The following is a 57,671-nucleotide window of genomic DNA, read 5'->3' as shown; positions in this document are numbered from 1 at the left end:
GAACTGAATGCAGGTCGAAGGCGTAGCCAGCAGGCGCCGACCATCGCGCATTTCATCCCACTCCTGATGAACGTGCCCCCACAGCAATGCCCGCACCTGTGGGTAACCTTCAATGATGTCAAACAGCGCCTGGGCATTGCGCAAGCCGATCGGGGCGATCCAGGCGCAGCCGATGTCTACCGGTTGATGGTGGAAACACACCAGGCAATGGCGCTCGCCCGCCCCTTTCAGCGCGGCCTCCAGCACTGCCAGCTGGTCATCTTCCAGCAAGCCATGTGTGGCGCCATGCACCGCCGTGTTGAGCATCACAATACGCCAGGCGCCGATATCGGTTACCGCCTGTACCAGCTCCGGCGCCACTTCGGCCATGACCCGGGCCTCATCATGGTTGCCCGGCAGCCAACGGCTGGGTACGCCAAACGGCGCAGTCAGCTCACGAAAAGCTTCATAAGAGGCAACGCTGGCATCCTGGGACAAATCGCCCGTACACAACAGCAAGTCGACAAGCGGTTGCTCACGCCGCACCTGGGCAACCACATGGCGCAGGCTGTCACGGGTCTTGAGGCCCAGCATGCTGCCGGCCGGGTCGGCGAAAAGATGGGCGTCGGTCAGTTGCACCACATGTACAGGGCGCGTGTGGTCTGCATGCATGTCAGCGAACGCTTGCCAGTTCGTGGCCGCAAGCCAGGCAGTGGCTCAGCCATTCACCAAGGAACAGGTTGAGCTGGGCCTTTTCGTCCGGCTGGTGCATGGCCGCATTCGGATACGGGTAGATACTGCGCAGGCGCCGGGTGTGTTCGGCGCTGACCACTTCGGCCATGCGTGCATCGTGGTACACCTGCACTTCCAGGTGCGGCACCGGCAGCCACGGCAGGCTGTGCTCCTGGCGCACATGCAGGGTGGTGGTGTAGGGGCAGGCCAGCACCACGTCCAGCACCAGCACGCCGAGCATCTGGTCGCCTTGGGTCATGCCGATACGGCGCGAGCTCTGGGTGGTGCGCATGTCGGGCAACAGGCGCATCAGCCGGGCGTAGTTGGCCTCGCAGGCAGCCTGCAGCCCGACCAGGTCGACTCGATAACGCTCGCGCAGCAGGTTCACTTCCACATACCTCGTACTTCGTCACGGTTCAGCGCCAGCCATTGCAGGCCGATGATGGTCGCCGCGTTGCAGATGCGCCCGTCGCGCACGGCCTGCAAGGCGTCCTCGAACGACCACACGCGCACGCGAATGTCTTCGCCTTCTTCTTCCAGGCCATGCAGCCCCCCGGCGCCCTCGCTGGTGCAACGGCCAAGGAACAGGTGAACGTATTCGTCACTGCCGCCGGGGGACGGGAAGTAGCGGGTCATCGGCCACAGGGCGCTGAACGTCAGGCCGGCTTCTTCCTCGGCTTCGCGGTGGGCGACTTCCTCGGGTTGCTCATCCTTGTCGATCAGCCCGGCAACCATCTCGATCAGCCAGGGGTTGCCGACCTTGTCCAGCGCGCCCACGCGAAACTGCTCGATCAGCACCACTTCATCGCGCAACGGGTCGTAAGGCAGCACACACACTGCATCGTGGCGCACGAACAGTTCACGGCTGATCTCGCGGCCCATGCCCCCGGCAAACAGCTCGTGGCGCAGGTGCACCTTGTCGAGCTTGTAGAAGCCCTGGAAGCAGTTGGCCCGCTTGACGATCTCGACCGCCTTGGGCACCGAATTCAACGTGTCTGACATGGAAATCCTCGTTACCTCAACTACTGCATCGCGCCATCCTACTCTGCACGCTTTCGCGTTTCACCCCTTTCCGGCAACCGTTCGCACACTCAGGACAGCTCGCCTTCACTCTGTTAGCTTAGTGGCGAACTGAAGGCCGCGCAGACGGTCAAAGGCCGACTTTTCCCTGTTCTGCAAGGATCATCATGACACTTGTCAAACTGACTTCCGTGGCCGTGCTGGCACTCGCCCTGGGCGCTTGCCAGAGCCTGTTCACGCCCAACTACCGGGCCCCGCTCGAGGTCAAGCGCGACGCCTGGGAGCATGTCAAACCCGGCTGCAGCGAAAGCGACTGCCCGCTGGTGAACATCGACATGGTCCACTTCCCGGCCCTGCCAAAACTCGACGCCATCGTCGAAAAACGCCTGCTGCAACTGACCGAAGATAATCAGCATGGCACCGCGCCAGGCACCTTGCAGGCGTACGAGCAGCAATACCTGGCCAGTGCCGACAAGCGTAACAGCAGCTATTTGCAAGCCAAGGTACGCGAGCAGCATGACGGGCTGGTGATCGTCGAGTTGTCCAGCTACCTGGACAGCGGTGGCGCCCACGGCATGCCGGGGCGCGGTTTCATCAACTATTCGCGCAAGCTGGACAAGGTGCTCACCCTGCAGGACATGCTGGTGCCCGGCCAGGAAGACACCTTCTGGAAAACCGTCGAGGAGTCTCACCGTGCCTGGCTGATGAGCGTGGGCATGGACAAGGACGCCGAGTTCGTCAAAACCTGGCCGTTCAAGCAGTCGCCGCACATCGCCCTGACGTACGGCGCGGTGGTGGTCAAGTATGAGGTCTACGCTATCGCGCCCTATTCCATGGGCCACGTGGAGCTGAAGATCCCATACCCACGCCTGAATGGCGTACTCAAGCCTGAACTGTTTCCCGGCCGCGGCTGAAGCTCAGCAGCCCGTGCAGCAACCCTGCCAGCACCAGTGCCGGCAGGGTTGCCCCGAAGTCCGGCGCTTGCGTGGCGATGATATGGTAAGCCGCCACGCCGACCACCCAAGCCACCAGTGCCTGCCAGTGCAAACCACTTACCTGAGCCGGCAGGCGACGGCGACGGATCACGTAGTGGTCCATCAACACCACGCCAAACAGTGGCGCGAACACCGAGCCGATCAGCAACAGGAAGTTCTCGTACTGGGCCAGGGGCGCCAGCAGGGCGATGAGGGTGCACAGCACGCCGACGGCCAACGCCAGGTGCTCGACCTTCAGCGGTAACAGCACGCCGGTGGATACAGCAGCCGAGTGGATGTCGGCAAAGGCCTTTTCAGACTCGTCCAGCAGAATAAGCAGCAGCGGGATACCCATGCCGGCGCCAGCCAGGGCCAGCAGCAGGGCATTGACTTCACCACTGGCAGCGAAGGCCAGTGTATAGGCCACGCCCAGGCTCATCAGCCAGGTGTTGCCGATGAAGTAGCCCACCACCGTGCCGCCGAACACATGCTTGCCATTGCGGGCGAAGCGCGAGTAGTCGGCGATCAGCGGCAGCCAGGACAGCGGCATGGCAATGGCAATATCAAAGCCGACCGCCAGCGACATCGAGCCGTCCCCGGCGCGGCTCCACAGCGCAGCCAGGTCGGCCTTGGCGAACAGGTTCCAGGTCAGCCAGATGCACGCGCCCAGCAGCAACCAGATACCCCAGGCACGCAGCACCTTGCGCACGAAGGCCAGTGGCCCGCTGACGGCCAGCAGGGTGGCCAGGGCGCCGAAACATACGGTCCAGAGCATCGGGCTGTTCCAGGCACTGTCTTCGCCAAAGGTGCGTGCACCCAGCAAGCTGGCAGCATCGCGCATGACGATGATCTCGAACGCACCCCAGCCCACCAGTTGCAGCAGGTTGAGCAGCGCCGGCAAACGCGCGCCGTGGCTGCCCAGGCTGAGTTTCAGGGTGCCCATGGCAGACAGGCCGGTGTCGCTGCCGATAACCCCGGCCGCCCCCAGCAACAGCACACCCACGCCGGTGCCCAGGGCGATGGCCAGCACCGCGCCGGCCAGACCAAGGCCTGGCGCGAGCATGGCGCCGACCTGCAGCACCATCAGGCCGATGCCGAGGGAAAACCACAGCGAGAAGAGATCGCGGGCGCCAAAGATGCGCTGGTGGTTGGGGACCGGGTGGTCGGGAGAGAACTGGCTGGGGGTGGTCATTGTTGTAATCGCCGAAAGGGTTGAGGTATGTGCTGAACCGGCCGGCCTCTTCGCGGGTAAACCCGCTCCCACAAGGACCGCACAATGCTGAAGGCAGTGGGTTTCCTGTGGGAGCGGGCTTACCCGCGAAGAGGCCAGCCGGTTCGATGCAGATGTAAAGTCAGTTACACCTTGTGATACAGCTGGCTGCCTTCCTGGCGGAACCGCTCGGCCTGCTCGCGCATGCCCTCTTCGACCGACACGTCCACCGTCTCGATCCTGGCGGCGTATTCACGCACTTCCTGGGTGATCTTCATCGAGCAGAACTTCGGCCCGCACATCGAGCAGAAGTGCGCGACCTTGGCCGATTCCTTCGGCAGGGTCTCATCGTGGAAGGCACGCGCAGTGTCCGGGTCCAGGCCGAGGTTGAACTGGTCTTCCCAGCGGAACTCGAAGCGCGCCTTGGACAAGGCGTTGTCACGGATCTGTGCGCCCGGGTGGCCCTTGGCAAGGTCGGCGGCATGTGCGGCGATCTTGTAGGTGATGATGCCGGTTTTCACGTCGTCCTTGTTCGGCAGGCCCAGGTGCTCCTTGGGCGTGACGTAGCAGAGCATGGCGCAACCGAACCAGCCGATCATCGCCGCGCCAATGCCCGAAGTGATGTGGTCGTAGCCTGGGGCAATGTCGGTGGTCAGCGGGCCGAGGGTGTAGAACGGCGCCTCGTCGCAGCACTCCAGCTGCTTGTCCATGTTCTCCTTGATCAGCTGCATCGGCACGTGGCCCGGGCCTTCGATCATGCACTGCACATCGTGCTTCCAGGCAATCTTGGTCAGCTCGCCGAGGGTTTCCAGCTCACCGAACTGCGCGGCGTCGTTGGCGTCGGCAATCGAGCCAGGGCGCAGGCCGTCGCCCAGCGAGAAGCTGACGTCGTAGGCCTTCATGATTTCGCAGATTTCGTCGAAGTGGGTGTACAGGAAGTTTTCCTTGTGGTGCGCCAGGCACCACTTGGCCATGATCGAGCCACCACGGCTGACGATGCCGGTAACGCGCTTGGCGGTCAGCGGCACATAGCGCAGCAGTACACCGGCGTGGATGGTGAAGTAGTCCACGCCTTGCTCGGCCTGCTCGATCAGGGTGTCGCGGAACAGCTCCCAGGTCAGGTCTTCGGCCACGCCGTTGACCTTTTCCAGCGCCTGGTAGATCGGCACGGTACCGATCGGCACCGGCGAGTTGCGGATGATCCACTCACGGGTTTCGTGAATGTGCTTGCCAGTGGACAGGTCCATGACCGTGTCCGAGCCCCAGCGGATGCCCCAGGTCAGCTTGGCCACTTCTTCCTCGATCGAGGAGCCCAGGGCGCTGTTGCCGATGTTGCCGTTGATCTTCACCAGGAAATTGCGGCCGATGATCATCGGCTCCACTTCCGGGTGGTTGATGTTGGCCGGAATGATCGCGCGGCCGCGGGCAACTTCCTCGCGGACGAATTCGGGGGTGATTTCTTTCGGGATGTTGGCACCGAAGCTGTGGCCTGCGTGCTGCTCCTTGAGCAGACCGGCGGCGCGGGCCTCTTGCAGCTTCATGTTTTCGCGGATGGCCACGTACTCCATCTCTGCGGTGATGATGCCCTGGCGAGCATAGTGCATCTGCGAGACGTTGGCGCCCGCCTTGGCCCGACGCGGGTTGCGCACGTGGGCGAAGCGCAGCTTGGCCAGCTCGGCGTCGTTCAGGCGCTGCTGGCCGAAGTCGGAGCTCAGGCCGTCGAGGCGCTCGGTGTCACCCCGTGCCTCGATCCAGGCCGAGCGCACATCGCCCAGGCCTTTGCGTACGTCGATGATCACGTTGGGGTCGGTGTACGGGCCGGAGGTGTCGTAGACCAGTACCGGGGCGTTGGTTTCGCCACCAAAATCGGTAGGGGTATCGTCCAGGCTGATTTCGCGCATGGGTACGCGGATGTCCGGACGCGAGCCTTCGACATAGATCTTGCGCGAACGGCGGAACGGTTGCACGGACTGCTGATCGACTTGTGCCGATTCGCTGAGGTTGATCGCTTTTTCTTGTTTGGTCATCACAGGCTCTCCAGACGGCTTCCTAGCAGTGGAATGTCGGGGGAGAACCTGAAAGACGCGGACGCACCCCTTGACGGGTGCAGTGCCGGATACGGGGGTGCCTGAAGCTGCATGCAGCTGCGACATTCCCGGACCTGGCACAAGAGGCTCCCCGGGAAGGCGAGCAATCTTGTTCCCTACGCAGGCGCTAACCTGATCAGGTTCAACGGGATCCGCACCTCTGCGATCTCAGCCTTTGCTTCAAGGCACCCCGACAAGAACATGCGCAGTCTAAGCTGGAGTGGTCGGCAAAGCCAAGCGGGTAAATGCGCGATTGATGAAAGGCACACCAGGCGATTGTTGCCGGGGGCGCATGGCACTACACTGGCCCGTCGCTCGATACTCAACAGTTCAGTAATTACTTTCGTACAAGGATTGCCTCTATGCTGCGCAAACTCTCACTGGCGATAGCCGTGTCTTGTGCGTCCAACGGAGTGGTCTGGGCAGCGGACATGCCCCCAACAGTGAAGACCGATCTGGTCAGCGTCTATCAGGAGGCGGTGGACAACAACGCCGACCTGGCCGCTGCCCGCGCCGATTATGGCGCCCGCCGCGAAGTGGTGCCCCAGGCCCGCGCCGGACTGTTGCCAAACCTGTCGGCTGGCGCCGAAATGATGAACACCCGCACCAAGCTGGACGAGCCGTCCATCACCTCCAACCGCAGCGGCAACTCGTGGAGCGCAACCCTGGCCCAGCCAATCTTCCGCGCTGACCGCTGGTTCCAGTTGCAGGCAGCCGAGGCAGTCAACGAGCAGGCCGCGCTGGAGCTGTCGGCCACTGAACAGAACCTGATCCTGCAGACTGCGCAAAACTACTTCGCCGTGCTGCGCGCCCAGGACAACCTGGCCGCCACCAAGGCCGAGGAAGCCGCGTTCAAGCGCCAGCTGGACCAGTCCAACGAGCGTTTCGATGTGGGCCTGTCGGACAAGACCGACGTGCTGCAATCCCAGGCCAGCTACGACACGGCCCGGGCCAACCGGATCATTGCCGAGCGCCAGGTGCAGGATGCCTTTGAAGCGCTGGTCACCCTGACCAACCGTGAATACACCTCGATTCAAGGCGTGGTGCATACCCTGCCCGTGCAGGTGCCAACGCCAAACGACGCCAAGGCCTGGGTCGAAACCGCCGGGCGCCAGAACCTCAACCTGCTGGCCACCAACTATGCGGTTTCCGCCGCCGAAGAAACCCTGCGCCAGCGCAAGGCTGGCCACGCGCCGACGCTGGATGCGGTGGCGAAGTATCAGAAGGGTGACAACGACAGCCTCGGCTTCACCAACCCCTCGCAACTGGGCGTGCGCTACAGCGGCGATGTCGAACAGACTAGCGTTGGCCTGCAACTGAACATCCCGATCTACAGCGGTGGCCTGACCAGCTCGCAGGTACGCGAGGCTTATCAGCGCCTGAGCCAGAGCGAACAGCAGCGTGAAAGTTTGCGCCGCCAGGTGGTGGAGAACACCCGTAACCTGCACCGTGCGGTGAACACTGATGTGGAACAGGTGCAGGCGCGCAAGCAGTCGATCATCTCCAACCAGAGTGCGCTGGAGGCCACTGAAATCGGCTACCAGGTCGGCACCCGCAACATCGTTGATGTGCTTGATGCCCAGCGCCAGCTGTATACCTCGGTGAGGGATTACAACAACAGCCGCTATGACTACATCCTCGACAACCTGAGCCTGAAGCAGGCGGCCGGTACGTTGAGCCCACAGGATCTGCAGGACCTGGGGCGGTACCTGAAAGCCGACTACAACCCGGACAAGGACTTCCTGCCGCCGGACCTGGCTGCCGCTGCCGCCAAGAACTTCGAGCGTAGGCCTTGAGATAGGTACTGGCTTCTTCGCGGGCTCGCCCGCTCCCACAGGGATTGCGCAGCCCTCGAACCCTGCATCAATCCTGTGGGAGCGGGCGAGCCCGCGAAGAAGCCAACGCAAATATCAGCGGATTAGCGCAGCCAGGCCATCGAGCAAGCGTTGCAACGCACCTTGATTGGCCCGCATCACCGCCCTGCCCGCCTCGCCCATGCGCTGCGCATCCTGCGGCAACTCCACCAGCCGCCGTACCGCCCCGGCCAGCCCGTCGGCATCGTCCACCTGCTGCAACGCCCCTGCCTCGCGCAGCATCGCGCTGATTTCGAGGAAGTTGAACACATGCGGCCCCATGACCACCGGCAGGGCCAGCGCTGCCGGCTCCAGCGGGTTGTGACCACCGGTTGCCACCAGGCTGCCGCCGACAAAGGCGATGTCGGCCAAGGCGTAAAGGAACAGCAACTCGCCCATGGTATCGCCAAGCAGTACCTGCGTCTGCGCATCGACCGGGGCGCCGGCAGAGCGGCGCACGGTCGTGAACTGCTCGCTGCAAAGCGCATGCACCGCGTTGAAGCGCTCGGGGTGGCGCGGTACCAGGATCAGCAAGGCATCACCATGCACCTGCAACAACTGCCGGTGCGCCTGCAGGACCAACGCGTCCTCACCTTCATGGGTGCTGGCCGCAATCCACACCGGGCGCTGCTGCGCCCCCCACTGCGCACGCAATGCCTTGGCACGGGGTAGCAGTTGCTCATCGATCTTCAGGTCGAACTTGATCGAACCGGTGACCTGCACGCACTCAGGACGCGCGCCCAAATCACGGAAGCGCTGCGCTTCGGTTTGCGTTTGCACGGCAATCAGGCTCATCTCTGCCAGCATCGGCCGGGTCAGCTTGGCAAAGCGCCCATAACCACGGGCCGAGCGCTCGGACAAACGCGCATTGGCCAGCGCCACGGGAATACCGCGTTTGGCACACTGGTGGATGTGATTGGGCCACAGCTCGGTTTCCATGATGATGCCCAGCTTCGGCTGCACATGGTCGAGAAAACGCCCGGCTGCCCACGCCAGGTCGTAGGGCAGGTAGCAATGCTGCACGCGCGGTTCGTCGGCGAACATGGCGCGAATGCGCTCGGAACCGGTTGGTGTCATGCAGGTAAGCGTGATTGGCAACTCGGGGTAGGCCTTGAGCAAGGCGCGCACCATGGGCGCGGCGGCAATGCTTTCGCCCACAGACACTGCATGCACCCAGATGCCACCTTGGCGCATGACTGGCAGCTTGAACGCAAAGCGCTCGCCGATACGCTGGCCATAGGCTGGCGCCTTGCGTGCGCGCAGGTACAGGCGCAGCGCAACCAGCGGCAGGCCCAGGTGAAACAGCAAGGTATAGAGAGTTCTGTTCATGGCGGCGGAGTTTACCCGATCGCACGCAGATGCACTGCAAAGCGCTCGGCCAGCCACTGCGCAGCGGGCCCCAAGGGCTCGTCGCGGCGCCAGGCCAGCTCCGCCACCAACGCCGGTGGCCGCCACTCGCTGTCCAGTTCGACCATATGCGCCTGGTAAGTCGGGTACTGCACCACGTGCCGCGGCAGCCAGGCCCAGCCCAGGCCGCGCATCAGCAGTTCGGCCATGGCGTAGAAGCTGTCGGCACGCCACACCTGCGGGCTAACCGCCTCGCCGCCTGGGTAGCCGCTTTGCTGCGGGGTGATGAGCAGTTGCCGGTGGCGTGCCAGTTGCTGAAGGGTGACCTGCCTTTCGCCTGCCAGCGGGTGGCCGACTGCGCACACCGTAACCATTTCCACACTGCCCAGGGCGCGCCGTTCCAGCGATGCCGGCATGCTTTCGTGGTGGAAGAACAGGCCCAGGTCGGCTCGCCGCTCCACCAGCTTGCGCGCCACATCCCCTTGAGCGCCACTGGCCAGTTGCACTTCCAGAAATGGAAAGCGACTGGCCAGTTCGTCCAGGCTGTCGATCACCGGCTGGTAAGGCATGGCTTCGTCCTGAGCCACCCGCAGCAACGCCTCTTGCCCGCGCATCAGTGCCAGGGCGCGGCCATCCAGGCGTTCGCACTGGCGCAGCAGCTCACGGGCGTCTTCCAGCAACGCGCTACCGTTTTCGGTCAGCTTTGGTTGCCGGCCACTGCTGCGCTCGAACAAGGTGACACCCAAGTCCGTTTCAAGCAGGGCAATTGCGCTGCTGATAGCCGACTGCGCCTTGCGCTGCTCGCGGGCCACGGCGGAGAACGAGCGCAGTTCAGCGACACGCAGGAACGTACGCAGTTGCTCAAGGTTCCACTGCTCGGCCATCTACCTATCTTCCCTATTGATAGGTAATGACTTTACCCCATCTACGTAACGTCTAGAATGCCCGACCAGTTACCGGAGGATCCCGCCATGAATGCCTACACCTACCTCGCCATCGCCATCTGCGCCGAAGTGATCGCCACCGCCTCGATGAAAGCGGTGAAGGGCCTGAGCACGCCTTTGCCGTTGCTGTTGATGGTCGTTGGCTATGGGATTGCGTTCTGGATGCTGACCCTGGTGGTACGCAGCATTCCAGTGGGGATCGCCTATGCAATCTGGTCGGGACTGGGGGTTGTGCTGATCAGTGTGGCAGCGCTGGTGATCTACGGGCAGAAGCTGGATTTGCCGGCGATGCTGGGCATGGCCATGATCGTGGGTGGGGTGGTGGTGATTCAGCTGTTTTCGAAGACAGCCGGGCACTGATATTCGCCTCAGGATTTTGGGGCCGCTTTGCGGCCCATCGCGACGCAAGGCCGCTCCTACAGGGAACCGCGTACGCCTCGGAACATGCACGGTACCTGTAGGAGCGGCCTTGTGTCGCGATGGGCTGCGCAGCAGCCCCAAGGATCGCAAAGCCCACCCAAGCCCGACCCTGTATACTTGCCAGCTGTCCCAGTCTTCGAGGTACCGCCATGCCATCTGCCATTTCCACTGACGTACTGATCGTCGGCGCCGGGGTCGCAGGCCTCTGGCTCAATGCACGCCTGCGCCGCATGGGGTACTCGACAGTGCTGGTGGAGCGCGCCAGCCTTGGTGGTGAGCAGACTATCAAGTCCCAGGGCATTATCCATGGCGGCACCAAGTACGCCCTGCACGGCGCGCTGACCGGCGCCTCGGAAGCCATTGCCGACATGCCTCGCCGCTGGCGCGAAGCCTTGAGCGGCAGCGGCGAGCTGGATCTTGCCGGCACCCGCCTGCTATCCGATGCCCACTACCTGTGGTCGCCAGGCACCCTGGCCGGCAACCTGACCAGCTTTTTCGCCAGCAAAGCCGTGCGCGGCCGGGTCGACCAGGTGAAAGGCGAGCAGCTGCCGCCTGCCCTGCAAGACCGTGCCTTCAAGGGCAAGGTCTACCGCCTGGCCGAGCTGGTCATCGACGTACCCACCTTGCTGGCCAACCTGGCCGAACTGGCGGGCGACAGCCTGCTGGCCGGGGAACGCATCGAGCCGCTGCGCGAAAATGACGAACTGGTCGGCCTGCGCGTCGATGGCCGCGACATTCGTGCCCAGCGCGTCGTGCTTAGCGCTGGCGCTGGCACCGAAGACCTGCTGCACGCCCTGGGCCTGAACCAGCCAGCCATGCAAACACGGCCGCTGCACATGGTCATGGCCAAGGGCGCCAACCTGAAACCGCTGTATGCCCACTGCCTGGGCGGCGGGCCCAAGCCGCGGGTGACCGTCACTACCCACCCGGCTGCCGATGGCCAATGGGTCTGGTATCTGGGTGGCGACCTGGCCGAAGCCGATGGCGTCGCCCGCGACCCGGCCGCGCAGATTGCCGCAGCACAAAAGGAAATCGCCAGCCTGCTGCCATGGGTAGACCAAAGCCAGGTGCGCTGGGCCACCCTGCGGGTGGACCGCGCAGAGCCAGCACAATCAGGCCTGGTGCGCCCGGACAACGCCTTCCTTGCCGACCAGGAACGCTTGCTGGTCGGCTGGCCGACGAAGCTGGCGCTGGCGCCAGACTTCAGCGACCGGGTCATCAGCCACCTGGAGCGCGACGGTATCCGCCCACAGGCCCAGGCCGACCTGGCTGGCCTGCCACGCCCGCCGCTTGGCGTACCGGCCTGGGAGCAATTGCTGCCATGAGCCTGCCTACCCTGCATGACTTCCACCGCCCGTTGGGCAGCACCGGTTTCAGGGTTTCACCGCTGGGCCTGGGTACGGTCAAGTTGGGGCGCGACCAAGGCGTGAAGTACCCCACCGGTTTTACCATCCCCGGCGACGACGAAGCCCGCCTGCTGCTGGCCCAGGCCCGCGAGCTGGGGATCAACCTCATCGACACCGCTCCGGCCTATGGCCGCAGCGAAGAACGCCTGGGCCCGTTGCTACGGGGCCAACGTGATGAGTGGGTAATCGTCAGCAAGGTCGGTGAGGAGTTCGACAACGGCCAGTCGCACTTCGACTTCACTGCCGCCCACACCCGCCGCTCGGTGGAACGCAGCCTGCGCCGCCTGGAAACCGACCGCATCGAACTGGTGCTGGTGCATTCCGACGGCAACGACCTGGCGATTCTTGAACAGCAGGAGGTCTACCAGACCCTGGCGGCGCTGAAGCAGGAAGGCAAGATCCTCGGCTTCGGCCTGTCTGGCAAGACCGTGGCCGGCGGCCTGAAGGCCTTGGAACAGGGCGACTGCGCCATGGTCACCTACAACCTCAACGAGCAGGCAGAACGCCCGGTGCTGGACTACGCTGCCGAACATGGCAAGGCCATCCTGGTAAAGAAAGCCTTGGCCAGTGGGCATGTCTGCCTGGCCCCGGGCGTTGACCCGGTGCAGGCCAGCTTTGAGCTGTTGTTCGCCCACCCGGGCGTCAGCAGTGCTATCGTCGGCACCATCAACCCGCTGCACCTGGCCCACAACGTGGCCACCGTCGCCCGTATCCTGGGCCAGCACTGAGTTACCCCCGGCCCAAGGGCCAGGCGAATGACCCGACGCAAGGAGGAGCCTCGTGGCGCGAACGCTGATCCGCAAGAACCCGAGCAACTTCAAGACACTGCCACTGCATGTCGAAGCCACACCCGAAGGGCTGATCTACCAGAGCATCGGCATGCCGCTGAACTTTGCCCAGACCCAGCAGCGGCGCAAGGCCATCCAGCTGCCCGACACGCAGCGTTTCGTGGTCGAACTGGCCAACCTGGGTGTGTCGGTGCGCCTTACCCTGCATTGGCAGAACCGCGATTACTGGGTACTGGTACGCCAGCGCCGGCAAGACCGGGGCGATGTGGTGCTGAAACTGATTTCCGGCTATGTACCCGCTCAGGAGCTCAACCTGCCTTTGCACACGGCGGTACAGGAAGTAGCTGAGGAATGCCTGCTGGAAACCCCGGAAGGCTGGCTGGGCGGGCGTTTCAACGATACCTGGCTGCCCGTCCCCTACGCCGCAGCCTTGCACTATCGCGAAACACCGCACTTCTTGCTGGCTCCGGAATCCGGCGCTGCCCGGCCCGTCCACTGCGGCAACCTGATGCTGCTGGAGCGGCCTAGGGCCTATGTGCACTTGCCCACCGCTTCGCTACAGCTGATCTACGACATGCGCCTGCAGGTACCCCGGGAAGTCAAGAAACTCAGCCTGTTCCACGTTGATGAGCGGCTGGAGGGCGGCCAGCTGGTGGCGCGGCTCAACCGCAAACGGCCCGACCTGTACCTGATGCCGCTGAAGGACGGCCAGCCGCTGGCTGAGCTGTACACGCTGAAGAAGGATGAGCTGGTACCCGCAAGTACGCGCGGGCTGTACCTGGCAGAAAGCTTTGCCCGGCAGGAAGGCTGGGTGGTGAAGGATGAGCGAGTGCGCTGGAAGGACTGGGTGAAACAGCAGGGGCTGGTGGAGAGCAAGCCGGTGCGGGCGTCGCACCTGCAGCGGTTTGGTGACAAGGCACGGGCATTGCTGGAGCGGGCGCGCACCTCACTTCACAAATAAGATTCTGAAGCCTGCGTGGCCCCTGTAGGAGCGGCCTTGCGTCGCGAAAGGGCTGCGGAGCAGCCCTAGGATTCCACCGCAAATGCACAAATAGCTGGGGCTGCTGCGCAGCCCTTTCGCGACACAAGGCCGCTCCTACACGGACCAGCGAAAGAGCGGCGCTCGATCAGTTCTTGCGAATTTTCTCGACAATCGCGGTAGTCGAGCTGTTCTCGACCAGCCCCAGCACCTTCACGGTGCCGCCATAGGCCTTGACGATGTCGGCACCCACCACCTGGTCAATGCCATAGTCGCCACCCTTGACCAGCACATCCGGCTTGACCTGGCTCAGCAGGTTTTCCGGCGTGCCCTCAGGGAAGCTGATGACCCAATCCACCGCACCCAGCCCGGCCAGTACGGCCATGCGCCGGTCAACGCTGTTGATCGGCCGGCCCGGCCCTTTCAAGCGGCTGACCGAGGCGTCGTCGTTGACCGCGACGATCAGGCGATCGCCTTGGGCCCGCGCCTGTTCCAGGTAGGTGACATGCCCAGCGTGCAGGATGTCGAAGCAGCCGTTGGTGAAGACGATTTTCTCTTTGTGCGCCCGCGCATCATCGATGGCCAGCAGCAGTTGCTCCAGGCCCAGTACGCCGCGTTCGGAGCCTTCCTCACGCTGGATTGCACGGCGCAGTTCGGGGGCACTGATCGCCGCCGTACCCAGCTTGCCGACCACAATGCCAGCCGCCAGGTTGGCCAAGGCCACCGCGTGCGGCAGGTCCTCGCCAGCCGCAATGGCCGCCGCGAGTGTGGAGATGACGGTATCACCGGCACCGGTCACATCGAACACTTCACGCGCCCGCGCCGGCAGGTGCAACGCTGGCTGGCCCGTGCGCAGCAGGGTCATGCCGTGCTCGCCGCGGGTTACCAGCAAGGCGCCCAGGTCCAGGTCTTGCAGTAGCTGCACGCCTTTGGCAACCAGGTCAGCCTCATCGGCACAGCGGCCAACGATGGTCTCGAACTCGCTGAGATTCGGGGTGATCAGGCTGGCACCGCGGTAGATGGAAAAGTCCTTGCCCTTGGGGTCGGCCAACACCGGAATGCCCTTGGCCCGCGCCGCCTGGATCAGGCTCTGGTGGTTTTTCAGTGCGCCCTTGCCGTAGTCAGACAGGACCAGCACCTTGACGCCTTCCAGCAGGCTGTCGACCTCCGCGCCCAGCGACAGCGGGTCGGTGGCGAACGGCTCTTCGAAATCGATACGCAGCAGCTGCTGGTGACGGCTCATGACCCGCAGCTTGACGATGGTCGGCTGGTGCGCGATGCGCTGGAACACCGAGCGCACGCCCGCAGCCTGCAGGCTGTTGGCCAGGCTGTCGGCGGCCTCATCCTGGCCAGTGACACCAATCAATGAAGCCGGTGCGCCCAGGGCGGCGATGTTCAAGGCAACGTTGGCCGCGCCGCCGGGGCGATCCTCGATCTGATCGACCTTTACCACCGGCACTGGCGCTTCAGGCGAGATACGCGAAGTACCGCCATGCCAGTAGCGGTCGAGCATGACATCGCCGACCACCAGTACCGGGGCTTGATCGAAACGCGGCATGGACAACTTCATGGGCAACCCATATGGAAATAATGAACAGGGGCAGGATATTAGCACAGGGTAGACGACGGCTTTATGGCCAGATCACCCCCGGAAAATTCCCGTGACAATCGGGGCCGCAACGGCCCCGATCAAGGTAGGTTCAGGTGATATCGGCCTTGGCCGGCTCATCCAGCCCCATGGCATGCAGGCGGGCATAATGGCCATTGGCCGCAAGCAGCTCGGCATGGGTACCGCGCTCGACCAGGCGGCCCTGATCCATGACCAGGATCTGGTCGGCCTTCTCGATGGTCGACAGGCGATGGGCGATCACCAGCGTGGTACGGCCCTGCATGACATGGTCCAGGGCGGCCTGGATGTGCCGCTCGGACTCGGTATCCAGCGCCGAGGTGGCTTCGTCGAGGATCAGCAGCGGCGCGTTTTTCAGCAGCGCCCGGGCAATTGCCAGGCGCTGGCGCTGGCCACCGGAGAGCAGCACGCCGTTTTCACCCACATCGGTATCAAAGCCTTTCGGCAACCGGTCGACAAACTCCTTGGCATAGGCATCGGCCGCAGCAGCCTCGATGTCGGCGCGCGGGGCGCCGGCAAGGTCGCCATAGGCGATGTTGTTGGCCACGGTGTCGTTGAACAGGGTGACGTGCTGGGTCACCTGGGACACATGGCGGCGCAGGTTGCGCAGGCGGTAATTCTCGATTTCCACGCCATCCAGCAGAATTTGCCCTTGGTCGTGGTGGTAGAAGCGCGGGATCAGCGCCGCCAGCGTCGACTTGCCACTGCCGGAACGGCCGACCAGGGCAATCATCTGCCCGGGCTCGGCGACAAAGCTGATATCGCTCAGCACTTCACGCTCGGTACCCGGGTAGGTGAAGCTCAGGTTGCGCACTTCAAGGCGCCCTTCCACCCGCTCCTTCTCGACGGTGCCGGTGTCCACTTCGGGCTCTTCGTCCAGCTGCTCGAAGATGCTCTCGGCACCTGCCAGGCCCTTCTGGATCGTGGAGCTGACTTCCGAAAGCTGACGAATCGGCTTGGGCAGCAGGCCGGCAGCAGTGATGTAGGCCACCAGGTCGCCAGCGGTGGACTCACCGCGCAGGAACAGTACCAGGAACATCAGTGCGGCCATGGCGCTGTAGATCACCAGTTGCAGCATTGGCGTATACAGCGAGCCGGTCTTGGTCATGCGCAGCTGTTTGTCGGTGTTGCTCTGGCTGGCCTTGCTGAAACGCTGCTCCTCGTAAGCCTCGCCACCAAAGCTGCGCACCACGCGGTAGCCCTGGATGGTTTCCGAGGCAACGTGGGTCACGTCGCCCATGGCCACCTGGATCTTCTTGCTCTGCTTGCGGAATTTCTTGCTGGCCACGCTCACCATCACCGCGATCACCGGCAGGATGGCAACCATCACAAGGGTCAGGTGCCAGTTCATCCACAGCAGGTAGGCGAACAGGAACACCACGGTCAGGCCTTCGCGGATCACTACCTTGATGGCGTCGGTCGCAGCGCCCGTAACCATGGTCACGTTGAAGGTGATGCGCGAAATCAGGTGCCCGGAGTTGTGGTTGTCGAAGTAGCGGTTAGGCAGCACCAGCAGCTTGTTGAACAATTCCACGCGCAGGTCATGCACCAGGCACAAGGACACCTTGGCCAGGAAGTAGTTGCCGAGGAACGAACCCAGGCCCTGCCACGCCGCAATCAGGATGATCAGCAGTGGTACCGCCTGCAGCAATTGCAGGTCGCGCAGGTAGGGCACGTTGGGGAACAACACCGCTTCGGGGTTGCTCAGCCCATCGACGAAATACTTGAGAATGCCGGCCAGCATCGGCTGGGTCGAGGCAAAGATCACGAAACCGACAATGCTCAGCAGGAAAATGCCGACATAGGGTTTCACATAGCTCAGCAGCCGGAAGTAGATCTTCAGGCTGGAGGTGTGCTCCGCCGGTCGCGGTGTTTCGGCCATTATCGAGCTCGCTGTTCAGGTTGAACCGGAAATTTTACCACAGGCGCCATTTTCGGCACGCCCCCATGGCAGCATCATGGCAAGGCCCACAGGCAGCCAGCTGATGAACCACTCGGCACGCGGCGTGCCGGTGAGGCTGGCGGCATCGAACTGCATGGCCAGGGTCGAGTACACCCAGAAGCCCAGCAGGATCTTGCCGAACAGCGTACCGCGTGCGCGGATGATTTCACCCAGGGTGTAGAGCCACACCATTACCCACAGGAACATGCCGGGCAAGCCCATTTCCACGGCGACGTGGGTGAACATGTTGTGGGTATGGTCGAAGTGCTTGCCGACGGCGCTCACTTCGTAGCTTGCTCCCAGACCCAGGCCGGTCCAGGGGTGCGCGGCAATCATGTCGACCACGGCATGGAAGATCTCCGGCCGGTAGGACGAGCCGCGCTTGGCAATCAGGTCGTACACCACATAGAAAGCAAGGCCGGTAGCAATGGCCGCCAGGATGGCAAACACCCGGCTATGGCGGTCGCGGAACCACAGTGGCGCCATGATGACGGTAAGTACCAGGGCAAGGAGCGCGCCACGGCTTTGGCTGAGCATGGCGAATGCCCCCAGGCAGACCAGTGCCACCAGCCACAACAGCTGCAGGCCACGCTGCCGAGGCGGCTCGTAAAGCAGGAACAGTACCGCTACACCGATGACGTATGCCCCCAGGATCGGGTGCGATATCTCGCCGATACCTTGAAGCCGGGTCAGCAACGGCATGCCTTGCACGCCATAGAACCGGATGACTGAAACCAGCGCGGCAATAGCCAGCAATGCGCTACCCAGCAGTAGCAGCTGGCGAATCCTTGCATGGCCAAGCTGGGCCAACAGCGGGAACGCCAACAGGAACACCAGGATGTAGACCAGGCGCTTGATCTCACGCCCCGGGTCTTCGGCGGGCGACCAGGCCAGGCTCAGCCCGCTCCAACCCAACAACAGCAGCAAGCTTATCCACAGCGCCGGCTGTCGCTTCCAGGCTTGCACCAGCACTTCGCGGGCAGACCACGCCAGAACCAGCGTTGGCAGCCACAGGAACAACACCAGCCCCTGCTGATAAATCTTGTTGCTGGGCGCCAGGGCAATTGCTGCCAGGAACCAGACCAGACCCAACCCTAACCAGGCCCGTGCCCAGTTTTTTTGATACAACATCCTTTCCCCCGATGAATCAAAGACACCATCCATGGTGCTACAGCATTATTTTCGGCATTATTGCCGGTCATTTTGCTCGCCAGACGACAAGGCTCTATTCATGCAATGCTCCCGGCTCACCCAGGTCGACTTCGATCAGCTGACACAAGGCGCACAGGTGCTTGAGGCAGACAGCCATGGCGCCAAAGTCTACCTGCTCAAGGATGGTAATTTCCTCAAGGTTTTTCGTAGGAAGCGGCTGATTTCATCTGCACTGCTGCGCCCCTACTCGCAACGCTTCGTCGATAACGCCGCGCGCCTTGCGCAATTGGGCATCCCTACGCTCGAAGTGATCAGCCAGCACAAGCTCGACTTGCCTGGCCGCACCGCCGTGCTGTATCGACCGCTGCCAGGGCGCACGCTGCTGCAAATGTCGCGCGATGAGGGCTTCAGCTGGGACACCTTCCTTCCGCAGCTGATCGAGCTGGTCCGCCAGCTGCACCGCAGCGGCGTGTACTTCCGCTCGTTGCACCTGGGCAATGTGGTAGTCACCCCTGACCAGCGCCTGGGCCTGATCGATGTGGCCGACATGCGCTTCCTGCGCCCGCCGTTGTCGGCGCGCATGATCCGTCGCAATGTGCAGCACATGGTGCGCTATATCGAACGGGAGAACCTGGGCGACCGGTTCCCCCTTGCTGCCTTCGAGGCAGCCCTGCTGGCACGCTGAATCTCAGCTGCGCAGCAGGCTCTGCGAGCCGTTGCAGAACGCTTGCCAGGCCTGCTCTGGTGCCAGCGCCTGGCGTTGTTTTGCTGCTACCGCCGAGGCGCTGAGCGCCGTGCAACGCTCAATCGCCTCGGCCCAGGCGCCCTCGTCGGCAATCGGCAGGTAGCCACCGGTTTCACGCAACTGCTCGCGGAACACTTGCAGGTCGCTGCACACCACCGGCACATCGGCCATTACCGCCTCCTGCACCACCAGCCCCAGGCCTTCGGAACGCGAAGGCACCAGCAGCCAGTCGAACGCCCGATACAACTGCTGCAGGTCATCACGGTGACCGCACAGGTGAACACGACCGGTCAGACCCAGTGCAGCAATACGCTCTTGCAGCGCGACATGCTGCGGCCCCTCGCCAATGATCGCCAGCTGCAGGCCCGGTTGTCGGGTACTGGCCCTGGCGAAGGCATCGATCAGCATCTCGAAACCTTTGCTCTCTACCAGGCGCCCTACCGCACCCAACATCACCCCGGCTGGCTGTGGCAGGTGCAGGGCCTGCCGGGCCTTGTCACGGCTCAGTAAGGGTGCAGCGAAGGCCAGTGGATCGAGCGCCATGCGCAGGGTCTGTACCGGCCTGCCCAGGTCACGTTCCAGCGACTCGGCCAATGTCTGCGACACTGCAGCAATACTCAGGCGCTCGGCTGGCAGCATACGCAGCATGCGGATATCGCTGGCCTGCAGACGCGTCTTGCCATGGAACAACACCTTTGCACGTACGCCGGGAAAGCCCTGCAACAACGGCAGCACCAGGCGCGCAACGCCAATACCGTCGAGCAACACGACTTCCGCCCCGGCCTCGGCCAGCGCCTTGCGAAGACGCATGCGCAACCACGGCCGCAGCAGGCGCCACAGATGACGGCCCTTCAGGGCACGTGCCGGCATGTGCCACTCCCGGGTCGAGCCGAGCCCACAGCACAGCCCGCTACCCAGCAGCAGCCAGTTACTGATCCGGGCATCGGCACCTGCATTCGACAGCACTTGCCGATGAACTTTGTGGATGGACATGTACGGCGTTCCACCCGCCCACATCATATTGACGATGTTCATGGGCCCTCTCCCGCTCATGTCAGGTGGGACAGCGACTTCATTGAACAAAAAGGGTGATACCCATGCCGATAACGGCACCTGTCACCAGCGTCAATGCCAGTTTGATCCGATCACGTTGACGGCGCTTGGCCTTGCGTTCCACTTCTATGGGCAAGGTCACGTGATTACCAAATCCAGTGTGCAATACTGCATCACCCTCCAAGGTGACAGCTGTCAGATTTAACTCAGCGTAGCGCCGGGAAAGCGCCTTTTCTCCAGCATAGGCGGCAAATGGCGCACAGCGCTGATAATCGCTCAAGCGCCGCAAACCGGGGTTGAGCGAGAACGCTTGCCACTCGGCCTTGTCGGACAGCAGCGGGTAGCAAGGCACACCGGCAATCACCTGGCGGTCGCCCAGGTGGATGTACGGGCTGTGGATGGCCAGGTCGTGGGCATGGCTGCGCAGCCACACCTGCAACAGGTTGGGGCTGACGCCCAGAATGGCCCGGGAATCCTCGACAAAACCCTGGCGATAGAAATGCCAGTCGTCCTCACAGTGGAAGATGTACGGCGTCTTGACGTGGCTGTAGGCCAGGTCGATAGACGGTAACTGGCCGAGCTTGGGCCGGTTGACGAATACCTTGCAGTGGGGCTTCCAATGCTCCGGCACAGCGGCATGCACGGCATCGTCACCGGAATCTTCGGTGATGAACACTTCGCGAATGGGCGCGGTGTTGTAGCGATCGAAACTCTCAAGGGTGTCTTTGAGCAGATCGAACCGCCCACAACTGGTCACGACAAGCGTGACGTCACTCTCTTCTGAAAAGCGCACCGGACTCCCTCCGCATTGCGACTATCGGTTTTCAACAACCCGCTCCTGGGCGTGAAAACTCTTATTTAGATACCCAGCTTCAGGCGCAGCCGCTGCCACGCAGATAACGGCGGGTGGGGCCTGAGCGCCGGGCGCATGTGGTCGACGATGCTACGTCCAACTGCGGCGAAACTGAAACGGGAAACCGCCAGGTGGCGGCCATTTTCTGCAATCTGCCGGGCCAGTTCAGGGTCGGCACGCAAACGGCGCAGTTTTTCCTGAAGGGTCGGGATGTTGTCATAGAACACCACGTTGTGCATGTCCTGCAGGCCCAATGCGCGGTTTTCTTCCTCGCCCTGGTCATATGCAAGCAACACACAGCCACAGGCCATGGCTTCGAAATTCTTGATCATGTATTCGCCCATGCCGACGTCGGCACTGACGAAGAAACGGATACGGTTGAGTGTGTTGCAGTAGTCTTCACCCGACTTGGTACGGGTGACCAGCAGGTTCTCGACCTGCCCCAGCTCGTCCAGCAGCGCCTTGCGGCCGCTATACGCCACGCTGTTGACACTGCCGACGAAGGCCAGTTCGATGTCGCGCTCGCGCCCCTGATCAGCCAGCAGTTGCTCGTCATAGCCCTTGGGCACGAACACCGCATCGAAACCTTCCTGGCGCAGGCGCTCGCTGACCATGTAACCAGAGCTGATCACCCGCGCCCATGGCAGCTGGCGGTAATGGGCGCTGAACTTGCCGGTGTACTTGCAGGGAATGTAATTCTGGTAGGCGTCGTGCTCGAGGATGACCAGGTTTGGCACAGTGCGGATGAAGGCCACCTGCCGGATCTCTTGCTTGAAGCGCAGGAAGAACACGATGCGGTCATAACGCTCGACCTGCACTTCACGCTTGAAATAGCGGCGCAGGTTGCGCTGGTCTTCGCTGGTCAGCCAACGCAGGTCGCACTCGCAATTGGCCGCGACGCCATCGTACAGGCGGTCGAGAATCGCCCGCTGTTCCTTCTGTACCAGAAATAGGACTTTCATAACTTTCCTTGGGCGCTCGGCGCCATCGCGGTCAACCATTGGCGCGTGCCTACAGCTCACGTCGCCAGAACAGTTCGTGTCGGCGCACAGCTTTGCGGAAGAACTCGTTCTCCCCGTAAGGCGACGGGCGCCGACCAGCCAGCCAACGTTGCAGCAGGCGGCGCAACCGGCGCTTGAACGGTGCTGGCGGTTGCAGGTCATGCATCATGCCCAGGGCCATGGCTTTGTCGCGCTGGGTAGCCAGGTCCAACACCAGGCTGCAAGGGGCCCAGGCCTGGGCTGCGCTCAACTGTGGCGGCAGGGCCACGCCATCGCCGCTGTCACCCATGGGCCAGCGGTCGTTGTCGTGCAGGTGGTTGGCGTAGCACAGCAGCGTTTGTGGCTGCCAGGCCAGGCCTTGCAGGGCTTCCAGCACGGCTGCCTGGGCGCAGATATGGTCGGGGTGTGGATCGAGCTGCGGATGCGGCATCACCAGTACTTCTGGCCTGGCCATTTCCAGCAAGGCGCGCAGGTCGGCCAGCAGGTTGTGCCAGGTTGGCGCGCCATCACTATCGGCCGGCAGTGGGAACGGGTTGAACTGGCGGAACACGCGGATATCGGCAAGGTCGGCTTCACGGGAAGCAGCCGGCTGATCGGGCGCAGCCTGCATGGCGGGCAATTGCAGGCAGAAGTAGCCCAGTTGCACGCAACGCGCTTGCGGCACACCGGCCCAGCGCGGTACAGCAATACTGTCCCAGGCGCGCAGGCGGCCCTTCAGGCGAGCGGCCTCGGCTTTTTCCAGGCCCATCTGCTGGTAGTGCTCGGCTTCGATTTCACCGGCAGTCAGCGTCACAACCCAGGTTTCATCAGCCTGGCTGTAAAGGCCGTACGCGGCCAGCTCGGCGTCGTCGGCATGGGGCGCAATCACCATCACCCGGCGCCGTTGCAGTTCGACCGCCGGGGTTATCCACAGGCGCGGCTGGCCCAGCAGTCGGCAATGACGACCACGCAAGCGCAACGTACCAGCTTGCAGCGGCGCGGCCAGGCCGGTCAGGTTGAGGAAACGCACACCACCGACGCCACGCTCGAAGGTTTGTCGGTCGGCTTGATCGGCAGCCGTCAGCTCGACCCGAGGGTCAAGGAACCGCCCCAGCCAGCTGCTTTTTAGCTGCAGTTCAAGAATCAGGGTTTCGTCGCCCCGCAGTGCGCAGTCAGCCTTGAGCCGGCCATCATGCAAGCTGGCAGGCACCTGATGTGTCTGCTCACCGAAGTCGTAGGCGTAGTCCTCGGCCGGGGCATAGAACAGGTGGTCGGCAAACCAGGCTTCATGGGCTGCCCAGAGCAGCGGCAACAGCAGCAGTGGCAGCCACCACCAGGTGAGAACACCCAGGCTGACCAGCGCAACCAGGCCTGCCAGCAGGCCGAGGCGCTTGTTGCGCCGGTGGCGCTTGAGCAACTGCTGCTTGCGGCTCACGCCTGGTACACCGGCACAGGGTTGCACCAACGGTCCTTGTACTCGCGGTCGGCGCGGCCGAACGAGAAGCGCAGCGGCTTGTTACGCGCACGGGCATCTTCCCAGGCTGCCTGGGTATTGAGGAAGCTCAGCACGCTGCCAGGGCTGAAGGCCTTGGTTTCAGGGTCGACACCGCCGTTGATGTACTCGACGCTGACCCATTCCGGCGCTTCGACGCGGTACACCAGCTGAATGGCAATCGGCTTGCCGTCCAGCAGTAGCACCGAGCCGATAAGCAGCTCGCGCAGGCGCTCCAGCACCTCGGCCATGCGCTCGGCACCGGTGGCCGGGAAGCCCCAACGGCGCTGGAACAGGTCGCAGTACATGCTGGCAATTTCCCGCGCACTGAAGTCGCTGATCGGGCGTACCACGCCACCCGCCTCTTCCAGCAGGCGCAGTTCGCGGCGCTGGTTGTAGCGGAACTTCTTCGACAGGTCTTCGGGCGCCCGGGCCATGGCCAACTGCTCCTTCTGTGCCTTGAGGCCACTGAAGCGGCCTTGGTTCAGCTCGGAGAGATAACGCACGGTATGGCGCAACGGTGCAGCGGCATCAGCCGCCGCTGGCAGGATGATTTCGGCATTACCGAGGTCGAACAGGGCTTTTTTGCCGGCACGCTTGAGTACGTCCTTGGCCAGCGCCAGGTGGCGCCCCCAGGTCGGTATGGCGGCTTTCAGCTCACCGGCCTGGTACCAGCCCAGGTAACGCACCGGGAGCTGCGCCAAGTCAGCCAGTTGCTCGACCACCAACGGATGGGTGGCGACACTGCCACCAAAACGCGCCCACGCCTCGGCATACGCCTTGGCGTCGATAGCTTGCCAGCCGCGCTCGCGGAAGGCCTGGATACGATTGAACATCAGGCCTGCCCCACCAGCGCACGTACCTGCGGCAGCTGCCAGAAGGCCTCGCGCACCGCCTGGTCGGAAAAGCGTTCATGCAGGCGTTGCAGCATGTGCCCGGCACACGCCTGACGCTGTTCAGCATCCAGCGCGGCCATATGCTTCAGGCCCTGAGCCAACTGGGCAGCATCGCCTAGCGGGAACAGCACACCCACACCCTCGACTACCTCACGGGCCCCGCCGCAGGCCGTGGCCAGCAACGGCACGCCAGCGACCATGGCTTCGAGCAGGACCATGCCGAACGGCTCGTGGTCGGAGCTCAGGGCGAACACGTCGAAGGCCTGGAAGTAGCGGCGTGCATCCGGCACCTGGCCCAGGAAATCAACTTGCCCGGCAATGCCCAGCTCGGCGGCCAGGGCCTTGAGGTCGGCCTCCAGACGGCCTTTGCCAAGGATCGCCAGGCGGGCACCCGCTGGCAACCCAGGCAGCGCCTGGGCAAAACCACGCAACAGCGTGGCCTGGTCCTTGTCCGGGTGCAGGCGCCCGACGTTTCCGACGATCCACGCCTGCGCATCCAGGCCCAGTGCCCGGCGCGCTTCGGCACGCGGCACCAGGGCCGCTTGCAGGGCGTCGATGTCGATGCGGTTATACAGGGTCTGGATGCGCTCGGCCGGCCACTGGGGCAGGCAACGGCGCATGTCGTCACGCACCGCGTCCGACACACCCAGCAGGCTCAGGCGCTTGCTGAACAGGTTGGCGAACAGCCGACGACCTTTGCGCTCATAGTCGCCAAAGGCATGGTGCACGCCAATCACCGGCAGGCCGGTACCCAGCAGCGCCACGTAGATCGGCTTGAAGCGGTGGGCGATGCAGAAGGCGAAATTGCGCTCGGCCGCAATGCGCCGCAAGGCACGGATGGCACCGAGCTTCAGGCCACGCACGGCCTTGGAGCTGAACTCCAGGAACAGCACCTCGTCCGACGCGCAGCCGGCCGCTACCTGCGGGTCGGCGGCGCCAGTGAGGAACACTGTGGTGACCTGGTAGCCACGCCCCTGGAACAGGCTGGCGTATTGACGGGCGCAATCCAGGAACGGCCCGTCATAGCCATGGCAGAACTGCAGGATGCGCGGTTCAGAGCGGCTGGTCATAGGCGGCAGCGCCGTCCTTCACGACCAGGATGTCTTCCATGATCAGGTACTGCAGGTCCGAGCCGAAGAACATGTTCAGGGCATCGGTCGGCGAGCAGATCATCGGCTCACCGCGGCGGTTCAGCGACGTGTTCAGCGACACGCCGTTGCCGGTCAGGTCTTCCAGCGCCTTCATCATGTCGTAGTAGCGCGGGTTGTACTCGCGCTTGAGCACCTGGGCACGGGACGTGCCGTCCTCGTGCACCACTTCCGGCACGCGGGTTTTCCACTCTTCAGCCACTTCGAAGGTGAAGGTCATGAACGGCGCCGGGTGGTCGACCTTGATCATCTGCGGGGCGACGGTGTCGAGCATCGACGGGCAGAAAGGTCTCCAGCGTTCGCGGAACTTGATCTGGTGGTTGATGCGGTCAGCCACGCCTTCAACGCTCGGGCAGCCGATGATCGAACGGCCACCCAGTGCACGAGGACCAAACTCCATGCGGCCCTGGAACCAGGCCACCGGGTTGCCGTCGACCATGATCTTGGCGATTTGCTCTGGCATGTTGTCGAGCTTGCGCCACTTCGGCGCGTTCGGGTGACGGGCGCAGGCAGCGATCACGTCTTCGTTGGAGTACGACGGGCCGAGGTAGACGTGCTCCATCTTCTCGACCGGCACGCCACGGGCGTGGGAAACATAGGCTGCGGCACCCACAGCAGTGCCGGCGTCGCCGGAAGCCGGCTGGACGAACAGCTCTTTCACGTCCGGGCGGGCGATGATCTTCTGGTTCAGTTTAACGTTCAGCGCACAGCCGCCAGCGAAGGCCAGCTTGCCGGTTTCACGCAGGGTGTCGCCCAGGTAGTGGTCGATCATCTGCAGCGCCAGCTTCTCGAACAGCGCTTGCATGCTGGCCGCATAGTGGATGTATGGCTCGTCGGCGATATCGCCTTCGCGCTTGGGGCCCAGCCATTCGATCAGCTTCGGCGAGAAGTAGAAGCCCTTGCCCTTCTCTTTGTAGCGGCGCAGGCCGATGACGTTGGCGTACTCGGTGTTGATCACCAGTTCGCCGTTTTCAAAGCTGGCCAGGCGCGAGAAATCGTACTTGCTGGCGTCGCCATACGGCGCCATGCCCATGACCTTGAACTCGCCGTCGAGCATCTCGAAGCCGAGGAACTCGGTAATCGCGCCGTACAGGCCACCCAGGGAATCCGGATCGAAGAATTCCTTGATCTTGTGGATCTTGCCGTTTTCGCCGTAGCCAAAGAAGGTGGTGGCGTATTCGCCTTTACCGTCGATGCCCAGGATTGCGGTTTTTTCCTTGAAGCCCGAGCAGTGGTAGGCACTGGAGGCGTGGGCCAGGTGGTGTTCGACCGGCTCGATCTTGACCTTTTTCGGGTCGAAACCCAGCTGCTCCAGGCACCAGACGATCTTCTTGCGGTAGCGCTTGTAGCGACGGTTGCCCATCAGGATGGCGTCGAGGGCGCGATCCGGGGCGTACCAGTAACGCTTGGCATAGTGCCAGCGCGCCTTGCCGAACAGGCTGATCGGGGCGAACGGGATGGCAACCACGTCGACGTCGGACGGTTTGATGCCTGCCTGCTCCAGGCAGAACTTCGCCGACTCGTAGGGCATGCGGTTCTTCGCATGCTTGTCACGCACGAAGCGCTCTTCTTCGGCGGCGGCAATCAACTTGCCGTCAATGTACAGGGCCGCGGAAGGGTCATGGCTAAGGGCGCCGGACAGGCCAAGAATCGTCAATGCCAAGGGATTAGCCTCTTCATTCGGTAAAAATGCGCCAGCGGCCTCTTGGGCGGGTGGCGGCTAAAGGGCGGGATTATAACGCAAACATAAGGAACTGCGCGGTCGTTGTAGGAGCGGCCTTGTGTCGAGAAAGGGGCGCGAAGCGGCCCAGGATTTCAGCTTCGCAGCAGAGACCGCCGGGGCCGCTTTGCGGCCCTTTCGCGACACAAGGCCGCTCCTACAGGGGATCGCGGTGCAACCTACTCGGCGATCAGCCAGTCCATCCGGTAGCTACCAGCAGTCTGCGCCAGCTCCTTGGCCAGCCACGGCAGCAACTCCTTGAGCTCTTCCTCCAGCCCCCACGGCGGGTTGGCAATGGCCAGGCCCGAACCATTAAGCCCCTGCGGGCTGTCCTGGTGGTGCACATACAGCTCGACCCGCAGCAGTTTCGGCGCACCGGTGCTGGTCAGGTCCTGGTAGTAACGCGTCAACGAGCGCTGATCCTTGATCGGGTACCAGATGGCCGCGACGGTCTGGCGCATGCGGCCAATCGCCTCTTTCATGGCATTGGTGCAGCGTTTGAGCTCGTCGGCCTGCTCGAACGGCGGGTCGATCAGCATGATTGCGCGCTTTTCCTGCACCGGTAGCAAGGCCCGCGGCACATGCCAGCCTTCGCCCAGGTGCACGGTCACGCGCGGGTCTTTTTTCATGTTCTCTTTGAGCAGCGGCCCGTCTTCGGGGTGCTTCTCGTTGAGCAGGGCCCGGTCCTGCTGGCGCATCAGGCGGCGGGCCAGCTCCGGCGAACCGGGGTAGTAGCGCAGCTCGCCGTCGGCGTTCAGGCGCTTGATGACACGCAGGTAATCGGCCGCCATGGCTGGCAGGTCATCGCGATTCCACAGGCGGGCGACGCCTTCCAGGTATTCGCCGGTGCGGGTTGCCTGGTCGCCTTGCAGGTCGTACAGACCAAGCCCTGCGTGGGTATCGATGTAGGCAAACGGCTGCTCCTTGCGCGACATCAGGGCGATGAGGCGGGTCAGCACGATGTGTTTGAGGACGTCGGCATGGTTGCCGGCGTGGAAGGCGTGACGATAGTTCATGGCAACTCCTGCGAAGGCGGCAAGTTTACCTTGCCTTGCAGGCGGAGTCAGGCCTGGCTGTCGATCGGCGATGGCCTCTTCGCGGGCTTGCCCGCTCCCACAGGGGCCGCACTGGTTTCAGGCCCAGTGCGAATCCTGTGGGAGCGGGCAAGCCCGCGAAGCAGGCGCCGCCGACTCAACGGGTATTACTTGTCAGCGTGATACGCCGCATCAGCCGTTTCAAAGCGCTGAACCATCGCCTGCGATGGGCTGCCCAGCTTGCTCACCACGAAGATGGCAATGCTCGCCAGCAGGAAGCCCGGGATGATTTCGTACAGCCCCCAGACATCGATCTGCTTCCACAGGATCACGGTCAGCGCACCAACCACGATACCGGCCAGCGCGCCGTTACGGGTCATGCCTTTCCACAGCACCGAAATCAGCACCACCGGACCAAAGGCAGCACCGAAGCCAGCCCAGGCGTAGGCCACCAGGCCCAGCACGCGGTTTTCCGGGTTCGCGGCCATGGCGATGGCGATCAGGGCGACGGCCAGCACCATCAGGCGGCCGACCCATACCAGCTCAAGCTGCGAAGCGTTCTTGCGCAGGAATGCCTTGTAGAAGTCTTCGGTCAGGGCGCTGGAGCACACCAGCAACTGGCAGCTCAAGGTACTCATCACCGCCGCCAGAATGGCCGACAGCAGCACACCGGCAATCCACGGGTTGAACAGGATCTTCGCCAGCTCGATGAACACGCGCTCGCGGTTCTCGGTAACCGGGCCAGCCAGGTCAGGGTTGGCCGAGAAGTAGGCGATGCCGAAGAAGCCCACGGCGCAGGTACCTGCCAGGCACAGGATCATCCAGGTCATGGAAATACGGCGGGCGTTGGCGATCGACTTCACCGAATCGGCCGCCATGAAGCGCGCCAGGATGTGCGGCTGGCCAAAGTAGCCCAGGCCCCAGCCCATCAGCGAGATGATACCGATGAAGGTTGCACCCTTGAGCATGTCGAAGTTGGCCGGGTTGACCGCTTCAATGGCCAGGAAGGTGGTGTCGAAGCCGCCGGTGGAGATCAGCACAATGATCGGCGTGAGGATCAGCGCAAAGATCATCAGCGAGGCTTGAACGGTGTCGGTCCAGCTCACTGCCAGGAAACCACCGACGAAGGTGTAGGCGATGGTGGCCGCGGCACCAGCCCACAGGGCGGTTTCATACGGCATGCCGAAGGTGCTCTCGAACAGACGGGCACCGGCAACAATGCCGGAGGCGCAATAGATGGTGAAGAACACCAGGATAACGATCGCCGAAATGATTCGCAGCAGGCCGCTGTTGTCTTCGAAGCGGCTGGAGAAGTAGTCCGGCAGGGTCAGTGCGTCACCATTGTGCTCGGTCTGCACCCGCAGGCGGCCGGCCACGAACAGCCAGTTCAGGTAGGCACCGACGGTAAGACCAATGGCGATCCAGGCTTCGGACAGGCCGGAGAAGTAGATGGCGCCCGGCAGGCCCATCAGCAGCCAGCCACTCATGTCGGAAGCGCCGGCAGACAGCGCGGTAACCACGCTACCCAGGCTGCGACCGCCCAGAATGTAATCGGAAAGGTTGTTGGTGGAGCGATAGGCGGCGAAGCCGATCAGCACCATTGCCGCAATGTAGATCACGAAGGTGATCGTTAGTGGATTGCCCATGCGTGTGCCCTGGCGTTTGTTTTTATCTCATGCACAACCGCAGCGATGGCGGTTGCACCCAGGCGGCGAATCCTATGCAACAACGCAAAGCAGGTGCAACCATTTTTCATTTGCAAGTTGCACCTGCCCGTGCATTTTTCCATAAAGCCGCTTTTTTGCTCCTTTTTGGAGCATAGACGTCGTTTTTAAGACAAAACCGTGCCAAAAACGACCCTTCGCCAGGTGTGGAAATGTCTGTCAGACGAGTTGCACCTTGTTCCTGAAAAATTCGGGTTGCACCTGGTTGCACCCGAATTGTCCTACAGGCTAATCTTGGCGTCAGCTTAGGCCACAGCCGTGGCAATAACGAGGATAAGAAATGGCGACGACCACCCTTGGGGTCAAACTCGATGACCCTACCCGTGAGCGACTCAAGGCAGCAGCGCAGTCGATTGACCGCACGCCGCACTGGTTGATCAAGCAAGCGATCTTCAACTATCTGGAGAAGCTCGAGGGTGGTGCCACCCTGACCGAACTCAACGGTCATGTCAGCAACCTGGCCGATGACGCCGGCGAAGTCCAGGCCGACCACAGCCACCAGTGCTTCCTCGAATTTGCCGAGAGCATCCTGCCGCAATCGGTACTGCGTTCGGCGATCACCGCCGCCTACCGTCGCCCCGAGCAGGAAGTGGTGCCCATGCTGCTGGAGCAGGCGCGCCTGAGCGCCCCGCTGGCAGAGGCCACCAACAAGCTGGCGGCCGGCATCGCCGAAAAACTGCGCAACCAGAAGAGCGCTGGTGGCCGTGCCGGTATCGTCCAGGGCCTGCTGCAGGAATTCTCCCTCTCGTCCCAGGAAGGCGTGGCGCTGATGTGCCTGGCCGAAGCCCTGCTGCGTATCCCCGACAAAGGCACCCGCGATGCGCTGATCCGCGACAAGATCAGCACCGGCAACTGGCAGCCGCACCTGGGCAACAGCCCGTCGCTGTTCGTCAACGCCGCCACCTGGGGCCTGCTGCTGACCGGCAAGCTGGTCAGCACCCACAACGAATCCGGCCTCACCTCCTCGCTCACCCGCATTATTGGTAAAAGCGGCGAGCCGATGATCCGCAAGGGCGTCGACATGGCCATGCGCCTGATGGGCGAGCAGTTCGTAACCGGTGAAACCATTGCCGAAGCCCTGGCCAACGCCAGCCGCTTCGAGGCCAAGGGTTTCCGCTATTCCTACGACATGCTCGGCGAAGCGGCGCTGACCGAACATGACGCACAGAAGTACCTGGCTTCCTACGAGCAAGCCATCCACTCGATCGGCAAGGCCTCCCATGGCCGCGGCATCTATGAGGGCCCGGGCATCTCCATCAAGCTGTCGGCACTGCACCCGCGCTACAGCCGCGCCCAGTACGAGCGTGTAATGGAAGAGCTCTACCCGCGCCTGCTGTCGCTGACCCAGCTGGCCAAGCAGTACGACATCGGCCTGAACATCGACGCCGAAGAAGCCGACCGCCTGGAGCTGTCGCTCGACCTGCTTGAGCGCCTGTGCTTCGAACCGTCGCTGGCCGGCTGGAACGGTATCGGCTTTGTCATCCAGGCCTACCAGAAGCGCTGCCCGTACGTGATCGACTATGTCATCGACCTGGCCAAGCGCAGCCGCCACCGCCTGATGATCCGCCTGGTAAAAGGCGCCTACTGGGACAGCGAGATCAAGCGCGCCCAGGTCGAAGGCCTGGAAGGCTACCCGGTGTACACCCGCAAGGTTTACACCGACGTGTCCTACGTCGCCTGCGCCCGCAAGCTGCTGGCCGTGCCAGAAGCCATCTACCCGCAATTCGCTACGCACAACGCCCATACCCTGTCGGCCATCTACCACATTGCCGGGCAGAACTATTACCCGGGCCAGTACGAGTTCCAGTGCCTGCACGGCATGGGCGAGCCGCTGTACGAGCATGTGGTCGGCAAGGTTGCCGACGGCAAGCTGAACCGCCCGTGCCGCGTGTATGCACCGGTCGGTACCCACGAAACACTGCTGGCCTACCTGGTACGCCGCCTGCTGGAAAACGGCGCCAACACCTCGTTCGTCAACCGCATCGCCGACCATTCGATCTCCATCCAGGAACTGGTCGCCGACCCGGTCGCCAGCATCGAGCGCATGGGCACCCAGGAAGGCAACATCGGCCTGCCGCACCCGCGCATCCCGCTGCCGCGTGAACTGTATGGCAGCGAACGGGCCAACTCGGCCGGTATCGACATGGCCAACGAACACCGCCTGGCGTCGCTGTCCTGCGCCATGCTGGCCACCGCCCATAACGACTGGAAAGCCGCCCCGCTGCTGGCCTGCGCCGCCAGCGAAAGCGCTGCCGCACCCGTGCTGAACCCGGCTGATCTTCGCGATGTGGTAGGCCATGTACAGGAAGCCACCGTTGCCGATGTCGACAACGCCATCCAGTGCGCACTGAACGCCGCGCCGATCTGGCAGGCCACCCCGCCAGCCGAACGTGCCGCCATTCTGGAACGTACCGCCGACCTGATGGAGGCCGAGATCCAGCCGCTGATGGGCCTGCTCATCCGCGAAGCCGGCAAGACCTTCGCCAACGCCATCGCCGAAGTGCGTGAAGCCGTGGACTTCCTGCGCTACTACGCCGTGCAGGCGCGCAACGACTTCAGCAACGACGCCCACCGCCCGCTGGGCCCGGTGGTGTGCATCAGCCCGTGGAACTTCCCGCTGGCGATTTTCACCGGCCAGGTGGCCGCAGCCCTGGCTGCCGGCAACCCGGTGCTGGCCAAGCCCGCCGAGCAAACCCCGCTGATCGCCGCCCAGGCCGTGCGCCTGCTGCTGGAAGCCGGCATTCCCGAAGGCGTGCTGCAACTGCTGCCAGGCCGCGGTGAAACCGTCGGTGCCGCCCTGGTGGGCGATGAGCGCGTCAAGGGCGTGATGTTCACCGGTTCCACCGAAGTGGCCCGCCTGCTGCAGCGTAACGTCGCCGGTCGCCTGGACAACCAGGGCCGCCCGATCCCGCTGATCGCCGAAACCGGCGGCCAGAACGCCATGATCGTCGACTCCTCGGCCCTGACCGAGCAGGTGGTGATCGACGTGGTGTCGTCGGCCTTCGACAGCGCCGGCCAGCGTTGCTCGGCATTGCGCGTACTGTGCCTGCAAGAAGACTCCGCCGACCGCGTGATCGAGATGCTCAAGGGCGCCATGGCTGAAAGCCGCCTGGGCTGCCCGGACCGCCTGGCCGTGGACATTGGCCCGGTGATCGACGCCGAAGCCAAGGCCGGCATCGAGAAGCACATCCAGGGCATGCGCGAGAAAGGCCGCCCGGTCTATCAAGTGGCAATCGCCGATGCCGCAGAGATCAAGCGTGGCACCTTCGTGATGCCAACGCTGATCGAGCTGGAAAGCTTCGACGAGCTGAAGCGGGAAATCTTCGGCCCGGTGCTGCACGTGGTGCGCTACAACCGCCGTAACCTGGACCAGCTGATCGAGCAGATCAACAACTCCGGCTACGGCCTGACCCTCGGCGTGCATACCCGCATCGACGAGACCATCGCCAAGGTGGTGGAAACCGCCAACGCCGGCAACATGTACGTCAACCGCAACATCGTCGGTGCGGTAGTGGGTGTGCAGCCGTTCGGTGGTGAAGGCCTGTCTGGCACCGGCCCGAAAGCCGGCGGCCCGCTGTACCTTTACCGCCTGCTGTCGACCCGCCCGGCCGACGCGATTGGCCGCCACTTCCAGCAGCAGGATGGCGAAGGCAAGCCGGACCGTACCCTGCACGAACAGCTGATCAAGCCGCTGCACGGCCTGAAGGCATGGGCCGAGAGCAACCAGCTGGCCGATCTGGCCGCGCTGTGCAGCCAGTTCGCCAGCCAGTCGCAGAGCGGCATCGCCCGCCTGCTCCCAGGCCCGACCGGCGAGCGCAACAGCTACACCATCCTGCCGCGCGAGCACGTGCTGTGCCTGGCCGACAACGAAACCGACCTGCTGGCGCAGTTTGCTGCGGTGTTGGCGGTCGGCAGCTCGGCCGTATGGGTTGACGGCGAGCCGGGCAAGGCCCTGCGCAGTCGCCTGCCACGTGAGCTGCAGGCCAAGGTGAAGCTGGTGGCGGAATGGACCAAGGATGAAGTGGCGTTCGACGCAGTGATCCACCATGGCGACTCGGACCAGTTGCGTGGTGTGTGCCAGCAAGTGGCCAAGCGTGCCGGTGCGATCGTGGGTGTGCACGGGCTGTCCAGCGGCGATCACCAGATTGCGCTGGAGCGGTTGGTGATTGAGCGGGCGGTGAGTGTGAACACTGCGGCGGCGGGCGGTAATGCCAGCTTGATGACCATTGGCTGAGGCTGAGGGTTGTTGACATGGAAGGGAGAGCTTGGCTCTCCCTTTTTTATGGGTGCTTGTTTTGAGATTGGGCTTTGGCTGACACGTGTTCGCCGCCTTCACGCAACCGGAAGCCAGACCCTCACTGCCTCATCCCCAACTCAGCATCATCCATCAGCGCCTTGGCCATTGCACTCAGGTAATGCGCAGCCCAGAGCATCATCGGTTTCTCATCCATCAACCCGGTAATGGTCAGTTCGCGCACATAGCCCATCAACTCCGAAGATTGCTCGCGGGCATCCCTGCACGGGATACCCGGCTCGATGCGAAACAGCGGATGGGTGCCGTTTTCGCCTTGGTAGAAAGTGGTCTTGCCGACGGTGAACTGGGTGTCTTCTGTTGTCATTGTTCAATCCCCTGAAAATTCTCGGCTGCCTGGGCCGGCCCTTTCGCGGGCACGCCCGCTCCCACAGGTACTGTGCAAGTCTTGAAGACTGTGGTGATCCTATGGGAGCGGGCGTGCCCGCGAAGGGGCCGGCCCTCACAACACATTAATCAGCTTTAGTGCGAAGTCCTGGACTCGCTGGGCATCTGCACCTGAACCAGTGCCGACTCCAACAAAGCCCGCAGCGCCTCCAGCCCATGCATCGAGGTCATCATCAGGATCGAAGCCGGCGACCTGGGCTGCAGCAGCATGGCGTGATGCACAACGGTCGCGGCACACAGCGCGTAATCAGTGGCCTGGATCAGGGTGTCTTCAAGGGAATGCGCGTTATGGGGTGGATCGGGGACTATCTTCAGCATCATGGTTCACCTAGCGATAAGGGCCATCACACACCTGCTGTCAAACAAGAGGGTGGCAGCTGTACATGGGTTGACAGACCGGTAGGCAAACCAAAACCCGGCGCACACGAAGTGCCCCATGCACAGCTGCCATAAAGGCAAAGCCATGCGGTTTGACCTAAGCGGCCTGTCAAAGCCGGTCACTGATTTGGCAGCGACCACCCGAGACTATGGCCCTACCCAGAACACCGCAATGGCTTGGAGGGGGCTGGGAGTATGTTTGGGAAATGGACTACATGGAATAGGCAAAAACCTAAGAAACTGCCTGGGTGCTGACTAGAGTACGGTAGGCTGACAGGTGTTCGCCTTAGGGTTTGCAGCGCCTGTGTCGAAAACATGGCGGCCCTCACACCACCTGAAGCCGCCCGCGCGGCGCGAGGCGGCTCCACTGACAGGCATCAAGCCATTGCGATTGCAACCAGAGCAAACACCATCATCAACTGAAGCCCAATACCGGGCAGCATCCACAGCCAGTTGACCAGCGTTAGGCCGTTGTTGGATTGCCCCGACACATCGCCCGCACTAAGGTTGATGCCGTTCTGCATCGCGATAAAGAGCATTACCCACGCAGCCTGAAACACGAACGACGCCAACAGGACAGCTACCGGTCGCCCTTCAAGCATCACGTTGACGGCGACTCCGGCCACGGCCAAGACGTACTGCGTAAGCGTTAATCCGAGAATGGACCACTCAATGGACTTTCCCGACTCACGAATACAGTCGTTCACCCGCCTCAACAGTGGGTAGATGAAGAGAAACGCGAAAAAGCAACGCCAGAAAGGACTAACCTCCTCACCGGTCCTGGCTTTGTGCAGTTTCCAGTTTTGATAAAAGCAATAAAGCCAGTACATGCCAAAGGTAAAGAACCCCATGACAGCGACCTTGCCCGGTGAAACCACGAAGAAAGGCGGTTGTTCAGCTTTAGTATCAGCCATGCCGCCATTTGCAAAATCACTCATATGAAATGTTTCCCCTCTGGATACGTGAACGCGCATTCAAAGCCATGCGGCACTCCATGCGCAGCAGTCCGGCGCCAGCTGACTGTGTGAGAAACATCGCTTCAGCTTGTAAGATGAACTGACGCTATTAGTGTCAGAGTATATGGCCGCGCACGCACGGCGGGATTGTAGGTATCTGCCGCACATATTACAGCGCTCAGCAGACTACGCGCGGCACGAACAAAAGTCACCTCTACAGCATACTCACAAAAATATCTATCATATGTTCCACTGCGCTTAGTCAGAAATTTCCGATTGACATTCCGCAACAATATTGAGAAAGCGAGTCATTGACCTTCAGCGCTGCGCATATTTTCATAACCACTCTCAAAGAGTGATTGCCATGCGCTGGAAGAACTTGATCATCAACGGTAGAGAACATTGCATGGCGCACTTGCGACCTGCCACCCATTCATTCAAAACTGTCTCACGCGTAATAAGTGTGGATTTCATATTTGGATTCCACTGTTTCACCGACAACAAGGGCGAAGGCCCGCTACTCACCCATCCGCGATCAAACGAGCAGCGCAATTTCAGCCAGAGACACTACGAGTGCTCAAAACAGCTGCCAGAATTCATTGCTCAGCGATTCATCGATGCCAAGGTCCGAGCCCATTTCGCTAGCAGAAATAATCGCCGTTACTTTTGCCTGGGCACTTTTGATTACGCGATATTTTTCGAAATACGTAAATTGACGGAGGCAAAAGACAACCTCAGAGTGAATATAATATCAGCCTATGAAGTAGATTCATGGGGACGAGCAAGCATGCCTAAAGGCCAACTTCTGAATGTTCGTTATGTACTAGAAAAGCGCAATGATGGATTGATAATCTAATGACCGATTACCTTCCTAAAACCCCCAAAAACAAAAAGCCCCGAAACATTCGTTTCGGGGCTTTTTGCTATATCAGAATATCGGCCTTGCCTTTCCAATCCCGCTCACTGGCTGGGAGAAATCAGTATCAGCTGATTCCCGGCATTGCTACCCCCTGATCCAGGGTTCCGGTCTGTAGCAACGCCGTAATGCTATCCAAGCGGAGGCTGGACGTCAAAGGGATGAACACTCGAATATGTTTCTGTCTGTTCCGTAATATCAACTGGATCAATCATGGTAGTCACCTCCACTTGGTGATACCTACACTCGCAGCATCCCGCCTCAGGACCGCCCCCATGCCCGAGACCCTGCTCTGCCCCCGCAACCTGGCCTTCGAGCTCTACGAAGTCCTCGACGCCGAAGCCCTCACCCAGCGCCCGCGCTTCACCGAGCACAGCCGGGAAACCTTCGATGCCGCCCTGACTACAGCCCGCACCATCGCCGAAAAGCTCTTCGCCCCACACAACCGCAAGGCCGACGAAAACGAGCCTCGCTACGTGGACTGCCGCGCCGAACTGATCCCCGAGGTAAAACCCGCGGTCGAAGCCTTCCTTGAAGCCGGCTTCCTCAACGCCAACCGGGATTTCGAGGTCGGTGGCATGCAACTGCCCAGCCTGGTCTCCCAGGCTTGCTTCGCCCACTTCCAGGCCGCCAACGCCGGCACCACGGCCTACCCGTTCCTGACCATGGGCGCGGCCAATTTGATCGAAAGCTTCGGCACAGAGGAACAGAAGCGCCTGTTCCTGCAGCCGATGATTGAGGGCCGCTACTTCGGCACCATGGCCCTGACCGAACCCCACGCCGGTTCGTCACTGGCCGATATCCGCACCCGTGCCGAACCTTCAAGCGACGGCAGCTACCGGCTCAAGGGCAACAAGATCTTCATCTCCGGCGGCGACCACGAACTGTCGGAAAACATCGTGCACATGGTGCTGGCCAAGCTGCCCGATGCCCCGCCCGGGGTGAAAGGCATCTCGCTGTTCATCGTGCCCAAGTACCACGTCAACCCGGACGGCAGCCGTGGCCCGCGCAACGATGTGCTGCTGGCCGGGCTGTTCCACAAGATGGGCTGGCGCGGCACCACCTCCACTGCACTGAACTTCGGCGACAATGGCGGGTGCGTCGGCTACCTGGTCGGCCAGCCTCATCAAGGCTTGGCCTGCATGTTCCAGATGATGAACGAGGCGCGCATCGGCGTCGGTATGGGGGCAGTGATGCTCGGTTACGCCGGTTACCTGTATTCGCTGGAATACGCCCGCCAGCGCCCGCAGGGCCGGCTGCCAGACAACAAGGACCCGCACAGCCCGGCGGTGCCGATCATCGAACACAGCGATGTGAGGCGCATGCTGCTGGCACAGAAGGCTTACGTTGAAGGTGCCTTCGACTTGGGCCTGTACGCCGCGCGCCTGTTCGACGACACCCAGACCGCCAGCGACGAAAGCACCCGCAAGCAGGCTCAGGAGCTGCTCGACCTGCTGACACCTATCGTCAAATCCTGGCCCTCGGCCTTCTGCCTCAAGGCCAACGAACTGGCCATTCAGATTCTCGGCGGCCACGGCTACACCCGCGAATACCCGGTAGAACAGTACTACCGCGACAACCGCCTGAACCCGATTCACGAAGGCACCGAGGGCATCCAGTCGCTCGACCTGCTTGGGCGCAAGCTGGCGCAGAACAACGGCGCCGGCCTCAAGCAACTGATCCGCCTGATCGCCAGCACAGGCGAACGCGCCAGCCATCACCCGAACCTCGACCCGCTGCGCCAGCCGCTGGAACAACTGGTCAACCGCCTGCAAAACGTGACCCTGGCCCTGCTCGGCGACCTGGCCCAGGGCAAAGTGGCGGGCACCCTGGCCAATTCGGCCCTGTACCTCAAAGCCTTCGGCCACTGCGTGATCGGCTGGCGCTGGCTGGAACAGGCCATTCACGCCGAGCTTGGCCTGCTCAAGGGCAACGCCAGCGACCGCGACTTCTACCTCGGCAAGCTGCAGGCCGCACGTTATTTCCTGACCTGGGAAGTACCGGGCTGCCATAATGAGCTGGCATTGCTGGAGGCGCGCGACGACACTTGCCTCACCATGCAGGACGAGTGGTTCTAAGGGGGAGCCACCGTATACACGGAGGCTTCCACATGTTCGATACCAGCGCCCTGCTGCGCCAGCGCTTTGCCGCGCTGCGCAGCACGGCCGAGTTGTTTTCCCTGCGCCATGTGAAACAGTCGCACCAGGCGCTGTCGGTTCGCCGCAACGTTGCCGAGCCACCCTTCTTCAGCCAGGACGAAGGCGCCATGCTCACGGTGCGGGTCAACGGTGTGGAGGCTTACGCAGCCACCGCCGACCTGTCCCAGGGCGGCCTGCAACGCGCGCTGGAACAAGCCGAGGCCCTGGCCCGGCAGATCGCCCCGCACAGCCTGCTCGACCTGCGCGACCAGCCCGTGACCACTGCCCGTCACGACCATGTCTCGCCCAACTTCGACCAACCCGTGCCCTCCCTCGCCGACTGCCTTGGCCTGCTTGCCGCCGAATCGGCCAGCGTGCCCGCGGACAACCGCCTGGTGGACTGGCAGGCCAGCCTGGGCCTGACGCTGGTAGAACAAACCTACCTGAACTCGGCAGGTGCCGAGCTGCGCCACGCCCAGCGCTTCCTGTTCCCGGGCCTGGGCGTGACCGCCAGCGACGGCCAGGACAGCCAGAGCCGCAGCCTGGGCCGCGACAACTTCGGCCAGCAGGGCGGTTTCGAGATCATCGAGCGCTGCGGGCTGGTGGGCGCCGCCCGGCAGGTCGCCGACGAGGCCCTGCAACTGCTGCTTGCTCCCAACACCCCAAGCGGCCAGCGCGACCTGCTGTTGATGCCTGACCAGATGATGCTGCAGATCCACGAGTCCATCGGCCACCCGCTGGAAATGGACCGCATCCTCGGTGACGAGCGCAATTACGCCGGCACCAGCTTCGTGAAGGCCAGCGACTTCGGCCACCTGCAATACGGCTCCGGCCTGCTGAACGTGACATTCGACCCGACCATCGGCGAAGAGCTGGCCAGCTACAGCTTTGACGACGACGGCACCCCGGCCAGCAAGCAGTTCCTGATCCGCGCAGGCCTGCTGCTGCGCCCACTGGGCGGTGCACTGTCGCAGTTCCGTTCCGGCCTTGACGGCGTGGCCAACAGCCGCGCCTGCGGCTGGAACCGTGCACCGATCGACCGCATGGCCAACCTGAACATCGAGCCCGGCGACCAGAGCCTTGACCAACTGGTGAAGGGCATCGAGCATGGCATCCTGATGCGCACCAACCGCTCCTGGTCCATCGACGATGCGCGCAACAAGTTCCAGTTCGGCTGTGAATGGGGCCAGTTGATTGAAAACGGCGAGCTCAAGGGCATCGTCAAGAACCCCAGCTATCGCGGCATCTCCGCACAGTTCTGGCGCAACCTGTCGGCAGTCGGCGACCGCAGCACCTTCCAGGTATTGGGCACGCCGAACTGTGGCAAGGGCGAACCTAACCAGGTGGTGCGAGTCGGGCATGCCTCACCGGCCTGCGTATTCCGCCAGATCGACGTATTCGGGGGGGACGCCTGATGAAACACAACTTTGAAGCCTTGGTCGGGGATGTGCGCGCCGCCCTGCAAGCAGGCGAGCAGTTCACCCTGGGCTACAGCGCCGAACAGTCGCAATTCGTACGCTTCAACCATGCCAAGGTGCGCCAGGCCGGTGAAGTAAGCCAGGCCAGCGCAGAGTTGCGGCTGGTCCGCGATGGGCGCCAGGCGCAGCAGCAGGTGACCTTGAGTGGTGACGTGCAACTGGACCGCCAGCGCCTTGCCGATGCCCTGACGCAACTGCGCCAGACCCTGCCGCTGTTGGCTGTCGACCCTTATCTGCGCCTGGACGAAAGCGCCTGGCACAGCCACAGCTTGCAGGAACACCCCCTGCCCGAGCTGAGCGACGTGCTGGCCCTGCTCGAGCGCGAAGCCGGCGCGCTGGACCTGGTCGGTATCTACGCTGGCGGCCCGATCTGCCGGGGCTTTGCCAGTTCGTTCGGCGCTTTTGGCTGGCACCAGGCCAACAGCTTCAACTTCGACTGGAGCCTGTTCCATGAAAACGGCCAAGCGGTTAAAGCCAACTATGCCGGCCAGGTGTGGAACACCGACGATTTCACGGCACGCCTGCGCCAGGCGCGGGAACAGCTGGGCTTTCTCGGTCGCCCGGCAGTCACCCTCAAGCCCGGCAGCTACCGCGCCTACCTGGCCCCGGCAGCCATGGATGAAATCGCCGGCATGCTGTGCTGGGGCGGCTTTTCCGCGCAGGCCCTGGCCACCGGTAACAGCGCCTTGCAGCGTTTGTACAACGGCGATGCCCGGCTAAGCCCACTGGTGAGTTTCACCGAGCAGGTCAGCGGTTCACTTAGCCCGGCGTTTTCCGATGAAGGTGCACCGCGCCTGGATGTGCCCTTGATCCGGCAAGGCGAGGCGCTGCAGCGGCTGATCAGTGCGCGCAGTGCAGCCGAGTTCGCGTTGCTGGCCAATGGTGCCGACAGCTACGAATCGCCGTGTGCGCTGAGCCTGGCGCCGGGTAACCTGGCCAGGGAGCAGGTCCTTGAGCGGCTGGGCACCGGGCTGTACATCAGCAACCTGTGGTACCTGAACTACTCGGACCTGCCGGCAGCGCGCATGACCGGGCTGACCCGGTTTGCCACCTTCTGGGTGGAAAACGGGCAGATTCAGGGGCCGGTGAGCACCATGCGTTTCGATGACAGCCTGTACAGCTTGCTGGGCAGCCAGCTGGAGGACCTGACCCGGGAGCGCGAGATGATCCTGTCGACCAGCACCTATGGACAGCGCAGTACCGGGTCGAGTCATTTGCCGGGGGCGCTGGTCAAAGGCCTGACCCTGACATTGTGATAGGCATCACCGGCCTCTTCGCGGGCACGCCCGCTCCCACAGGGAACGCGTAACCCTTGTGGGAGCGGGCGTGCCCGCGAAAGGGCCGGCACTGACAAACGAGGAAGTCATGCCCGAACGCACCCCGCTGGACCCCGTCACCGCCCGCTGGATCCCCTGGGTGGTGGCCATCGCCTTCTTCATGCAGTCCCTGGACGGCACCATCCTCAACACCGCGCTGCCGGCCATGGCCCGTTCGCTGGCCGAAGACCCGCTGCGCATGCAGGGCGTGATCATCGCCTACATGCTCACCGTGGCCCTGCTGATTCCCGCCTCGGGCTGGATCGCCGACCGCTTCGGCACCAAGCGCATCTTCTTCAGCGCCATCCTGCTGTTCAGCTTTGGCTCGTTGCTGTGCGCTGCCGCCAATAGCCTGGGTTTTCTGATCTTCGCCCGCGTCGTGCAGGGCCTGGGCGGTGCCTTGATGCTGCCAGTCGGGCGGCTGGTGGTGCTGCGCGCCTACCCGCGCAGCGAACTGGTGCGAATCATGAGCTTCATCACCATCCCCGGCCTGCTCGGCCCGCTGCTGGGCCCGACGGTGGGGGGCTGGCTGGTGGAAATCCTGAGCTGGCACTGGATCTTCCTGCTCAACCTGCCCGTCGGCCTGATCGGCTGCTTTGCCGTCTGGAAGTTCATCCCGGACTTGCGCGGCGCCGAGCGCACCACGTTCGACGGGCCCGGCTTCCTGCTGTTTGGCGCTGCGATGGTACTGATCACCATCGCCATGGAGGGCCTGGGCGAGTTGCACCTGCCGCACCTGCGGGTGATGTTGCTGCTGTTCGCCGGCATGGCCTGCCTGGCCGCCTACTGGCTGCGTGCCGGCCGTGACCCGGAGCCGCTGTTCTCGCCCAGCCTGTTCCGTGTGCGCACCTTCGCCATCGGCATCCTCGGCAACCTGTTCGCCCGTTTGGGTAGCGGTGCCCTGCCGTTCCTGGTGCCGTTGCTGTTGCAAGTCGCACTGGGCTACTCACCGGCCCAGGCTGGCATGAGCATGATTCCGCTGGCAGCGGCGGCCATGCTGGCCAAGTCTGTCGCCCGGCCACTGATCGAGCGCTTCGGTTACCGCATCATCCTCACCGGCAATACCTTGCTGCTGGGCTTGCTACTGGCCAGCCTCGGCCTGGTCGATGAGCAGACGCCCTACCCTGTACTGCTGATCCAGCTGGGCTTGCTGGGCGCGGTCAACTCGATGCAGTTCACCGCGATGAACACCGTGACCCTGATCGACCTCGATGACGCCAGCGCCAGCAGCGGCAACAGCCTGCTGTCGGTGGTCGCACAGCTGGCCCTGAGCCTGGGCGTGGCTTGTGCCGGTGCACTACTCGGTGGCTTCACCGCTGCCGGCAGCGCTGAAGGCGTGGAATCTACCTTGGGTGCCTTCCAGCTGACGTTTGTCACCATCGGCGTGATGGCCATGCTGGCGGCGGCGATCTTCCTGCAACTGGCGCCGACGGACGGAAGGCGTGCCCGTCGTCCGGAAGAGCATGTAGAGTCTTAGGGCGAATGGCCATGAGGCTGGTAGACTGTGCGGCATTTTTAGCTTCGCACCGCAGGCCCGCCTCGTGACCACCGAATCCACCGCCTTTGCCACCTTGCCGCTGTCCACTGCCATGCTGGCCAACCTGGACGCCCTCGGCTACGCCTCGATGACGCCGATCCAGGCCCAGAGCCTGCCAGTCATCCTCAAGGGGCAGGACCTGATCGCCCAGGCCAAGACCGGCAGCGGCAAGACCGCCGCCTTCGGCATCGGCCTGCTGAACCCAATCAACCCGCGCTACTTCGGCTGCCAGGCGCTGGTACTGTGCCCTACCCGTGAACTTGCCGACCAGGTGGCCAAGGAGCTGCGCCGCCTGGCGCGCGCCGAGGACAATATCAAGATCCTCACCTTGTGCGGCGGCGTTTCGCTGGGCCCGCAGATCGCTTCGCTGGAGCACGGCGCGCACATCATCGTCGGCACCCCGGGGCGCATCCAGCAGCACCTGGACAAGGGCACGCTGGTGCTCGATGGCCTGAACACGCTGGTGCTGGACGAAGCCGACCGCATGCTCGACATGGGCTTCTTCGACGCCATTGCCAGCATCATCGGCAAGACCCCGTCGCGTCGCCAGACCTTGCTGTTCTCGGCCACCTACCCGGCCGGCATCAAGCAACTGGCCGCCGACTTCATGCGCAACCCGCAGCAGGTTAAGGTCGAGAGCCTGCACACCGACAACCAGATCGAACAGCGCTTCATCGAGATCGACCCGCAGCAGCGCCTGGAAGCCGTCACCCGCGTGCTCGGCCACTACCGCCCGGTGTCGTGCGTGGCGTTCTGCTTTACCAAGCAGCAGTGTGAGGACGTGGTTGCCCACCTGACTGCCAAGGGCATCGTTGCCCAGGCCCTGCACGGCGACCTGGAACAGCGTGACCGCGACCAGGTGCTGACCATGTTCGCCAACCGCAGCAGCTCGGTGCTGGTAGCCACCGACGTGGCCGCGCGCGGGCTGGACATCGATGGCCTGGACATGGTCATCAACGTGGAGCTGGCGCGTGATGCGGAAATCCACGTACACCGCGTGGGGCGTACTGGCCGGGCTGGCGAGAAAGGTATTGCGGTCAGCCTGGTAGCACCGGCCGAAGGCCACCGCGCCCAGGCCATCGAAGACTTGCAGAAGAGCCCTCTGCGTTGGGACTCGCTGGACAGCCTCAAGAACAAAGGTGGCGAGCCGCTGCTGCCGGTGATGAGCACCCTGTGCATCGCTGCCGGGCGCAAGGACAAACTGCGCCCGGGTGACATTCTTGGCGCGCTGACCGGTGACGCCGGGATCCCGGGCAAGCAGGTGGGCAAGATTGCCATCTTCGACTTCCAGGCGTTTGTTGCCGTAGAGCGGGCACTGGCCAAGCAGGCCATGCAGCGGCTGAACAGCGGCAAGATCAAGGGCCGCGCCCTGAAAGTCCGTATCGTCTGATCTATTTGGGGCCGCTTTGCGGCCCATCGCGACACAAGGCCGCTCCAGGGGGATCGCTTATCTCCTGTAGGAGCGGCCTTGTGTCGCGATGGGCTGCGCAGCAGCCCCCTGCAATCTTGAAGAGGTAACACCGTGCACTCCACCGACGTGATCATCCTCGGCGCCGGCGCCGCCGGCCTGATGTGCGCCCAGCTCAGCGCCCGCCGCGGCCGCCGGGTGCTGCTGCTCGACCACGCCAACAAGCCGGGCAAGAAGATCCTCATGTCTGGCGGCGGGCGCTGCAACTTCACCAACATGTATACCGAGCCGGCCAACTTCCTGTCGCAGAACGCGCACTTCTGCAAGTCGGCCCTGGCCCGCTACACCCAATGGGACTTCATCGAACTGGTGTGCAAGCATGGCGTTGCGTACCACGAGAAGAAGCTCGGCCAGCTGTTCTGCGACAACAAGGCCAGTGACATCCTCGACATGCTGCTGGCCGAGTGCGACGAGGCCGGCGCCGAAATCCGCATGCACACCAGCATCGAACAGATCGAAAAGACCGAAACCGGCTACCTGCTGCAGACCAGCGGTGGCCAGTTCGCCTGCCAGTCACTGGTGATCGCAACCGGCGGTCTTTCGATCCCGACCCTGGGTGCCACCGGCTTCGGCTACCAGGTGGCGCGCCAGTTTGGCCACACCCTGCTACCGACCCGCGCCGGGTTGGTGCCGTTCACCATCACCGAGCCCCAACTCAAGGCACTGTGCACCGAGTTGTCCGGCACCTCGCTGGACTGCACCGCCAGCTGCAATGGCACCAGCTTCCGCGAGAACCTGCTGTTCACCCACCGCGGCCTGAGCGGCCCGGCGATCTTGCAGATTTCCTCGTTCTGGGAAGCCGGTGACACGGTGGTAATCAACCTGCTGCCCGACCGCGATGCGCTGACCTGGTTGCAACAGATGCAGAGCGAGCGCGCCAATGCCGAGCTGAAGACCGTGCTGGGCGAGGTGTTCACCCGCAAGCTGGCCAACCTGCTGGCCGAACAGTGGTTCGAGTCCAGACCGATGAAACAGTACACCCCGCCAGAGCTGGCACAGATCGCTGAAAAACTGGCGAACTGGCAAGTGGTACCGGCCGGCACCGAAGGCTACCGCACCGCCGAAGTCACCCTGGGCGGCGTGGATACGCGCGAAGTGTCGTCCAAGACCATGGAGTCGCTGAAAAGCCCCGGGCTGTACTTCATCGGCGAAGTGCTCGACGTTACCGGCCACCTGGGCGGCTTCAACTTCCAGTGGGCCTGGGCATCGGCCAACGCCGCAGCGCAGTTCGTGTAGAGTAGAATCCATTCAGCAGCACGGAACGCTTCTTGCTGGCCCGTGCTCAGCGCCGGAATTTGGGCCGCTTCGCGCCCCTCCGCGGGCATGCCCGCTCCCACAGGGTCTTGTGTTGTACCTGTGGGAGCGGGCGCGCCCGCGAAGGGCCGCAAAGCGGCCCCAGTAACCGGTTCTGAAAGGTATTCCTCTGATCACTGCCTAGCAGGCCATCATGTCATCGAGCTCGTTCCGTCAGTCACTGCGTCGCCTGTGGGGCCAAGACAAGTTCAGCTACAGCATCCGGGTCACCATCGCCCTCACCGGCAGCCTGGCCCTGTGCTGGTACCAGAACGAGATGGCCCTGCTGATCCCCCTGTTCCTCGGCATCATCGCCAGCGCCCTGGCCGAAACCGACGACAGCTGGCAGGGCCGCCTCAGCGCCCTGGCCGTTACCCTGGTATGTTTTGCCATCGCCGCGCTGGCGGTGGAGCTGCTGTTCCCCTACCCCTGGATATTCGTCGTTGCGCTGGCCTTGGCCGCATTCGGCCTGACCATGCTCGGTGCCCTGGGCGAGCGCTATGGGGCAATTGCCTCGGCAACACTGATCACGGCGGTTTACACCATGATCGGGGTGGACCAGCGCGGCGGCGAGGTGACGGACTTCTGGCACGAGCCGTTGCTGCTGGTGGCGGGCGCGGCCTGGTACGGGCTGCTGTCGGTGCTGTGGCAAGCGCTGTTTTCCAACCAGCCGGTGCAGCAAAGCCTGGCCAAGCTGTTCTTCGAACTGGGCAGCTACCTCAAGCTCAAGGCGAGCCTGTTCGAGCCCATCCGCACCCTCGACGTCGAAGCCCGGCGCCTGGAACTGGCTCAGCAGAACGGCAAGGTGGTGGCGGCGCTCAACGCGGCCAAGGAAATCATCCTGCACCGCGTGGGCAACAGCCAGCCGAACTCCAAAGTCAGCCGTTACCTGAAGCTGTACTTCCTGGCCCAGGACATTCACGAGCGGGTCAGTGCCTCGCACTACCCTTACAACGCCCTGACCGATGCATTTTTCCACAGCGACGTGATGTTTCGCTGCCAGCGCCTGCTGCGCAAGCAGGGTTCGTCCTGCCAGGAGCTGGCACGCTCGATCCGCCTGCGCCAGCCGTTCGTGCTGGCCAGCGGTTATCCCGAAGCCCTTGAAGACCTCAACGCCTCGCTGGAGCACCTGCGCATCCAGAGCAACCCGGCATGGCGTGGCCTGTTGCGCTCGCTGCGGGCGCTGGCGGCCAACCTGGCCACCCTGGACCGCCTGCTGAGTGCCGCCAGCAACCCGGACAGCCTGGCCGATGCCAGCGACAGCAGCCTGCTCGACCGCTCGCCACGCTCGCTGAAAGACGTGTGGACACGCCTGCGCACCCAGCTTACGCCGACCTCGCTGTTGTTCCGCCATGCCCTGCGCCTGCCGCTGGCGCTGTCGATCGGCTACGGCATGGTGCACTTGATCCACCCGACCCAAGGCTACTGGATCATCCTCACCACGCTGTTCGTGTGCCAGCCCAACTACGGTGCTACCCGGCGCAAACTGGTGCAGCGCATCTTTGGCACCGCGGTTGGCCTGACGGTGGGTTGGGCATTGTTCGACCTGTTCCCCAACCCGGTTATCCAGTCGCTGTTCGCCGTGGTCGCCGGGGTGGTGTTCTTCGTCAACCGGACCACCCGCTACGCCTTGGCTACAGCTGCCATTACCCTGATGGTGCTGTTCTGCTTCAACCAGATCGGCGATGGCTATGGGCTGTTCCTGCCGCGCCTGTTCGATACCCTGGTGGGCAGCCTGATCGCCATCCTGGCGGTATTCCTGTTCCTGCCTGACTGGCAAGGGCGGCGGCTGAACAAGGCGCTGGCCAATACCCTGGCCTGTGCCAGTGTGTACCTGCGCCAGATCATGCAGCAGTATGCCCATGGCAAGCGCGACGACCTGGCCTACCGCCTGGCCCGGCGCAATGCCCACAACGCCGATGCTGCGCTATCCACCACCTTGGCCAACATGCTGATGGAGCCAGGGCATTTCCGTAAAGAGGCGGATGTGGGCTTCCGCTTCCTGGTGCTGTCGCACACCTTGCTCAGCTACCTCTCGGGGTTGGGCGCGCACCGCGATACAGCCTTGCCGGCGGAGGTGCAGGAGCAGTTGATTGAAGGTGCGGGGCAAAGCCTGGCCAGTAGCCTGGACGAGATTGCCAACGGGCTCGCGGCGCGGCTGCCGGTGGCCATTCACAGTGATGCCGAAGAGGCACTGGCCAATGCCCTGGAGCAGATGCCGGAAGAACTGGATGAGCACCAGCGGCTGGTGCAGACGCAGTTGGCATTGATCTGCCGGCAGTTGGCGCCGTTGCGGACCTTGGCTGCGCACCTGATCAAGGAAGGTGCGCCGGCCTGAGCCTTGTGTTGCCTGTACCGGCCCTTTCGCGGGCACGCCCGCTCCCACAGGGACCGCGCAGGTCTTGAGGTGTGTATGAATCCTGTGGGAGCGGGCGTGCCCGCGAAAGGGCCGGTACAGGCAACCGCGATCAAAAGCCATGCTGACGCAACAGCCGGGCATAGCTGCCGTCGGCCTTCATCGCCACAATCGCACGCTCGAACCGCTCGACAATCCGCGCATGCTCCGGGTGCTTCAGGCTGACCAGTATATGCAAGGTGTTCTCCCCCAGCGGCGGCTCCACCAGCATCACCCCATCGCGCACTTCCTGCGGCTCACGCTGCAGGTTGTAACGCGCCACATACTCGTCCTCTACCGCCAGGTTCACCCGCCCGGCCGCCAGCATGCGCACCGCCGACGAGAAGTTGCGCACCGGCACCTTGTTCAACCGGGTATCGCCGTCGAACTCAGGTGAGTAGGCGTAATCACGCACCACGGCAATGCTGTAAGGGTACAAGTCCGACTGACGCTGGTAGCGGAACACCTCCCCCGTGCGCTGCAGCAAGCGAATGCGGTTCGTCAGATAGGCGCTGGAGAACTGCCCGACAAGGGCGCGGGCATCGTTCTGCCAGGCATTGATCAGCACGTCGTAACGCCCTTCACTCACCCCCAGCAGCGCCCGCGCCCAAGGTGCCTCTTCGACACTGGCGGCGTAGCCTGCGCGGGCCAGCGCAGTGGTGACAATACTGGTCGCCAGGCCACCGCCCGCCATGCTGGCATCGGTGAACGGCGGCCAGTTATCGGCCACCAGGCGTAGCCTGGCGTGACCCGGGGCGGGTGTTGCCAGCATCATTGCCAGTAAACCCAGAACACAAAGCAGTGGCCGCATGCTCACGTCCTTTCGCAATGGAGGGACACACTGGCGATGAGATTACACAAAGCTGTTTCCGGGAGCAGCGGCCAATAGTGTCAATTTGCCTCTATTTTGGCCGTTCAGGGATACCCGAGCACTTCCCGTATCTGCCGCAGGTGCTGGATGATCCACTGCTTGTCGATCGCGCCCCAGTCATGAATGCGGTAATGCCCGGCGTGGTTGCGTGCGCCCTCCTGCTGTTCAAACTCGCAGACGATGTCCAGGTCGGCCAGGGCCGCGATGGTGTCCTGGGCGGTGCGCCGCGGCATGCCAGTAGCCTCCATCAGGGCAGGTACGCTGGTCGCGGTCTGGCTGTCGATCAGCCAGGCCACGTAAAGCCGGCGGTAGAAGCTGCTCTTGGTCTTGCTCACTTCCATGCTGCGTGGTCCTTAACAGTTGCCCGGCAGCTCCCGATAGGTCAGGTAGACGCGCAGGTCGAATTCCAGTTGGTGGTAGTCCGGCTCCATGTGCTGGCAGAGCTGGTAGAACGCCTTGTTGTGATCGCGCTCGCGCAGGTGCGCCAGCTCGTGCACCACGATCATGCGCAAGAACTGCGGCGCGGCTTCCTTGAACAGCGAGGCAATGCGGATTTCCTTCTTCGCCTTGAGCTTGCCGCCCTGCACCCGCGACACCGCCGTGTTCAGGCCCAGCGCCCGATGGGTCAGGTCGAGGCGATTGTCGAACAGCACCTTGTCCAGGTTCGGCGCACTGCGCAGGTACTGCTGGCGCAAATCCTGGGCATAACCGTACAACGCCTTGTCGCTTTGCACATCGTGGCGCTCGGCGTAACGGCGCTGCAGGTACTCACCCAAGCGGTCGCTGTCGATCATCTGGCGCACTTGCTGCTGCAGGTGCGGGGGGTATGCTTGCAAGTAACGTAGTACGGTCATGGCGCTGCATTCGGCGTAACGAATGCCGATTCTAGCCAATCATGACCCTGGCCAGGAGAAAATCGCCGGGAAGCCGCTGGCGTCCGCCGCCGTCATTGGGTAAGCCACCAAAAAGCCCTGCACGTATTCGCAACCATTGGCCTTCAGCCACGCGGCCTGGGTCGGGGTTTCCACGCCTTCGGCAATCACCGTGATGCGGTAGTCGGCACACAGGCCGATCACGCTGCGCACCAGCGCAGCATCCACCGCCGAATCGGGCAGGCGTGCCACCAGGTGGCGATCGAGCTTGAGGGTGTCGATTGGCAGGTCGCGCAGCATGCGCAACGAACAGTCGCCCGCACCAAAGTCATCCAGGGCCACCCGCACCCCCAGCTCGCGCAAGCGGTGGATCTGTTTCACGGCCGCGTCGATGTTGTACATCAGCGAGGTTTCCGCGACCTCCACCTCCAGCTGCGCCGGAACAAGCTGGTAAAGCTCGATGACCCGCTGCAGTTCCTCGACCAGGCCAGGCATGACGAACTGCGCACGGCTCAGGCTGATGCCAAGCACAAGGTCTGCGGGGAAGCGTTCGTACCAGGCCTGGCGCTGGGCCGCGCCCTGACGATAGATCCAGCTGGCCAGGCGGTTGATCAGGCGCGCTTCTTCCAGCAACGGAATGAACAGCCCCGGCGGTACGTCGCCAACGCTGGGGTGCTGCCAACGCAGCAAGGCCTCGAACCCCCGCAGACGGCCGTCAATGAACGACACCTGCGGCTGGTACACCAGGGTGAAGTCCTGCTGTTCGATGGCGGCACGCACGCCATCTTCCAGCATCAGCCGTGAGCGTGCCCGCCCGTTGAGCTCCTGGTCATAGAACCGGTACTGCTGGCGACCGGCCTGCTTGGCGGCGTACATCGCTGCGTCGGCTGCGCGCAGCAGGCCTTCGACATTGGCCCCGCAGTCCGGGTAGGTGGCGATGCCGATGCTGACGCCAAGGGTTACATCAAGCCCTTCGATCTGATGGCTGATGGAAATACGTTCAAGCAATTTTTCGGCGTAACGCCCCGCCTGCTCGGGGTAAGGCAGGCTGTCGAACAGTGCGGTGAACTCATCACCGCCCATCCGCGCCAGCAAGGCCTCGCTGCCCAGGCAGTCTTTCAGTTGCTCGCCAACCCAGCGCAGCACGCGGTCTCCGGTTTCGTGGCCCAACGAGTCGTTGATGCGCTTGAAGCCGTCCAGGTCCATGTACATCAGCGCCTGCGCCTTGTCCGAACGCTCGTTGCGCAGCAGCGCACCCTCTGCCGCCTGGTAGAAACCACGCCGGTTGAGCAACCCGGTGAGCGGGTCGGTAACGGCCTGGTACTCCAGTTGCTGGTGCAGGTTGCGCACCACTGACATGTCCAGCACCGTCACCACCATGGCTTGCTGGTCGGCCGGCAGCGGTGCACAGGACAACGCCGCGGGCACCAGTTCGCCACTCAGGGTACGCAGTTGGGCATCATGCACACGGAATATCCGCCGCCCCAGATAGGCCTGGTAGAAGTCCGACTCATTCCACAGGCAGGCGCTGGCCAGTTGTATCAGGTCAAGCAGGTGGGCCCCCTGCAACTGCTGCACGGGGGCCGACAGCAAGCGTGAAATGGCCGGGTTGGCAAAGCTGATGATGCCCTGGGCATCCACCACCAGGATGCCCTCGGCGGCGTTCTCCAGAATCGATGCGTTGAACGCCCTGGCGGCCTCCAGCTCGCGGCTCAGACGTTGCAGCATGCGGCGGTTGCGCTGCTGTTCGAGCAGCGCCTGGACCTTGGGCTTGAGAATTTGCGGGTCGAACGGTTTGAACATGTAGTCCACGGCGCCGCTGGCGTAGCCTTTGAGCACGGCCGCTTCGGACTGTTCGTTGGCGGTGAGGAATATGATCGGGGTCAGCCGGGTACGCTGGCTGCCGCGCATCAGCCGGGCAACTTCAAAGCCGTCCATTTCCGGCATCTGTACATCCAGCAAGACCAGGTCGACGTCGTGTTCGAGCAACGCACTCAGGGCTTCCATCCCCGAGCTTGCCGTCAACACTTGCCAATCCTGCCGGGCCAGCAAGGCCCGCATGCTGATCAGGTTTTCCGGGTAGTCATCTACTACCAGAAGTACCGAGCTGCCATCCAGTGGCTGTGGTTGAGCTTGAGCGCCATCCATGCTGCTTCTCTGTTATGTGACCGACTTCAAGATACGGTTGGATCCATTAATACTCTAGACCTGAGAATGCAACGCGCAATGCAATCAGAACGCTATCAGTGATTCACCTGTACGGTAGCCGACTAACGGTCAGTCTGCCGGAATAATGTGCATGCGAATGCTCCAGCATGGATGTCACATTCTGACGCGCATAAAAAAACCCGCATCGCTGCGGGTTTTTTCATTGCTGCCTGAAGATCAGTTGACCTTGGCGGCCAGCTCACCTTTCAGGTAGCGCTGGTACATGCCTTCGAGGGAGATCGGCTTGATCTTCGAGGCATTACCGGCAGTGCCGAAGGCTTCGTAACGGGCGATGCACACGTCACGCATGGCCTTGACGGTTTCGCCAAAGAACTTGCGTGGGTCGAACTCGCTTGGGTTGGTGGCCATCAGGCGACGCATGGCACCGGTGGATGCCAGACGCAGGTCGGTGTCGATGTTGACCTTGCGCACGCCGTACTTGATGCCTTCAACGATCTCTTCGACCGGCACACCGTAGGTTTCCTTGATGTCGCCGCCGTACTGGTTGATGATCGCCAGCCACTCTTGCGGTACCGAGGAAGAACCGTGCATCACCAGGTGGGTGTTGGGGATGCGCTTGTGGATTTCCTTGATGCGGTCGATGGCCAGCACGTCACCGGTAGGTGGTTTGGTGAACTTGTAGGCACCGTGGCTGGTACCGATGGCGATCGCCAGGGCGTCAACCTGGGTCTTCTTGACGAAGTCGGCGGCCTCTTCCGGGTCGGTCAGCATCTGGCTGTGGTCCAGCACGCCTTCGGCGCCGATACCGTCTTCTTCACCGGCCATGCCGGTTTCCAGCGAACCCAGGCAGCCCAGCTCGCCTTCCACCGAAACGCCGCAGGCATGTGCCATGGCAACGGTTTGCTGGGTAACGCGGACGTTGTACTCGTAGTCGGTCGGGGTCTTGCCGTCTTCACCGAGCGAGCCGTCCATCATCACCGAGCTGAAGCCCAGCTGGATCGAGCGCTGGCAGACGTCAGGGCTGGTGCCGTGGTCCTGGTGCATGCACACCGGGATGTGCGGGAACTCTTCAATGGCAGCCAGGATCAGGTGACGCAGGAACGGGGCGCCAGCGTATTTGCGGGCACCGGCCGAAGCCTGGACGATCACCGGGGAGTCGGTCTTGTCGGCCGCTTCCATGATGGCGCGCATCTGCTCGAGGTTGTTGACGTTGAAAGCTGGTACGCCGTAACCGAACTCGGCGGCGTGGTCCAGCATCTGGCGCATGCTAATGAGTGCCATTGTGTATCTCTCTCCCGACAAGCGTCGTTTGTTTCGTGCAAGCCTGCCGCAGGGGCGGTTGCTGTTCAAGTAGTGTGGGCCATTCACGCGGCCCGGCCAGTCACGGTGCCTTGCAGCCCCGCCCAATCAGATCGTTGGTTGCCACCCAGTACACCAGGCCTTCTTCGCCCTTGGTGTGGAAGGCCAGCATGCCATCGCTGTACAGCGCACCCGAGGCACCCGGCTCGGACTTGAGCCGGTAGACCTGGTCGCCGCCGCCAAGGCGCACGTCAACCTGGTCGCGTTGTGCATCGGCGAAGCGCCACAGCACTTCGGCCTGGGTGTCACAGACCCAACGGGTCCAGTTGTCTGCCGGGGCGGGTTGCGCCGGCTGCAGCAGTGAGCATCCTGCCAGTGTCGCCAGGGCCGTCACGGCCAAAAGCGCTTTCATTGCATATCCTCTAGATGACCACACAGCGGTCGCTTGGTTGCCTGACCCGACGAAACGCCGGGGTCACGGGCAACCCGGCGCCTTGCGCTGGTGGTCTTCGTCGTACTTTTCCAGGCCTTCCGGGCCCACGCGCTTGCTGATGACCGGCACGGTTTCGGCCTGCCATTCGGACTGGTAGCAACCGCCCTTGGGCGGATGTGCCGGGTCGGCATCCGAGGCCGGGCTGCCAGAGCAGGCGCTCAGCAGGCCAGCCAGCATCATCACAGGCAATTGCTTGACCATCAGGCCACTCCCTTTGCCAAGCGCCGACGTCATCAGGCCTTGGCCCGCTCTTCCAGGATTGCCACCGCTGGCAGGACCTTGCCCTCGACGAACTCGAGGAAGGCGCCACCACCGGTAGAAATGTAGGAGATTTGCTCGCTGACGCCATATTTGTCGATGGCTGCCAGGGTGTCACCGCCACCGGCGATGGAGAACGCGGCGCTGTCAGCGATGGCCTTGGCCAGTACCTGGGTGCCGTTACCGAACTGGTCGAACTCGAACACGCCGACCGGGCCGTTCCACAGGATGGTCTTCGACGACTTCAGCAGCTCGGCGAAGTTGGCAGCGGTTTGCGGGCCGATGTCCAGGATCATGTCGTCAGCAGCTACGTCGGCAATGGCCTTGACGGTGGCTTCGGCGGTTTCCGCGAACTCCTTGGCCACCACCACGTCGACTGGCAGAGGCACGCTGACCTTGGCGGCAATGGCCTTGGCGGTGTCGACCAGGTCAGGCTCGTACAGCGACTTGCCTACCGGGTGGCCAGCAGCGGCCAGGAAGGTGTTGGCAATGCCGCCGCCAACGATCAGCTGGTCGCAAACGCTGCTCAGGCTGTTCAGCACGTCCAGCTTGGTGGACACCTTGGAGCCGGCAACAATGGCGGCCATCGGCTTGGCCGGGGCCTTCAGGGCCTTGCCCAGGGCGTCCAGCTCGGCAGCCAGCAGCGGGCCGGCAGCGGCGACCTTGGCGAACTTGGCCACACCGTGGGTCGAACCTTCGGCACGGTGAGCAGTACCGAACGCGTCCATGACGAACACGTCGCACAGGGCAGCGTATTTCTGCGCCAGTTCGTCGGCGTTCTTTTTCTCGCCCTTGTTGAAGCGCACGTTCTCGAACAACACCACGTCACCGGCCTTGACCTCGACACCGTCCAGGTAGTCGGCAACCAGTGGCACGTCGCGGCCCAGGGCCTTGCTCAGGTATTCGGCAACCGGCTTGAGGCTGTTGTCGGCAGAGAACTCGCCTTCGGTCGGGCGGCCCAGGTGCGAGCAGACCATTACCGCTGCGCCCTTCTCCAGGGCCAGCTTGATGGTCGGCAGCGCTGCCAGGATACGCGCGTCGCTGGCTACCACACCGTCCTTCACAGGCACGTTGAGGTCTTCGCGGATCAGTACGCGCTTACCTTGCAGGTCGAGGTCGGTCATCTTCAACACGGTCATGAATGCAGTCCTTCAGGGCTGTTTGTTGCGGGTTGGGTGAACGACGTGCAGAAAGTGTTCGGCAACGTCGAGCATACGGTTGGCAAAACCCCATTCGTTGTCGAACCAGGCCAGCAGGTTCACCAGGCGGGGGCCGGAAACACGGGTCTGGCTGGCATCGACGATGGCCGAATGCGGGTCATGGTTGAAATCACAGCTGGCGTGGGGCAGCTCGGTGTAGGCCAGCAAGCCTTTAAGCGGGCCGTCCAGCGCCGCCTCACGCAATACCCGGTTGACCTCGGCCGCGGTGGTGTCGCGGGCGGTCTGCAGGGTGATGTCCAGGCACGAGACGTTGACGGTGGGCACACGTACCGCTTTGGCCTGGATTCGCCCGGCAAGTTCCGGGAGCAGGCGCTCGATGCCACGCGCCAGACCAGTGGACACCGGGATCACCGACTGGAACGCCGAGCGCGTGCGGCGCAGGTCTTCGTGGTGATAGGCGTCGATCACCGGCTGGTCGTTCATCGCCGAGTGAATGGTGGTGATCTGCACATATTCAATGCCGAACGCCTGGTCCAGCACACGCAGCAGCGGCACGCCGCAGTTGGTGGTACACGAGGCGTTGGACACCAGGCGCTCGCTGCCGGTCAGGCAGGCCTGGTTGACCCCGTAGACCACCGTGGCATCGACATCGGCCTCGCTGGCCATCGGCTGGGAGAACAGCACGCGCGGTGCGCCGGCATCGAGGAAACGCTGCCCATCGGCACGGGTGTTGTAGGCGCCGGAGCACTCCAGCACCAGGTCGATGTCCAACGCTGCCCAGTCGATGCCTTCAGGGGTAGCACTGCGCATTACCCTCACGCAGTCGCCATTGATATGCAGGCAATCGCCGTCGACCTTCACTTCACCGGGGAAACGCCCGTGGGTGGAGTCGAAGCGGGTCAGGTATTCCAGGCTGGCCTGGTCGGCCAGGTCGTTCAGCGCGACGATCTCGAAACCGGCCTTCGCCCCCCGCTCGAACAGCGCGCGCAGGACACAGCGGCCGATACGGCCATAACCGTTGAGTGCAACTTTGTAGGGACGCAGGTGGGGCATTCGTTGGCTCGCTAACGCATGATGGCATTTGGGGCCGCGTTGCGGCCCATCGCGACACAAGGCCGCTCCTACAAGGGCTGCATGCGCAGTACCCTGTAGGAGCGGCCTTGTGTCGCGATGGAGGGCAGAGCCCTCCCCTTGCACGACCTGGAGGGCGTCACTGCCCTCCATTTGTTACATCAGTCTTCCAGCAGCTCTTCGGCAGTACCCAGGATGTTCTCCAGGGTGAAGCCGAATTCTTCGAACAGTGCCGAAGCCGGCGCCGACTCACCGTAGGTGGTCATGCCAATGATACGGCCTTCCAGGCCGACGTACTTGTACCAGAAGTCGGCGTGGGCAGCTTCGATGGCGATGCGCGCACCCACTTCCAGCGGCAGTACCGACTGCTTGTAGGCAGCGTCCTGGGCGTCGAACACGCTGGTGCTCGGCATCGACACGACACGCACCTTGCGGCCTTGCTCGGTCAGTTTGTCGAAGGCCTGAACAGCCAGGCCCACTTCGGAACCGGTGGCAATCAGGATCAGCTCAGGCTCGCCAGCGCAGTCCTTGAGCACGTAGCCGCCACGGGCGATATCGGCGATCTGCTGGGCGTCGCGGTCCTGGTGTTGCAGGTTCTGGCGCGAGAAGATCAGCGCCGACGGGCCGTCCTTACGCTCCAGGGCGTGCTTCCAGGACACGGCGGATTCCACCGCGTCGGCCGGGCGCCAGGTGTCCAGGTTCGGCGTGCTGCGCAGGCTGGCCAGCTGCTCGATCGGCTGGTGAGTCGGGCCGTCTTCGCCCAGGCCGATGGAGTCGTGGGTGTAGACGTGGATCACAC

Annotated in this window: 48 protein-coding genes and 1 riboswitch (1 of these 49 running past the window's edge); of the genes, 16 read left to right on the top strand and 32 right to left on the bottom strand. The window is 63.0% G+C overall.

The window, feature by feature from the left end; translation table 11 throughout:
- The 3 genes in view from cpdA to ACQKPZ_RS19240 are tightly spaced (at most 1 nt apart) and all read right to left on the bottom strand, a layout consistent with a single transcriptional unit that may run on beyond the window.
- Positions 1-651 carry the 5' portion of a 3',5'-cyclic-AMP phosphodiesterase gene (cpdA, locus tag ACQKPZ_RS19250; RefSeq protein ID WP_427541135.1) on the bottom strand. The gene continues 147 nt to the left of window position 1, outside the view, so only the first 651 of its 798 coding nucleotides appear in the window; its start codon is at positions 649-651; the stop codon falls past the left edge of the window.
- A gap of 1 nt (position 652) precedes the next feature.
- On the bottom strand, positions 653-1,105 hold the full coding sequence (locus ACQKPZ_RS19245) for a DUF1249 domain-containing protein (protein ID WP_041166609.1): 453 nt from the start codon (positions 1,103-1,105) through the stop codon (positions 653-655).
- The gene (locus tag ACQKPZ_RS19240; RefSeq protein WP_391129544.1) at positions 1,096-1,713 is read right to left on the bottom strand and encodes an NUDIX domain-containing protein; all 618 of its coding nucleotides are present in this window, start codon (positions 1,711-1,713) and stop codon (positions 1,096-1,098) included. The genes ACQKPZ_RS19245 and ACQKPZ_RS19240 overlap by 10 nt, the downstream gene beginning before the upstream one ends.
- A gap of 185 nt (positions 1,714-1,898) precedes the next feature.
- Between ACQKPZ_RS19240 and ACQKPZ_RS19235 the strand changes: the two genes are divergently transcribed.
- A complete protein-coding gene (locus ACQKPZ_RS19235; RefSeq protein ID WP_427541132.1) occupies positions 1,899-2,645 on the top strand; it encodes an RsiV family protein in 747 nt (248 codons plus the stop codon).
- On the opposite strand, the gene cytX is transcribed toward ACQKPZ_RS19235, so the two are convergent.
- Entirely contained in the window at positions 2,614-3,897 is a 1,284-nt protein-coding gene (gene cytX / locus ACQKPZ_RS19230; RefSeq protein WP_427541130.1) for a putative hydroxymethylpyrimidine transporter CytX, read from the bottom strand. The two genes, ACQKPZ_RS19235 and cytX, sit on opposite strands and share 32 nt — an antisense overlap.
- Before the next feature lie 164 nt (positions 3,898-4,061).
- Positions 4,062-5,942, bottom strand: a complete 1,881-nt coding sequence (thiC, locus tag ACQKPZ_RS19225; RefSeq protein WP_403197365.1) for a phosphomethylpyrimidine synthase ThiC — start codon at positions 5,940-5,942, stop codon at positions 4,062-4,064.
- Positions 5,943-6,098: 156 nt separating this feature from the next.
- A riboswitch (TPP riboswitch) is annotated at positions 6,099-6,205 on the bottom strand.
- A 159-nt stretch (positions 6,206-6,364) separates the two neighbouring features.
- On the opposite strand from thiC, the gene ACQKPZ_RS19220 reads away from it, so the two are divergent.
- The gene (locus tag ACQKPZ_RS19220; protein ID WP_391129555.1) at positions 6,365-7,798 is read left to right on the top strand and encodes a TolC family outer membrane protein; all 1,434 of its coding nucleotides are present in this window, start codon (positions 6,365-6,367) and stop codon (positions 7,796-7,798) included.
- Positions 7,799-7,912: 114 nt separating this feature from the next.
- Here ACQKPZ_RS19220 and waaA read toward each other — a convergent pair whose 3' ends face one another.
- Entirely contained in the window at positions 7,913-9,184 is a 1,272-nt protein-coding gene (gene waaA, locus ACQKPZ_RS19215) for a lipid IV(A) 3-deoxy-D-manno-octulosonic acid transferase (protein WP_427541127.1), read from the bottom strand.
- 11 nt (positions 9,185-9,195) lie between these two features.
- Positions 9,196-10,086: a LysR family transcriptional regulator gene (locus tag ACQKPZ_RS19210; RefSeq protein WP_427541124.1), complete on the bottom strand. Its 891-nt coding sequence runs from the start codon at positions 10,084-10,086 to the stop codon at positions 9,196-9,198.
- An 87-nt stretch (positions 10,087-10,173) separates the two neighbouring features.
- On the opposite strand from ACQKPZ_RS19210, the gene ACQKPZ_RS19205 reads away from it, so the two are divergent.
- From ACQKPZ_RS19205 to ACQKPZ_RS19190, 4 genes are all read left to right on the top strand, one after another.
- A complete protein-coding gene (locus ACQKPZ_RS19205; RefSeq protein WP_427541121.1) occupies positions 10,174-10,506 on the top strand; it encodes a DMT family transporter in 333 nt (110 codons plus the stop codon).
- Positions 10,507-10,715: 209 nt separating this feature from the next.
- Positions 10,716-11,891, top strand: coding sequence for an NAD(P)/FAD-dependent oxidoreductase (locus ACQKPZ_RS19200; protein WP_427541118.1), 1,176 nt, complete (start codon positions 10,716-10,718; stop codon positions 11,889-11,891).
- Complete coding sequence (locus tag ACQKPZ_RS19195; protein ID WP_391129569.1) at positions 11,888-12,700, top strand: aldo/keto reductase; 813 nt, start codon at positions 11,888-11,890, stop codon at positions 12,698-12,700. The genes ACQKPZ_RS19200 and ACQKPZ_RS19195 overlap by 4 nt, the downstream gene beginning before the upstream one ends.
- 52 nt (positions 12,701-12,752) lie before the next feature.
- The gene (locus ACQKPZ_RS19190) at positions 12,753-13,721 is read left to right on the top strand and encodes a metal ABC transporter ATPase (RefSeq protein WP_427541115.1); all 969 of its coding nucleotides are present in this window, start codon (positions 12,753-12,755) and stop codon (positions 13,719-13,721) included.
- A gap of 166 nt (positions 13,722-13,887) precedes the next feature.
- On the opposite strand, the gene hldE is transcribed toward ACQKPZ_RS19190, so the two are convergent.
- The 3 genes from hldE to ACQKPZ_RS19175 form a co-directional block, all read right to left on the bottom strand.
- Entirely contained in the window at positions 13,888-15,309 is a 1,422-nt protein-coding gene (gene hldE, locus ACQKPZ_RS19185) for a bifunctional D-glycero-beta-D-manno-heptose-7-phosphate kinase/D-glycero-beta-D-manno-heptose 1-phosphate adenylyltransferase HldE (RefSeq protein ID WP_391129575.1), read from the bottom strand.
- Between the two features lie 130 nt (positions 15,310-15,439).
- Positions 15,440-17,248, bottom strand: a complete 1,809-nt coding sequence (msbA, locus tag ACQKPZ_RS19180) for a lipid A export permease/ATP-binding protein MsbA (RefSeq protein WP_391129578.1) — start codon at positions 17,246-17,248, stop codon at positions 15,440-15,442.
- Positions 17,249-17,263: 15 nt separating this feature from the next.
- Positions 17,264-18,439: an O-antigen ligase family protein gene (locus tag ACQKPZ_RS19175; protein ID WP_427541112.1), complete on the bottom strand. Its 1,176-nt coding sequence runs from the start codon at positions 18,437-18,439 to the stop codon at positions 17,264-17,266.
- Positions 18,440-18,539: 100 nt separating this feature from the next.
- Here ACQKPZ_RS19175 and ACQKPZ_RS19170 point away from each other — a divergent pair, with 100 nt between their 5' ends.
- A complete protein-coding gene (locus ACQKPZ_RS19170) occupies positions 18,540-19,145 on the top strand; it encodes a toluene tolerance protein (RefSeq protein ID WP_391129584.1) in 606 nt (201 codons plus the stop codon).
- Positions 19,146-19,148: 3 nt separating this feature from the next.
- Here the strand turns inward: ACQKPZ_RS19170 and ACQKPZ_RS19165 are convergent, their stop codons facing one another.
- From ACQKPZ_RS19165 to putP, 9 genes are all read right to left on the bottom strand, one after another.
- Positions 19,149-20,240, bottom strand: a complete 1,092-nt coding sequence (locus ACQKPZ_RS19165) for a glycosyltransferase (RefSeq protein ID WP_427541109.1) — start codon at positions 20,238-20,240, stop codon at positions 19,149-19,151.
- Between the two features lie 37 nt (positions 20,241-20,277).
- On the bottom strand, positions 20,278-21,051 hold the full coding sequence (locus ACQKPZ_RS19160; protein WP_427541106.1) for a glycosyltransferase family 2 protein: 774 nt from the start codon (positions 21,049-21,051) through the stop codon (positions 20,278-20,280).
- A 65-nt stretch (positions 21,052-21,116) separates the two neighbouring features.
- Entirely contained in the window at positions 21,117-22,073 is a 957-nt protein-coding gene (locus tag ACQKPZ_RS19155; protein WP_300028358.1) for a glycosyltransferase family protein, read from the bottom strand.
- 49 nt (positions 22,074-22,122) lie between these two features.
- Complete coding sequence (locus ACQKPZ_RS19150) at positions 22,123-23,526, bottom strand: PIG-L deacetylase family protein (protein ID WP_427541103.1); 1,404 nt, start codon at positions 23,524-23,526, stop codon at positions 22,123-22,125.
- A complete protein-coding gene (locus ACQKPZ_RS19145; protein WP_427541100.1) occupies positions 23,523-24,419 on the bottom strand; it encodes an antimicrobial resistance protein Mig-14 in 897 nt (298 codons plus the stop codon). Before ACQKPZ_RS19145 ends, ACQKPZ_RS19150 begins: the two co-directional genes overlap by 4 nt.
- The gene (locus ACQKPZ_RS19140) at positions 24,419-25,549 is read right to left on the bottom strand and encodes a glycosyltransferase (RefSeq protein WP_427541097.1); all 1,131 of its coding nucleotides are present in this window, start codon (positions 25,547-25,549) and stop codon (positions 24,419-24,421) included. Before ACQKPZ_RS19140 ends, ACQKPZ_RS19145 begins: the two co-directional genes overlap by 1 nt.
- The gene (locus ACQKPZ_RS19135) at positions 25,533-27,290 is read right to left on the bottom strand and encodes a carbamoyltransferase family protein (RefSeq protein ID WP_391129605.1); all 1,758 of its coding nucleotides are present in this window, start codon (positions 27,288-27,290) and stop codon (positions 25,533-25,535) included. The genes ACQKPZ_RS19140 and ACQKPZ_RS19135 overlap by 17 nt, the downstream gene beginning before the upstream one ends.
- A gap of 236 nt (positions 27,291-27,526) precedes the next feature.
- Positions 27,527-28,363, bottom strand: a complete 837-nt coding sequence (locus ACQKPZ_RS19130) for a 23S rRNA (adenine(2030)-N(6))-methyltransferase RlmJ (protein WP_391129607.1) — start codon at positions 28,361-28,363, stop codon at positions 27,527-27,529.
- A 185-nt stretch (positions 28,364-28,548) separates the two neighbouring features.
- On the bottom strand, positions 28,549-30,027 hold the full coding sequence (gene putP / locus ACQKPZ_RS19125) for a sodium/proline symporter PutP (protein WP_391129610.1): 1,479 nt from the start codon (positions 30,025-30,027) through the stop codon (positions 28,549-28,551).
- Between the two features lie 358 nt (positions 30,028-30,385).
- Between putP and putA the strand changes: the two genes are divergently transcribed.
- The gene (gene putA, locus ACQKPZ_RS19120; protein WP_427541094.1) at positions 30,386-34,339 is read left to right on the top strand and encodes a trifunctional transcriptional regulator/proline dehydrogenase/L-glutamate gamma-semialdehyde dehydrogenase; all 3,954 of its coding nucleotides are present in this window, start codon (positions 30,386-30,388) and stop codon (positions 34,337-34,339) included.
- A 121-nt stretch (positions 34,340-34,460) separates the two neighbouring features.
- Here the strand turns inward: putA and ACQKPZ_RS19115 are convergent, their stop codons facing one another.
- The 3 genes from ACQKPZ_RS19115 to ACQKPZ_RS19105 all read right to left on the bottom strand — a co-directional run bounded on the left by ACQKPZ_RS19115 (position 34,461) and on the right by ACQKPZ_RS19105 (position 36,120).
- Positions 34,461-34,724 carry a DUF3077 domain-containing protein gene (locus tag ACQKPZ_RS19115; protein WP_427541091.1) on the bottom strand — a complete coding sequence of 88 codons (264 nt, stop codon included), beginning with the start codon at positions 34,722-34,724 and terminating at the stop codon, positions 34,461-34,463.
- A 155-nt stretch (positions 34,725-34,879) separates the two neighbouring features.
- Positions 34,880-35,122, bottom strand: a complete 243-nt coding sequence (locus tag ACQKPZ_RS19110; RefSeq protein ID WP_427541088.1) for a hypothetical protein — start codon at positions 35,120-35,122, stop codon at positions 34,880-34,882.
- Between the two features lie 437 nt (positions 35,123-35,559).
- Entirely contained in the window at positions 35,560-36,120 is a 561-nt protein-coding gene (locus ACQKPZ_RS19105) for a hypothetical protein (protein WP_391126162.1), read from the bottom strand.
- A 382-nt stretch (positions 36,121-36,502) separates the two neighbouring features.
- Here ACQKPZ_RS19105 and ACQKPZ_RS19100 point away from each other — a divergent pair, with 382 nt between their 5' ends.
- The 8 genes from ACQKPZ_RS19100 to yccS all read left to right on the top strand — a co-directional run bounded on the left by ACQKPZ_RS19100 (position 36,503) and on the right by yccS (position 48,622).
- Positions 36,503-36,994, top strand: a complete 492-nt coding sequence (locus tag ACQKPZ_RS19100; RefSeq protein ID WP_427541085.1) for a hypothetical protein — start codon at positions 36,503-36,505, stop codon at positions 36,992-36,994.
- 335 nt (positions 36,995-37,329) lie between these two features.
- Positions 37,330-39,132, top strand: coding sequence for an acyl-CoA dehydrogenase (locus ACQKPZ_RS19095; protein ID WP_427541082.1), 1,803 nt, complete (start codon positions 37,330-37,332; stop codon positions 39,130-39,132).
- 32 nt (positions 39,133-39,164) lie between these two features.
- A complete protein-coding gene (locus tag ACQKPZ_RS19090) occupies positions 39,165-40,607 on the top strand; it encodes a TldD/PmbA family protein (RefSeq protein ID WP_427541079.1) in 1,443 nt (480 codons plus the stop codon).
- The gene (locus ACQKPZ_RS19085) at positions 40,607-41,926 is read left to right on the top strand and encodes a TldD/PmbA family protein (protein ID WP_427541076.1); all 1,320 of its coding nucleotides are present in this window, start codon (positions 40,607-40,609) and stop codon (positions 41,924-41,926) included. Before ACQKPZ_RS19090 ends, ACQKPZ_RS19085 begins: the two co-directional genes overlap by 1 nt.
- A 109-nt stretch (positions 41,927-42,035) precedes the next feature.
- Complete coding sequence (gene mdtD, locus ACQKPZ_RS19080) at positions 42,036-43,463, top strand: multidrug transporter subunit MdtD (RefSeq protein ID WP_427541073.1); 1,428 nt, start codon at positions 42,036-42,038, stop codon at positions 43,461-43,463.
- Between the two features lie 112 nt (positions 43,464-43,575).
- The gene (dbpA, locus tag ACQKPZ_RS19075; protein WP_391126650.1) at positions 43,576-44,913 is read left to right on the top strand and encodes an ATP-dependent RNA helicase DbpA; all 1,338 of its coding nucleotides are present in this window, start codon (positions 43,576-43,578) and stop codon (positions 44,911-44,913) included.
- A 132-nt stretch (positions 44,914-45,045) separates the two neighbouring features.
- Complete coding sequence (locus ACQKPZ_RS19070) at positions 45,046-46,227, top strand: NAD(P)/FAD-dependent oxidoreductase (RefSeq protein ID WP_427541070.1); 1,182 nt, start codon at positions 45,046-45,048, stop codon at positions 46,225-46,227.
- A 211-nt stretch (positions 46,228-46,438) separates the two neighbouring features.
- Complete coding sequence (gene yccS / locus ACQKPZ_RS19065) at positions 46,439-48,622, top strand: YccS family putative transporter (protein WP_427541067.1); 2,184 nt, start codon at positions 46,439-46,441, stop codon at positions 48,620-48,622.
- Positions 48,623-48,752: 130 nt separating this feature from the next.
- On the opposite strand, the gene ACQKPZ_RS19060 is transcribed toward yccS, so the two are convergent.
- From ACQKPZ_RS19060 to ACQKPZ_RS19015, 10 genes are all read right to left on the bottom strand, one after another.
- Positions 48,753-49,490, bottom strand: coding sequence for a substrate-binding periplasmic protein (locus ACQKPZ_RS19060; RefSeq protein ID WP_427541064.1), 738 nt, complete (start codon positions 49,488-49,490; stop codon positions 48,753-48,755).
- 104 nt (positions 49,491-49,594) lie between these two features.
- On the bottom strand, positions 49,595-49,891 hold the full coding sequence (locus ACQKPZ_RS19055) for a winged helix-turn-helix domain-containing protein (protein ID WP_016395304.1): 297 nt from the start codon (positions 49,889-49,891) through the stop codon (positions 49,595-49,597).
- Positions 49,892-49,903: 12 nt separating this feature from the next.
- Complete coding sequence (locus ACQKPZ_RS19050) at positions 49,904-50,404, bottom strand: M48 metallopeptidase family protein (protein WP_391126188.1); 501 nt, start codon at positions 50,402-50,404, stop codon at positions 49,904-49,906.
- 39 nt (positions 50,405-50,443) lie between these two features.
- Complete coding sequence (locus ACQKPZ_RS19045; RefSeq protein WP_391126191.1) at positions 50,444-52,570, bottom strand: putative bifunctional diguanylate cyclase/phosphodiesterase; 2,127 nt, start codon at positions 52,568-52,570, stop codon at positions 50,444-50,446.
- A 237-nt stretch (positions 52,571-52,807) separates the two neighbouring features.
- Entirely contained in the window at positions 52,808-53,872 is a 1,065-nt protein-coding gene (fba, locus tag ACQKPZ_RS19040; protein ID WP_012274520.1) for a class II fructose-bisphosphate aldolase, read from the bottom strand.
- Positions 53,873-53,972: 100 nt separating this feature from the next.
- Positions 53,973-54,302 (bottom strand): MliC family protein, encoded by a 330-nt coding sequence (locus ACQKPZ_RS19035; RefSeq protein WP_012274521.1) that lies wholly within the window; start codon positions 54,300-54,302, stop codon positions 53,973-53,975.
- A gap of 63 nt (positions 54,303-54,365) precedes the next feature.
- Positions 54,366-54,617: a hypothetical protein gene (locus ACQKPZ_RS19030; protein ID WP_391126195.1), complete on the bottom strand. Its 252-nt coding sequence runs from the start codon at positions 54,615-54,617 to the stop codon at positions 54,366-54,368.
- Positions 54,617-55,780: a phosphoglycerate kinase gene (locus ACQKPZ_RS19025; protein WP_391126198.1), complete on the bottom strand. Its 1,164-nt coding sequence runs from the start codon at positions 55,778-55,780 to the stop codon at positions 54,617-54,619. Before ACQKPZ_RS19025 ends, ACQKPZ_RS19030 begins: the two co-directional genes overlap by 1 nt.
- A gap of 12 nt (positions 55,781-55,792) precedes the next feature.
- Complete coding sequence (epd, locus tag ACQKPZ_RS19020; RefSeq protein ID WP_391126201.1) at positions 55,793-56,854, bottom strand: erythrose-4-phosphate dehydrogenase; 1,062 nt, start codon at positions 56,852-56,854, stop codon at positions 55,793-55,795.
- A gap of 179 nt (positions 56,855-57,033) precedes the next feature.
- Positions 57,034-57,671 (bottom strand): transketolase-like TK C-terminal-containing protein (locus ACQKPZ_RS19015; RefSeq protein ID WP_427541061.1); only part of this gene is annotated, 638 nt, incomplete at its 5' end.

Source organism: Pseudomonas sp. NPDC089547 (genome assembly GCF_050280665.1).
Lineage (GTDB): Bacteria > Pseudomonadota > Gammaproteobacteria > Pseudomonadales > Pseudomonadaceae > Aquipseudomonas.
This window is presented reverse-complemented; position numbering and strand designations above follow the sequence as displayed.

Bases quoted from the DNA above. Each gene is read 5' to 3' on its own strand.
- ACQKPZ_RS19170 (WP_391129584.1), top strand. From the start codon at position 18,540: ATGCAATGCTCCCGGCTCACCCAGGTCGACTTCGATCAGCTGACACAA.
- ACQKPZ_RS19035 (WP_012274521.1), bottom strand. From the start codon at position 54,302: ATGAAAGCGCTTTTGGCCGTGACGGCCCTGGCGACACTGGCAGGATGC.
- ACQKPZ_RS19045 (WP_391126191.1), bottom strand. From the start codon at position 52,570: ATGGATGGCGCTCAAGCTCAACCACAGCCACTGGATGGCAGCTCGGTA.
- ACQKPZ_RS19085 (WP_427541076.1), top strand. From the start codon at position 40,607: ATGAAACACAACTTTGAAGCCTTGGTCGGGGATGTGCGCGCCGCCCTG.
- ACQKPZ_RS19110 (WP_427541088.1), bottom strand. From the start codon at position 35,122: ATGCTGAAGATAGTCCCCGATCCACCCCATAACGCGCATTCCCTTGAA.
- ACQKPZ_RS19240 (WP_391129544.1), bottom strand. From the start codon at position 1,713: ATGTCAGACACGTTGAATTCGGTGCCCAAGGCGGTCGAGATCGTCAAG.
- ACQKPZ_RS19165 (WP_427541109.1), bottom strand. From the start codon at position 20,240: ATGAACATCGTCAATATGATGTGGGCGGGTGGAACGCCGTACATGTCC.
- ACQKPZ_RS19115 (WP_427541091.1), bottom strand. From the start codon at position 34,724: ATGACAACAGAAGACACCCAGTTCACCGTCGGCAAGACCACTTTCTAC.
- ACQKPZ_RS19100 (WP_427541085.1), top strand. From the start codon at position 36,503: ATGCGCTGGAAGAACTTGATCATCAACGGTAGAGAACATTGCATGGCG.
- fba (WP_012274520.1), bottom strand. From the start codon at position 53,872: ATGGCACTCATTAGCATGCGCCAGATGCTGGACCACGCCGCCGAGTTC.
- putP (WP_391129610.1), bottom strand. From the start codon at position 30,027: ATGGGCAATCCACTAACGATCACCTTCGTGATCTACATTGCGGCAATG.
- ACQKPZ_RS19235 (WP_427541132.1), top strand. From the start codon at position 1,899: ATGACACTTGTCAAACTGACTTCCGTGGCCGTGCTGGCACTCGCCCTG.
- epd (WP_391126201.1), bottom strand. From the start codon at position 56,854: ATGCCCCACCTGCGTCCCTACAAAGTTGCACTCAACGGTTATGGCCGT.
- dbpA (WP_391126650.1), top strand. From the start codon at position 43,576: ATGCTGGCCAACCTGGACGCCCTCGGCTACGCCTCGATGACGCCGATC.
- ACQKPZ_RS19050 (WP_391126188.1), bottom strand. From the start codon at position 50,404: ATGACCGTACTACGTTACTTGCAAGCATACCCCCCGCACCTGCAGCAG.
- ACQKPZ_RS19030 (WP_391126195.1), bottom strand. From the start codon at position 54,617: ATGACGTCGGCGCTTGGCAAAGGGAGTGGCCTGATGGTCAAGCAATTG.
- ACQKPZ_RS19220 (WP_391129555.1), top strand. From the start codon at position 6,365: ATGCTGCGCAAACTCTCACTGGCGATAGCCGTGTCTTGTGCGTCCAAC.
- mdtD (WP_427541073.1), top strand. From the start codon at position 42,036: ATGCCCGAACGCACCCCGCTGGACCCCGTCACCGCCCGCTGGATCCCC.
- ACQKPZ_RS19155 (WP_300028358.1), bottom strand. From the start codon at position 22,073: ATGAAAGTCCTATTTCTGGTACAGAAGGAACAGCGGGCGATTCTCGAC.
- hldE (WP_391129575.1), bottom strand. From the start codon at position 15,309: ATGAAGTTGTCCATGCCGCGTTTCGATCAAGCCCCGGTACTGGTGGTC.
- ACQKPZ_RS19200 (WP_427541118.1), top strand. From the start codon at position 10,716: ATGCCATCTGCCATTTCCACTGACGTACTGATCGTCGGCGCCGGGGTC.
- ACQKPZ_RS19055 (WP_016395304.1), bottom strand. From the start codon at position 49,891: ATGGAAGTGAGCAAGACCAAGAGCAGCTTCTACCGCCGGCTTTACGTG.
- ACQKPZ_RS19095 (WP_427541082.1), top strand. From the start codon at position 37,330: ATGCCCGAGACCCTGCTCTGCCCCCGCAACCTGGCCTTCGAGCTCTAC.
- ACQKPZ_RS19090 (WP_427541079.1), top strand. From the start codon at position 39,165: ATGTTCGATACCAGCGCCCTGCTGCGCCAGCGCTTTGCCGCGCTGCGC.
- ACQKPZ_RS19210 (WP_427541124.1), bottom strand. From the start codon at position 10,086: ATGGCCGAGCAGTGGAACCTTGAGCAACTGCGTACGTTCCTGCGTGTC.
- ACQKPZ_RS19060 (WP_427541064.1), bottom strand. From the start codon at position 49,490: ATGCGGCCACTGCTTTGTGTTCTGGGTTTACTGGCAATGATGCTGGCA.
- ACQKPZ_RS19130 (WP_391129607.1), bottom strand. From the start codon at position 28,363: ATGAACTATCGTCACGCCTTCCACGCCGGCAACCATGCCGACGTCCTC.
- ACQKPZ_RS19145 (WP_427541100.1), bottom strand. From the start codon at position 24,419: ATGTTCAATCGTATCCAGGCCTTCCGCGAGCGCGGCTGGCAAGCTATC.
- ACQKPZ_RS19105 (WP_391126162.1), bottom strand. From the start codon at position 36,120: ATGAGTGATTTTGCAAATGGCGGCATGGCTGATACTAAAGCTGAACAA.
- yccS (WP_427541067.1), top strand. From the start codon at position 46,439: ATGTCATCGAGCTCGTTCCGTCAGTCACTGCGTCGCCTGTGGGGCCAA.
- cytX (WP_427541130.1), bottom strand. From the start codon at position 3,897: ATGACCACCCCCAGCCAGTTCTCTCCCGACCACCCGGTCCCCAACCAC.
- waaA (WP_427541127.1), bottom strand. From the start codon at position 9,184: ATGAACAGAACTCTCTATACCTTGCTGTTTCACCTGGGCCTGCCGCTG.
- msbA (WP_391129578.1), bottom strand. From the start codon at position 17,248: ATGGCCGAAACACCGCGACCGGCGGAGCACACCTCCAGCCTGAAGATC.
- ACQKPZ_RS19140 (WP_427541097.1), bottom strand. From the start codon at position 25,549: ATGACCAGCCGCTCTGAACCGCGCATCCTGCAGTTCTGCCATGGCTAT.
- ACQKPZ_RS19205 (WP_427541121.1), top strand. From the start codon at position 10,174: ATGAATGCCTACACCTACCTCGCCATCGCCATCTGCGCCGAAGTGATC.
- ACQKPZ_RS19195 (WP_391129569.1), top strand. From the start codon at position 11,888: ATGAGCCTGCCTACCCTGCATGACTTCCACCGCCCGTTGGGCAGCACC.
- ACQKPZ_RS19175 (WP_427541112.1), bottom strand. From the start codon at position 18,439: ATGTTGTATCAAAAAAACTGGGCACGGGCCTGGTTAGGGTTGGGTCTG.
- putA (WP_427541094.1), top strand. From the start codon at position 30,386: ATGGCGACGACCACCCTTGGGGTCAAACTCGATGACCCTACCCGTGAG.
- ACQKPZ_RS19025 (WP_391126198.1), bottom strand. From the start codon at position 55,780: ATGACCGTGTTGAAGATGACCGACCTCGACCTGCAAGGTAAGCGCGTA.
- thiC (WP_403197365.1), bottom strand. From the start codon at position 5,942: ATGACCAAACAAGAAAAAGCGATCAACCTCAGCGAATCGGCACAAGTC.